Annotated in this window: 42 protein-coding genes (1 of these 42 only partly in view); 20 read left to right on the forward strand and 22 right to left on the reverse strand. The window is 72.1% G+C overall.

The genetic code is table 11. The features are described 5' to 3' along the window. Nucleotides 1-955, forward strand: the 3' portion of a protein-coding gene (locus ACIBQ8_RS04540) for a sensor histidine kinase (protein ID WP_397191077.1). 77 nt of this gene lie to the left of the window's left edge; the window shows 955 of its 1,032 coding nt (coding positions 78-1,032); its start codon lies off the left edge, out of view; it ends in the stop codon at nucleotides 953-955. Between the two features lie 52 nt (nucleotides 956-1,007). Here the strand turns inward: ACIBQ8_RS04540 and ACIBQ8_RS04545 are convergent, their stop codons facing one another. Then, a complete protein-coding gene (locus ACIBQ8_RS04545; RefSeq protein WP_397191078.1) occupies nucleotides 1,008-1,940 on the reverse strand; it encodes a LysR family transcriptional regulator in 933 nt (310 codons plus the stop codon). A 122-nt stretch (nucleotides 1,941-2,062) separates the two neighbouring features. Here ACIBQ8_RS04545 and ACIBQ8_RS04550 point away from each other — a divergent pair, with 122 nt between their 5' ends. Next, nucleotides 2,063-2,761: an MBL fold metallo-hydrolase gene (locus ACIBQ8_RS04550; RefSeq protein WP_397191079.1), complete on the forward strand. Its 699-nt coding sequence runs from the start codon at nucleotides 2,063-2,065 to the stop codon at nucleotides 2,759-2,761. A gap of 346 nt (nucleotides 2,762-3,107) precedes the next feature. On the opposite strand, the gene ACIBQ8_RS04555 is transcribed toward ACIBQ8_RS04550, so the two are convergent. Continuing rightward, a complete protein-coding gene (locus tag ACIBQ8_RS04555) occupies nucleotides 3,108-3,998 on the reverse strand; it encodes a LysR family transcriptional regulator (RefSeq protein WP_397169066.1) in 891 nt (296 codons plus the stop codon). Between the two features lie 126 nt (nucleotides 3,999-4,124). On the opposite strand from ACIBQ8_RS04555, the gene ACIBQ8_RS04560 reads away from it, so the two are divergent. The 3 genes from ACIBQ8_RS04560 to ACIBQ8_RS04570 all read left to right on the forward strand — a co-directional run bounded on the left by ACIBQ8_RS04560 (nucleotide 4,125) and on the right by ACIBQ8_RS04570 (nucleotide 7,019). Further along, a complete protein-coding gene (locus ACIBQ8_RS04560; RefSeq protein ID WP_397191080.1) occupies nucleotides 4,125-4,571 on the forward strand; it encodes a carboxymuconolactone decarboxylase family protein in 447 nt (148 codons plus the stop codon). Nucleotides 4,572-4,639: 68 nt separating this feature from the next. Then, nucleotides 4,640-6,088 (forward strand): MFS transporter, encoded by a 1,449-nt coding sequence (locus tag ACIBQ8_RS04565; RefSeq protein ID WP_397191081.1) that lies wholly within the window; start codon nucleotides 4,640-4,642, stop codon nucleotides 6,086-6,088. A gap of 46 nt (nucleotides 6,089-6,134) precedes the next feature. Beyond that, nucleotides 6,135-7,019 (forward strand): NAD(P)-dependent oxidoreductase, encoded by an 885-nt coding sequence (locus tag ACIBQ8_RS04570; RefSeq protein ID WP_397191082.1) that lies wholly within the window; start codon nucleotides 6,135-6,137, stop codon nucleotides 7,017-7,019. 402 nt (nucleotides 7,020-7,421) lie between these two features. On the opposite strand, the gene ACIBQ8_RS04575 is transcribed toward ACIBQ8_RS04570, so the two are convergent. Beyond that, nucleotides 7,422-11,546: an AAA family ATPase gene (locus ACIBQ8_RS04575; RefSeq protein ID WP_397191083.1), complete on the reverse strand. Its 4,125-nt coding sequence runs from the start codon at nucleotides 11,544-11,546 to the stop codon at nucleotides 7,422-7,424. A gap of 256 nt (nucleotides 11,547-11,802) precedes the next feature. On the opposite strand from ACIBQ8_RS04575, the gene ACIBQ8_RS04580 reads away from it, so the two are divergent. Then, on the forward strand, nucleotides 11,803-12,447 hold the full coding sequence (locus tag ACIBQ8_RS04580; protein ID WP_397169075.1) for a hypothetical protein: 645 nt from the start codon (nucleotides 11,803-11,805) through the stop codon (nucleotides 12,445-12,447). A gap of 215 nt (nucleotides 12,448-12,662) precedes the next feature. On the opposite strand, the gene ACIBQ8_RS04585 is transcribed toward ACIBQ8_RS04580, so the two are convergent. The 4 genes from ACIBQ8_RS04585 to ACIBQ8_RS04600 all read right to left on the reverse strand — a co-directional run bounded on the left by ACIBQ8_RS04585 (nucleotide 12,663) and on the right by ACIBQ8_RS04600 (nucleotide 16,410). Then, on the reverse strand, nucleotides 12,663-13,973 hold the full coding sequence (locus tag ACIBQ8_RS04585; protein WP_397169077.1) for an FAD-binding oxidoreductase: 1,311 nt from the start codon (nucleotides 13,971-13,973) through the stop codon (nucleotides 12,663-12,665). Nucleotides 13,974-14,011: 38 nt separating this feature from the next. Continuing rightward, nucleotides 14,012-14,416 (reverse strand): DUF4267 domain-containing protein, encoded by a 405-nt coding sequence (locus ACIBQ8_RS04590; protein WP_397169079.1) that lies wholly within the window; start codon nucleotides 14,414-14,416, stop codon nucleotides 14,012-14,014. Between the two features lie 34 nt (nucleotides 14,417-14,450). After that, nucleotides 14,451-15,089 carry a hemerythrin domain-containing protein gene (locus ACIBQ8_RS04595; protein ID WP_397191084.1) on the reverse strand — a complete coding sequence of 213 codons (639 nt, stop codon included), beginning with the start codon at nucleotides 15,087-15,089 and terminating at the stop codon, nucleotides 14,451-14,453. Between the two features lie 409 nt (nucleotides 15,090-15,498). Next, nucleotides 15,499-16,410 (reverse strand): oxidoreductase, encoded by a 912-nt coding sequence (locus ACIBQ8_RS04600; protein ID WP_397191085.1) that lies wholly within the window; start codon nucleotides 16,408-16,410, stop codon nucleotides 15,499-15,501. Nucleotides 16,411-16,525: 115 nt separating this feature from the next. On the opposite strand from ACIBQ8_RS04600, the gene ACIBQ8_RS04605 reads away from it, so the two are divergent. Next, on the forward strand, nucleotides 16,526-17,491 hold the full coding sequence (locus tag ACIBQ8_RS04605) for a DUF5937 family protein (RefSeq protein WP_397191086.1): 966 nt from the start codon (nucleotides 16,526-16,528) through the stop codon (nucleotides 17,489-17,491). Nucleotides 17,492-17,740: 249 nt separating this feature from the next. On the opposite strand, the gene ACIBQ8_RS04610 is transcribed toward ACIBQ8_RS04605, so the two are convergent. Continuing rightward, a complete protein-coding gene (locus tag ACIBQ8_RS04610; RefSeq protein ID WP_397191087.1) occupies nucleotides 17,741-18,706 on the reverse strand; it encodes an NAD(P)-dependent alcohol dehydrogenase in 966 nt (321 codons plus the stop codon). Nucleotides 18,707-18,848: 142 nt separating this feature from the next. Here ACIBQ8_RS04610 and ACIBQ8_RS04615 point away from each other — a divergent pair, with 142 nt between their 5' ends. The 3 genes from ACIBQ8_RS04615 to ACIBQ8_RS04625 all read left to right on the forward strand — a co-directional run bounded on the left by ACIBQ8_RS04615 (nucleotide 18,849) and on the right by ACIBQ8_RS04625 (nucleotide 21,776). Next, a complete protein-coding gene (locus ACIBQ8_RS04615) occupies nucleotides 18,849-19,487 on the forward strand; it encodes a TetR/AcrR family transcriptional regulator (protein WP_397191088.1) in 639 nt (212 codons plus the stop codon). Between the two features lie 261 nt (nucleotides 19,488-19,748). Then, complete coding sequence (locus ACIBQ8_RS04620; RefSeq protein ID WP_397191089.1) at nucleotides 19,749-21,050, forward strand: aminotransferase class V-fold PLP-dependent enzyme; 1,302 nt, start codon at nucleotides 19,749-19,751, stop codon at nucleotides 21,048-21,050. A gap of 324 nt (nucleotides 21,051-21,374) precedes the next feature. Further along, on the forward strand, nucleotides 21,375-21,776 hold the full coding sequence (locus ACIBQ8_RS04625) for a hypothetical protein (RefSeq protein WP_397169090.1): 402 nt from the start codon (nucleotides 21,375-21,377) through the stop codon (nucleotides 21,774-21,776). A gap of 218 nt (nucleotides 21,777-21,994) precedes the next feature. Here ACIBQ8_RS04625 and ACIBQ8_RS04630 read toward each other — a convergent pair whose 3' ends face one another. Continuing rightward, nucleotides 21,995-22,585: a helix-turn-helix domain-containing protein gene (locus ACIBQ8_RS04630; RefSeq protein WP_397169092.1), complete on the reverse strand. Its 591-nt coding sequence runs from the start codon at nucleotides 22,583-22,585 to the stop codon at nucleotides 21,995-21,997. 37 nt (nucleotides 22,586-22,622) lie between these two features. Between ACIBQ8_RS04630 and ACIBQ8_RS04635 the strand changes: the two genes are divergently transcribed. Then, entirely contained in the window at nucleotides 22,623-23,822 is a 1,200-nt protein-coding gene (locus ACIBQ8_RS04635) for an MFS transporter (protein WP_397191090.1), read from the forward strand. Nucleotides 23,823-23,866: 44 nt separating this feature from the next. On the opposite strand, the gene ACIBQ8_RS04640 is transcribed toward ACIBQ8_RS04635, so the two are convergent. Next, nucleotides 23,867-24,637 (reverse strand): hypothetical protein, encoded by a 771-nt coding sequence (locus ACIBQ8_RS04640; RefSeq protein WP_397191091.1) that lies wholly within the window; start codon nucleotides 24,635-24,637, stop codon nucleotides 23,867-23,869. 78 nt (nucleotides 24,638-24,715) lie between these two features. On the opposite strand from ACIBQ8_RS04640, the gene ACIBQ8_RS04645 reads away from it, so the two are divergent. The 5 genes from ACIBQ8_RS04645 to ACIBQ8_RS04665 all read left to right on the forward strand — a co-directional run bounded on the left by ACIBQ8_RS04645 (nucleotide 24,716) and on the right by ACIBQ8_RS04665 (nucleotide 28,413). Continuing rightward, entirely contained in the window at nucleotides 24,716-24,871 is a 156-nt protein-coding gene (locus ACIBQ8_RS04645) for a hypothetical protein (RefSeq protein ID WP_397169098.1), read from the forward strand. Between the two features lie 26 nt (nucleotides 24,872-24,897). Continuing rightward, entirely contained in the window at nucleotides 24,898-26,310 is a 1,413-nt protein-coding gene (locus ACIBQ8_RS04650) for an FAD-dependent oxidoreductase (protein WP_397191092.1), read from the forward strand. Between the two features lie 106 nt (nucleotides 26,311-26,416). Continuing rightward, entirely contained in the window at nucleotides 26,417-26,944 is a 528-nt protein-coding gene (locus ACIBQ8_RS04655) for an MFS transporter (RefSeq protein ID WP_397191093.1), read from the forward strand. A 27-nt stretch (nucleotides 26,945-26,971) separates the two neighbouring features. Continuing rightward, the gene (locus ACIBQ8_RS04660; protein WP_397191094.1) at nucleotides 26,972-27,358 is read left to right on the forward strand and encodes a metalloregulator ArsR/SmtB family transcription factor; all 387 of its coding nucleotides are present in this window, start codon (nucleotides 26,972-26,974) and stop codon (nucleotides 27,356-27,358) included. Further along, a complete protein-coding gene (locus ACIBQ8_RS04665; RefSeq protein ID WP_397191095.1) occupies nucleotides 27,355-28,413 on the forward strand; it encodes an ArsO family NAD(P)H-dependent flavin-containing monooxygenase in 1,059 nt (352 codons plus the stop codon). The genes ACIBQ8_RS04660 and ACIBQ8_RS04665 overlap by 4 nt, the downstream gene beginning before the upstream one ends. On the opposite strand, the gene ACIBQ8_RS04670 is transcribed toward ACIBQ8_RS04665, so the two are convergent. Next, on the reverse strand, nucleotides 28,397-28,816 hold the full coding sequence (locus ACIBQ8_RS04670; RefSeq protein ID WP_397169108.1) for an ACT domain-containing protein: 420 nt from the start codon (nucleotides 28,814-28,816) through the stop codon (nucleotides 28,397-28,399). The genes ACIBQ8_RS04665 and ACIBQ8_RS04670 overlap by 17 nt on opposite strands. A 158-nt stretch (nucleotides 28,817-28,974) precedes the next feature. On the opposite strand from ACIBQ8_RS04670, the gene ACIBQ8_RS04675 reads away from it, so the two are divergent. Further along, nucleotides 28,975-29,232, forward strand: a complete 258-nt coding sequence (locus ACIBQ8_RS04675) for a hypothetical protein (RefSeq protein WP_397191096.1) — start codon at nucleotides 28,975-28,977, stop codon at nucleotides 29,230-29,232. A gap of 8 nt (nucleotides 29,233-29,240) precedes the next feature. After that, nucleotides 29,241-30,473 carry a M28 family metallopeptidase gene (locus ACIBQ8_RS04680; RefSeq protein WP_397191097.1) on the forward strand — a complete coding sequence of 411 codons (1,233 nt, stop codon included), beginning with the start codon at nucleotides 29,241-29,243 and terminating at the stop codon, nucleotides 30,471-30,473. Nucleotides 30,474-30,841: 368 nt separating this feature from the next. On the opposite strand, the gene ACIBQ8_RS04685 is transcribed toward ACIBQ8_RS04680, so the two are convergent. The 10 genes from ACIBQ8_RS04685 to ACIBQ8_RS04730 all read right to left on the reverse strand — a co-directional run bounded on the left by ACIBQ8_RS04685 (nucleotide 30,842) and on the right by ACIBQ8_RS04730 (nucleotide 38,563). Further along, nucleotides 30,842-31,243: an arsenate reductase ArsC gene (locus ACIBQ8_RS04685; protein WP_397191098.1), complete on the reverse strand. Its 402-nt coding sequence runs from the start codon at nucleotides 31,241-31,243 to the stop codon at nucleotides 30,842-30,844. After that, entirely contained in the window at nucleotides 31,236-32,330 is a 1,095-nt protein-coding gene (arsB, locus tag ACIBQ8_RS04690) for an ACR3 family arsenite efflux transporter (RefSeq protein WP_397191099.1), read from the reverse strand. Before arsB ends, ACIBQ8_RS04685 begins: the two co-directional genes overlap by 8 nt. A 12-nt stretch (nucleotides 32,331-32,342) precedes the next feature. Beyond that, nucleotides 32,343-32,684 carry an ArsR/SmtB family transcription factor gene (locus ACIBQ8_RS04695; protein ID WP_397169116.1) on the reverse strand — a complete coding sequence of 114 codons (342 nt, stop codon included), beginning with the start codon at nucleotides 32,682-32,684 and terminating at the stop codon, nucleotides 32,343-32,345. 188 nt (nucleotides 32,685-32,872) lie between these two features. Continuing rightward, nucleotides 32,873-34,102, reverse strand: a complete 1,230-nt coding sequence (locus tag ACIBQ8_RS04700; protein ID WP_397191100.1) for a GNAT family N-acetyltransferase — start codon at nucleotides 34,100-34,102, stop codon at nucleotides 32,873-32,875. Nucleotides 34,103-34,114: 12 nt separating this feature from the next. After that, nucleotides 34,115-34,450: an ArsR/SmtB family transcription factor gene (locus ACIBQ8_RS04705; RefSeq protein WP_397191101.1), complete on the reverse strand. Its 336-nt coding sequence runs from the start codon at nucleotides 34,448-34,450 to the stop codon at nucleotides 34,115-34,117. 384 nt (nucleotides 34,451-34,834) lie between these two features. Next, a complete protein-coding gene (locus ACIBQ8_RS04710) occupies nucleotides 34,835-35,347 on the reverse strand; it encodes a S26 family signal peptidase (protein ID WP_397191102.1) in 513 nt (170 codons plus the stop codon). After that, nucleotides 35,344-37,170: an ABC transporter ATP-binding protein gene (locus ACIBQ8_RS04715; RefSeq protein WP_397169122.1), complete on the reverse strand. Its 1,827-nt coding sequence runs from the start codon at nucleotides 37,168-37,170 to the stop codon at nucleotides 35,344-35,346. The genes ACIBQ8_RS04710 and ACIBQ8_RS04715 overlap by 4 nt, the downstream gene beginning before the upstream one ends. Continuing rightward, nucleotides 37,167-37,703 (reverse strand): TlpA family protein disulfide reductase, encoded by a 537-nt coding sequence (locus tag ACIBQ8_RS04720; protein WP_397169124.1) that lies wholly within the window; start codon nucleotides 37,701-37,703, stop codon nucleotides 37,167-37,169. Before ACIBQ8_RS04720 ends, ACIBQ8_RS04715 begins: the two co-directional genes overlap by 4 nt. A gap of 22 nt (nucleotides 37,704-37,725) precedes the next feature. Then, a complete protein-coding gene (locus ACIBQ8_RS04725; protein ID WP_397191103.1) occupies nucleotides 37,726-38,304 on the reverse strand; it encodes a TlpA family protein disulfide reductase in 579 nt (192 codons plus the stop codon). 70 nt (nucleotides 38,305-38,374) lie between these two features. Continuing rightward, complete coding sequence (locus ACIBQ8_RS04730) at nucleotides 38,375-38,563, reverse strand: hypothetical protein (protein WP_397169128.1); 189 nt, start codon at nucleotides 38,561-38,563, stop codon at nucleotides 38,375-38,377. A 328-nt stretch (nucleotides 38,564-38,891) separates the two neighbouring features. Between ACIBQ8_RS04730 and ACIBQ8_RS04735 the strand changes: the two genes are divergently transcribed. Both ACIBQ8_RS04735 and ACIBQ8_RS04740 read left to right on the forward strand, forming a co-directional pair. Next, entirely contained in the window at nucleotides 38,892-39,413 is a 522-nt protein-coding gene (locus ACIBQ8_RS04735; RefSeq protein WP_397191104.1) for a MauE/DoxX family redox-associated membrane protein, read from the forward strand. Between the two features lie 115 nt (nucleotides 39,414-39,528). Then, nucleotides 39,529-39,873 carry a hypothetical protein gene (locus ACIBQ8_RS04740; RefSeq protein ID WP_397169131.1) on the forward strand — a complete coding sequence of 115 codons (345 nt, stop codon included), beginning with the start codon at nucleotides 39,529-39,531 and terminating at the stop codon, nucleotides 39,871-39,873. 235 nt (nucleotides 39,874-40,108) lie between these two features. Here ACIBQ8_RS04740 and ACIBQ8_RS04745 read toward each other — a convergent pair whose 3' ends face one another. Then, the gene (locus ACIBQ8_RS04745) at nucleotides 40,109-41,278 is read right to left on the reverse strand and encodes an alpha/beta hydrolase (protein ID WP_397191105.1); all 1,170 of its coding nucleotides are present in this window, start codon (nucleotides 41,276-41,278) and stop codon (nucleotides 40,109-40,111) included. Nucleotides 41,279-41,316 lie beyond the last annotated feature (38 nt).

Genomic DNA, 41,316 nt, shown 5'->3' on the forward strand with positions numbered 1-41,316 from the left:
GCTGCTGGTCGGGTTCCTGTTCGGCAGGGGTCAGGACCGGCTGCGGGCGGGCGACGCCGTACCGCCGCCCGACACGGGCGCGCAGCAGGTCGACGCAGCGCTCGCCGTCACCGCGGCCGTCGTGGCGGCCCTCTCCGTGGTGGCCGCGTGGTGGCTGGCCGGGCGCTTCCTGCGGCCGCTGCGCGCGATGACCGTGACCGCCACGGAGATCTCCGCGACGAACCTCAACCGGCGGCTCGGCCTGCGAGGGCCCGACGACGAGCTGACCAGGCTGGCCCGCACGCTGGACGACCTGTTCGCGCGACTGGACTCCGCCTTCGCGGCGCAGCGGCACTTCGTGGCCAACGCCTCGCACGAACTGCGGACCCCGCTGGCCGGGCAGCGGGCCGTCCTGCAGGTCGCGCTCGCCGACCCCGGCGCGACGGCCGATGGGCTGCGGGCGGCGTGCGAGGAGGCCCTCGACCTCGGCGTACGGCAGGAGCGGCTGATCGACGCCCTTCTCGTCCTGGCCGAAGGGCAGCGCGGCCTCGCACACCGGCAGCCGGTCGACCTGGCCGGCATCACCCGCGAAGTCCTGCTCTCCCGGCCGACGCGCCTCACCGTCGAGGCGTCCCTGGACCCCGCGCCGGTGAGCGGCGACCCGGACCTCCTCGCCAGCATGATCGGCAACCTGGTCGACAACGCCCTCCTCCACAACATCCCGGGCGGGAGCGTCACGATCGCCACCGGGCCCGACGGTCTGTCGATCGGCAACACCGGCCCGGCCGTCCGGGTGGACGACCTGGACCGGTTGTTCCAGCCGTTCCAGCGGCTCAGCCCCCAGCGCACCCACACCGCCGGGGGCCACGGCCTGGGCCTGGCGATCGTGCGGGCCGTCACCGAGGCCCACGGCGCGGACCTGTCCGCCGTCCCGCGCCCCGGCGGCGGACTGACCGTGACCGCTCGCTTCCCCTGACCGGTCAGGCGGACCGCTGGCCGGAGTCCGCCCGTAGAGGCGCCGGGCGCCCCTACGGGAGGGCACGGTCGGCGTCGGGGATCCAGTACCGCCCGTCCGACGGGCCCGGCGGGCTCGCGCGTGGGAGCTGACCGAGCAGCGTACGGAGCAGCGGGTGCGGGTTACGGCGGTGCCAGACCACCCACCATGGCAGGAGGGGGATCGGGTCCACGATGGGGATGCGGCGCAGCCCGCTCCCCGTCGCGTCGATGCTCCACTCCCCCAGGCCGACGGCGCTCTTCTCGCGCAGGAACTGCTGGACCAGGTGCCCCTGGCCGATGGCGGGCTCGGTGAAGCGCAAGGGGACGCCGAGGCGGTCGGCGAGGCGTCTCAGGTAGGCGCGCCATTCGGCGGCGCCCGCCGGGTCAGGCATCGCGATGCCGCCCGCCCGCAGGTCGGCGGGCCGCAGCTCTCTCAGGTGCGCGAGCGGGTGATCCTCCGGGACGAACGCGGCCAGGGGCTCCAGGTGGACCAGCCGCTGGGCCAGCTCTTCTGGCCACGGCAGGTCGCGCGCCCGTCCGAAGGCCGCGTCGATCTCCTGGCGGCGCAGCGCCGGCAGCGCCACCGCCAGCCCCTGCCGCATGCTCACCTCCACGCGCAGCCGCGGGTCGCGCTCGCTCGCCTCCCTGACCATGCGCAGGGGCGTGAAGCGCTCGTCGTAGACGTCCACGCGGACGGGGCTGTCCACCACGCGGACCGCCCTCACGGCCTCGTCGAACGCCGCCACCGCGGCCACGGCCAAGGGCAGGAACCGCCTTCCGGCGGCGGTCAGCTCGATGGACCGGGTGGTCCGTTCGAACAGCGGCGTGCCGAGGGCGTCCTCCAGCCTGCGGACGCGTTTCGACAACGCCTGCTGGGTGATGAACATGCGCGCGGCGGCCCTGCCGAAGTGCAGTTCCTCGGCGGTCGCGATGAAGGCGCGTACGCCGGAGATGTCTGCTTCCACGCCCAGACCCTGCATCGACAACCATCGGTTGTCAATCCGCGGTCCCATGGGTGTTGGACAGTGCCGCCGGTGGACCGGTTACCTGTTCCCTGACATCCGTGCTGATGAGAGGGGGTCCCGCGATGGAGGTCGTGGAGGTCGACCGGCGCCTGCACCTGCTGCGGCTGACGTTCGGGCAGGCGTACCTGTGGAACGACGACGGTGTGCTCACCCTGGTGGACACGGGCATCGCCACCTCGGCCGGGGAGATCGCCGAGGCGATCGGCCGGCTCGGGCTGCGCACCGACGCCGTCCGGCGGGTCGTCCTCACCCATTACCACGAGGACCACTGCGGCGGCGCGGCGGACGTGACGGCGTGGGGCGAGGTCACGGTGCTGGCCCATCGCCTGGAGGCCCCGGTGATCCGAGGGGACGCGCCCGCCCCTCCGCCGAACTTCACCGACGAGGAACGGGCCCTGCATCGCAGTCTGGGCGCCGACCTGCTGCCGCCCGCGCCGCCGTGCCGGGTGGACCGCGAGCTTGAGGACGGCGACGTGATCGCCTTCGGGGGCGGGGCCCGGGTGATCGCCACCCCCGGGCACACCGCCGGCAGCATCGCCCTCCACCTGCCGGAGCACGGAATCCTCTTCACGGGCGACACCGTGGCGCACGTGTCCGGGCTGGTCATGCCCGGAGTGTTCAACATGGACCGTGACGAGATGCTCCGCTCGTTCCGGCGGCTGGCCGAACTGGACGTCCGGACGGCCTGCGTGGGCCACGGCGACCCCGTCACGGACGCCGGCGAGGCCCTCCGCAAGGCAGCCGCCGACATCCTCGCCTGACCCGCTGCTCAGGCGTTCTCAGCCGTCCTCTTCAGGCGTTCCAGCCTGGCCGTCAGCGAGGCGTCGAGCGCGGCGGCCATGCCCTCGGCGTCGGCGCGGCACGGGTCGCCGTCCCGGGGCTCCTCGTCCCCGGTCTGAGCGCGCTCGTGGCGCCGAGGTAGGCGCCGGCCATGGCGGCGGTGGTGGAGGGACGGCGACGCCCCCGCATGCTCGGTTGCCGATTACGGCTCGTCGCGGGTCACTGCCTGCGGCGGGCGCGGGGCGGGGCTGACTGCGCAGACCGTGACCTGCCTTCCAGGCGTCCTCAGAACGCTGACCGCCGACACCCCGACACGGCGTGCGCCGGTCAAGCCTTGGAGGCGTGCGTCTCCACCGCCACCCTGGTGAAGGCGCGGGCCTTGGCGGAGACGCTCGCCGTACGCCAGATCAGCGCGTACTCGAACGGCCCGACGTCGTGGAAGGGGACGTAGACCAGGTTGGGCCGGGGATAGTAGCGGGTGCCCTGGGCGGCGGCGATCGTGACGCCCTCCCCCGCCGCGACGAGGGCGAGCAGTTCCTGCCAGTACTTCGTCGTGGTCGAGTGATGGATGGGCCGCCCGGCCGGGGTGCGATCAGGCAGGTGACGCGCCTGGAAATAGCCCGGCATGCCGTCGATGAGCCGCAGATTCTCACCCGCGAGATCCTCGATGGAGATCGACGTACGGCCGGCCAGGCGGTGCGAGGCGGCGACGGCGAGCATGGTCGGGTCGCGCACGAGCACCGGGCCCACGGTCAGGTCGGGCTCGTCCACGGGCAGTTCGATCACCTGGAGGTCCAGTTCGCCCCGGCGCAGCGCGCCGTACCTGTCGGACAGGTGGACTTCGCGGATCTGCACCTCGCACCCCGGATGCGAGGCCCGGAACGCCTCGACCACGGCCATGACCCGCTCGCTGGCCAGCGGGCTGGAGAAGCCCACGCGCAGCACGTCGCGGGTGCCGCGCGCGGTCTGCGACGCCTTGGCCAGGGCTTCGAGGACCCCGTGGCAGTGCGGGCCGAGGTCCTCACGCAGTTGCCTGCCCAAGGGGGTCAGCGCCACCCGGCGGCTGGTGCGCTCGAACAGGGCGCCGCCGACCCGGCGTTCCAGGGCCTGGGTCATCTGGCTGACCCGGGCGCGTGACACGTGCAGCCGGTCGGCCGTACGGCCGAAATGCAGCTCTTCGGCCAGCACCAGGAACGTCTCCAGCTCCTGCCAGTTCACCGGCGCCCCCTTTCGGTAAGGGCACCTTACCGAACGGTGAGAACTTTGCCGTTGTTCATGACCGTCTGCCGGATTCACACTGCTTCAGGCGGACGACCTACCGACGACGAAGGACTGGACGACACGATGACCAGGCAGCGCATCGAACTGGCGGCAGCGTCGCCACGAGCCGTCAGCCTGATCACCGAACTGGAGGACGTGCTGCGGCGCGAGGGACTGTGCGATGACCGGTTGCGCGAACTGGCGCGCATCCGGGTCGCCCAGCTCAACGGCTGCGCGTACTTCCTGGCCCTGCGTTCCGCGGAGGCGATCCGCCTGGGCGAGCGGCAGGAGCGGCTGAACGAGCTGGCGGGCTGGCGCGACTCGCCCCGGTTCACCGACTCGGAACGGGCGGCCCTGGCCCTCGCCGAAACCATGACCAAGCTCCCGGCCGACGGCGTGCCCGACGACGTGTACGGCGCGGCGGAGAACCTGCTCGGTCCCTACAACCTCGCGAATCTGATCATGGCCGTGTCCGTCGCGAACGCGCTCGATCGCATGTGCCTGGCCGCGAGGATCGCCCCTCCGCAGTAGCCCTCACCAGGCTCGACATCCCCACGGGGCGGCTTCGCGCTGCCCTGATACATCTCAGAAGAGGAAAAATGACACCTCTCGAACCTCTGGAAGCCCCCGATCCACGGAGATGGCTGGCGCTGACCCTCTTGGTGGCGTCCTTCTTCATGGTCATCGTCGACTCCCAGATCGTCATGCTGGCCCTGCCCTCCATCGAGAGCGAACTCGGCTTCTCCCCGGGCGGCGCCCAGTGGGTGATGAGCGCGTACCTGCTGAGCTTCGGCGGCCTGCTGATGTTCGGCGGGCGCACCGCCGACCTGCTCGGCGGCCGTCGGATGTTCCTGTTCGGCACCGCCCTGTTCGGCCTGGCCTCGGTGCTGTGCGGCCTGGCCTGGGACGACTCGGTGCTGATCACCGCCAGGATCGTCCAGGGCGTCGCCGCGGCGATCATGACGCCGACCGCGATGGCGGTGCTCATGCACACCTTCGCCGAGGGGCCCGAGCGTAACAAGGCGCTGGGCATCTGGACCGGCGTCGGCGCCTTCGGCGCGACCGCGGCGCTGCTCATCGGCGGCCCGATCACCGACGGGCTCGGCTGGGAGTGGATCTTCTACATCAACGTCCCGGTCGTCGTGGCGGTCCTGGTCCTCGGCCCCCGCCTGCTCAGGACGACGCCGGTCCGGGAAGGCCGCCGCCGCTTCGACCCGGCGGGCGCGGTGACCGTCACCGCCGCCATCGCCCTGCTGGTCTACGCCGTCTCCGAGGCGCCGCTGGTCGGCTGGGGCAGCGGTCAGACCATCGGCATGCTCGTCGGCGCCGCCGTCCTGCTGGTGATCTTCACCGTGATCGAGAACCGGTCGCAGGCCCCGCTGGTGCCGCTGCGGATCTTCCGCTCGCCGACCGTGGTCGGCGGCAACATCCTGATGCTCATCGTCGCCATGGCGGTGTACGGCGGTGCGCTCATCACCTCGCTCTACGCCCAGCAGGTGCTCGGCTACAGCGCGGTGAAGTTCGGGCTCAGCACCGCGGTCTACGCGGTCATGTCGATCATCGGCGCGAACGTCAGCGCCCGCCTGGTCGCCAAGGTCGGCTACAAGCCCATCGCGATCGTGGGCATGACGCTGCTGGCCGGCGGCCTGCTGCTGCTGACCGGGATCGACCCCGACGGCGGCTACTGGAGCGACCTGTTCTTCGGCCTGGTCATCTTCGGCTCCGGCATCGGCAGCACGAACGTCGCCGCCTCCATCGCCTCGCTCACCGGCGCCAAGCCCGAGGAGTCCGGCCTGGTCTCCGGCATCAACAACGCCGTCTTCCAGATCGGGGCCGCGCTCGGCATCGCGATCGCCTCGTCCGTCGCCTTCGCCTCCACGACGGGCGCCGACGCCGAGGGCCTGAACGACGGATTCCAGGCCGGCTTCCTGGCCACCGCGGTCTTCGCGCTGGCCGGGCTCGCGACGGCGCTGCTCCTGCTGCTGCACCGGGACAGGAAGACGTCCCCGCAGGGCGCCGGCAAGCACGCGGTGACCGTTCACCACTGACCAACCACCACGCACCACGCACCACGCACCACCAGAGGAACACGCAATGACAGACGACAAGGTGACCGTCATCGGGCTGGGCTCCATGGGTACGGCCATCGCCGAGACGTTCATCAGGGCAGGGCGTCCCACGACGGTGTGGAACCGTACGCCGCACAAGGCCGCCCGCCTGGCCGCCAGGGGCGCGATCCACGCGGAGACGATCGAGGACGCCGTGGCGGCGAGCCCGTTGATCATCACCTGCCTGACCACGTACGAGGACACCCGCCAGCTCCTGCAACCGGTCGCCGCCGCCCTGCCGGGGCGCACCCTGGTCACCCTGAACAGCGGCTCCCCGGCCGGCGCCAGGGAGACGGCCGCCTGGGCCGGCGCCCACGGGGCCCGCTACCTCGACGGCGCGGTCAAGAACGTGCCCGCGGCGGTGGGGGCGCCGGACACCCTGGTCTACTACAGCGGGGACAGGGCCGTCTTCGATGCCTGCGAGCCGACGCTGACGGTGCTGGGCGGCGACACCGTCCATCTGGGCGACGAGATCGACCTGGCCGCCCTGTACGAGATGGCGGTGGGCGCACTCCTGCTGCCCGCCCTCGTCGGCTTCTTCCAGGGCGCCGCCGCCCTGCGGGCGCGCGGGCTTCCGGCGGGCAGCATGGTGCGCTTCACCGGCAAGTGGCTGGACATGATCAAGTCCCTGCTCCCGGTGTACGCCGGCGAGATCGACAGCGGTGACTACAGCGACGCCGCCTCCTCCGTGAACCTCTTCCTGGCCGGAGCGGCCCACGACGAGGACCTCGCCCGGGAGACGAACGTCGACGTGGCCTGGCTCGGCCCGCTGAACGACCTGCTGAGGCGAGCCGCCGAGGCGGGCCACGGCGACCACAGCATCTCGGCTCTCACCGAGGTGCTCGGCAAGCCGGCCTCACCCGCCGGCTGAGAACGGAGGGGGCGAGGTCATCGAACTGCCCCGGGGCCGATCGAACCGGTGGGCTCGCCTCTTCACCGGAGCCACCGACCGGACAAGACAGCGACGGCACGGCCCAGGAAGGGTCCGCCATCGTCCCGGACACGCTCGGCAGCGTCAGCAACCGCCTGAACACGCTGCCGAGCACCACCCCCGCCGCTCCTCTGAAGCAGCCCAGGGGCTTTGGCGAAGCAGCAGCACCCGCACGCCGATGCTCATCGAGTCGCGCAACGCCAGGCCGCTCAGATCCACCGCCGGTCACGGTGGGCATGCCCCTCCGCTCCTGGCCCCACGTCTGGCAGTGGGCCCAGCCCGGAGATAGAGATCTTGATCCATTGCGCCCGCTTGGCCCTTCCGTGTGGCCGGATCAGGTGTCTACTTCTGGCAGACGGGCCGGAAGCTCAGCTCGGGTATGTATTTGGCCCATTCGTCCCGGGTGGGTGAGTGAGCGGCAACGCCGCACACGGCCGCGAGAAGATGCGAATCATCAGGAAGCCACACATCCCATAGCTGTACGGTGCTGCCGTCGCCGGCGGTGGCCAGGGTGCGGCCGTCGGGGCTGAACGCCACCGACCGCACCGACCCGGTGTGGGGTTTGACGGGATCGCCGACCGCGGCTCGGGTGGCGGTGTCCCACAGCCGTACGATGCCGTCATCGCCGGCGGTGGCCAGGGTGCGGCCGTCAGGACTGAACGCCACCGACCACACCGACCCGGTGTGGGCCTTGACGGGATCGCCGACCGCGGCTCGGGTGACGGTGTCCCACAGCCGTACGATGCCGTCATCGCCGGCGGTGGCCAGGGTGCGGCCGTCAGGACTGAACGCCGCCGACCGCACCGACCCGGTGTGGGCTCTGATGGGGGAGCCGATCGGCGCTCGAGTGGTGGGGTTCCACAGCCGTACGCTGCCGTAGCCGGTGGTGACCAGGGTGCGGCCGTCGGGGCTGAACGCCATCGACGTCACCATCCCGGTGTGGGCTTTGATGGGGGCGCCGATCGGCGCTCGGGTGATCGCGTCCCACAGCCGTACGACGCCGTCGCCGTCGGCGGTGGCCAGGGTGCGGCCGTCCGGATTGAACACCACCATCCCGGTGTGGGCTTTGATGGGGGCGCCGACCGCGGCTCGCGTGATCGCGTCCCACAGCCGCACGGTGCCGTCGCCGCCGGTGGTGGCCAGGGTGCGGCCGTCAGGGCTGAACGCCACCGACCACACCGACCCGGTGTGGGCCTTGACGGGATCGCCGACGGCGGTGCGGATGGCGGTGTCCCACAGCCATATGCCGTTGTAGCCGGTGGTGACCAGGGTGCGGCCGTCAGGGCTGAACGCCATCGACGACACCATCCCGGCGTGCCCCTTGATCGGGGCGCCGATCGGGGTATGGGTGGTGGTGTCCCACAGCCGTACGGTGCCGTCGGCACCCGCGGAGGCCAGGATACGGCCGTCAGGACTGAATGCCACCGACCACACCCACAGTGTGGCGTCTTCCATGGGAGAGCCGATCAGGGCTCGGGTGCCGGTGTCCCACAGCCTTATGGCGGTGTCTCCGTCAGTGGAGGCAAGGGTGCGGCCGTCGGCGCTGAACGCCATCGCCGTCACCGACGTGGTATGGGCTTTGACGGGATTGCCGATCGGGGCTCCGGTGGTCACGTCCCACAGCTGTACGATGCCATCTCCGTAGGCGGTGGCCAGGGTACGGCCGTCGGGGCTGAAGGCCACCGGCCACCCCCTGGTGCGGGCTTTGACGGGGTTGCCGACAGCGGCTTGGGTGGTGGTGTCCCACAGTCGTATGGTGCCGTCATTGACACCGGCCGAGGCCAGGGTACGGCCGTCGGCGCTGAAGGCCACCGACCACACCCTGGTGTGGGCCTTGATGGGGGCGCCGATCGGGGCTCGGGTGGTCACGTCCCACAGCCGTACGATGCCGTCATCGACGCCGCCGGAGGCCAGGGTACGGCCGTCGGCGCTGAACGCCACCGACTGCACCCTTCCGGTGTGGGCTTTGATGGGGGCGCCGATCGGGGCTCGGGTGGTCACGTCCCACAGCCGAACGGTGCCGTCGTAACACGCGGAGGCCAAGATGCGGCCGTCGGGACTGAACGCCACATGGTCGGCCCGCACCTCCAAGTTCCCTCGGTAGGGGTGACGGAGGATGTTGAGCATGCCGGCCCGGGCCTCTGGGGTGCGGCTGATCACCCCGGCGGCGGCAGCGAGCAGCGCGGGAAGGGCAGGGTCGCTGGTGAGAGTGTGGTCGGCGGCGAGGCTCTGGCTTCGCTCGGCCAGGCGGCGGGACACGGCGGCGTCGCGCTGCAGGTCGGCGTTCCGCTGGGCGCGGACCGCCACGGCGGCTGCGGTGAGGGCCAGGATCAGCAGGGTCGACAGGGCGGTCAGTGCGGCCCTGCGAAGGCGGGTGGCGCGGGTGGCTTGGGCGGTGCTGGCGGCCAGGAACGCCTGGCCGGTGGCGTGCGGGGTGGGGAAGGTGTCCGGTTCGGCCTGGGCGCGTTGCTCGAGCTGCAGCAGCGCGCTCAGGCGGGGGCCGCGATACAGCAGGGCTTGTTTGCCGGCGCCCGGAGGGTGGGCGGACCAGTCGTCGGCGTCCTTGTCGAGCTGGTCCATGAGGATCTTGGCGTCCAGGTAGGGATCGAGCCAGTCGCGCAACCTGGGCCAGGCGGTCAGGATCACCTCGTGGGAGATCTCTGCGGAGTCGGGCTCGACCCGCACCTGCGGTTCGGTGGGATCCTCCCGCGTGTCTGGCTCGGTCTCGTCCTCGGCAGGTGACCGGCTGGTGGTCTTGCTGAGGGCGATGAGCCGCTGGGCGGCGAAAGCGGCCAGCACGTCGTCGACCGCTACCGGATCCTCAGGGGCCAGCTGGGCGAGCTGGGCGCGGGGGACGGTCCGGCGTGCCGGCCCGCCGGGAGCCGACAGGGTGACAAGTCGCGTGAACACCTTGCGGGCGATCTGCCGCTGAGCGGGAGTGAGTTGCCGGTAGACGTGCTCGGCGCTGTGACGGACCGCGCCCGTCACGCTGCCGGACCGGCCGTAGTCGCGCAGGGTCAGGTGGCGCTTGTCACTCTCGTGGTAAGTGTTGCGCAGCGCCTGGGACAGCAGCGGCAAGGCGGCGGCCTCGTAGCGGCGGCCATGGTCGGCTGAGCGCAGGTCGGCCAGGATCGTCTCGGTCAGCCCTGGCTCGATCTCCAGGCCGGCGGCGTGGGCGGGGCCGATGATGGCACGGCGTAGCTCCGGTTCGCTCATCGCGCCGACGACGAACAGGCCGTCGCCGAGCGCGGCGGCCAGTTCCGGGTACAGGGCGAGCCGGTCGGTGAAGTCGCCGCGGACCGCCGCGACCACCACGGCCGGCGGCGGCTGCTCAAGGGGAGCGCCGCTGGAGCTCATCGCGTGCAGGGCGGTGATGAACGCGCGGCGCTCGCGCTCCGCCACGGCCGAACCGCCGTCGTCGTCGGCGTGGGTGAACAATTCCTCGAATTGGTCCACGACCAGCACCAGCCGGGCCTGGGTGCGGCCGTCGGCGTGCCTGTGCCGGGCGGCGGCCAGCACCGCCTGCCGTACGGTCAGCGCGCTGTCGTGCGGCCGGCAGGCCAGCTGGTGGCGGACCTCGGCTGCGTCCCGTCCCCCCAGCGCGGCCAAATGCGCCGCCAACTCCGTCAGCGCGTCGCCGCCAGGGGTGAGCACAAGCTGCGGCCAGCGCGCCGAGCCGTCGATCGCGCCCCGGGCCAGCGCCGGCAGCAGCCCGGCGCGCAACAGCGAGGACTTGCCCGCCCCCGACACCCCGGACACCAGCACGACACCACCGGCCGACCGGGCGGCCACTTCGGCAACCAGGTCGTGGGTCAACTGCTCGCGACCGTAGAAGATGTCGGCGTCACTGATCCGAAACGGCTCCAGTCCGCGGTACGGGCAGCCGGAGCGGCCCGGCGATGGACGACCGCGCCTGCGGTTGGGGGTGGGACCGGACTGCGGCAGCCGGGCGATCATGTCGCGGATCAACGTCAGCTCTGCGAGCTGCTGCTGGGCCGTCTGGCTACCCGCGCGTAGCAGCGCTCCCTGACTGGCCTGCTCGCCGATCAGCCGGTCGAAGCCGTCCAGGACCGAGCCGACCAGGAAGCGCAAGTCGCCGAAGTGCTCCGTCATCACCTGCAGGGCGTGGGCGAGGCCATCGCGGTTCTCGGCCCGCATCGCCTCCAGCACCAGACTGCCCGCGTCGACCTGCTCCAGGAGCTTGGCGATATCCGCGCTCAACGCGGCGTCGCCCGCCGTCAGGCGGGCCTCCAACTGCTCGGCCAGCTCCTCCTCGAAGGAGGTCTCGGGTCGGCCGCGGACCCGCTCCAAGGCGTTCTTGATGACATCGGTCAGTGTGTTGGCGCCGACGTTGGCCAGTACTCCCAGCCCCGCCTCGCCCAGACCCGCGCCGAACTCCGCGAACGCGCCCGCACACAGCAACGCCACGACCGCCGGAGGAGTCGCGGTGCGAGTGCCGCGTGCCAACCGCGCCAAGCCTGCCCGCAGACCGGACCGTAGTCGGCGTACCTCGTCCGCCTGCCGGTCGGAACTGTTCATGATCTGCCCCCCTGCGTCCCGACAGAAGCCCGGCCCACACACATGATCCCTTGTATGCGATCCCTCCACCAGGCGATCTGAGGCGTATGGCTGGGCGTAGGCCCATTCGTCGAGCAGGGTGCGGTTGAATGCCGCGGCTGCGCCCAGCATGACGACGAAACGGGCCGAATTTAGACTGGCCCGCATGACGGCTGCCTGGATGGCGTTTCTCGGGGTGATTGTGGGGTCCGTCAGTTCCCTGCTCGGCTCCGTACTCATCACGCGTCTGCAGTGGAAGCACGAAAGGCTGCGGTGGAATGAGCAGCGAGAACGCGACACGATTCAATGGCAGCGCCAGTTGGAGATCGAGCGAGACAGGATCGCGGAGGACAACGCACGGGCCGGGCGGGCTCGGAGTCATGAACGTGACCTCGAACGGGAGCGCCGGCGCCTGGACCAGCAGATTGATTTGTACATGACTGCCATAGCGCTCGTGCAGGAGGCCGAGGCCAAGTTTCAGGAATACGTGGCCGAGCTCGACCCGCAGGGCGAGTTCACCGACGCGGACGCGGCCAGAGCCAGGGAGATAAAGTCGAATCTGGAGAAGGCCCGGCAGTACCTGCCGGCGTTGTTGGCCCTGTGCGACGAGTCCTGCCATCGGGATCTCAACCGGGTGGAGTCCATCATCGACTTCTTCAGCGGATCGATAGAAGCCGGCGGTGTGATTCGCCTCGGTGCGCGCGGCCCTGAGGTGTCCGGGGTGTCTCTGCCGGTGAGCTTGATGCTCGGATCGGCGCACAAGGCGTTGCGGGTCGCTTTCGGAAGGGCTGTGCGCGTGAGTCTGGGGTGAGCGCGAATGTCCGGCGTCCGCCGTCACGACGGTTCACGCGCCGGATGCGCCTTCCCCCGGCCCACGCTGCATGCCTCACGTACCGAGGTGGCTCTCATGTGATCGCCGCTTTCGCCGGCGCTGATCAAGCGATGCCGGGCGGCATCCGCCACGGGGGTGTGGTGCGGCCCCGCCGCCGTGGTGGGCGGAGGGGCCGCGGTCTGCCGGGAACCGTTCTATCCGAGCACGGGGTAGTTCGCGCGGAACACGTTGTGCGGGTCACGGGCCCGCTTGATCTCCCGCAGCCGCGCGAGCGCGCTGCCGGAGAAGGACTGCGCCGCCGTCTCACCAGGGGACAGCAGGGTGTACGGCTTGCGGCCACTGATAAATGCCTTCAGGTCGGCCACGACTTCGGCCTGCCTGGCGCGCGTCGCATCGGCCGCGTGCGGCAGCCCGAGGCCCAGCAGCCCGAGCAGGTACGGCTCGACCACCGCGCCGCTCGCCCCGGCCCCGCCGCCCGGCTCCGCCAGCGCGCCGCCCAGGTGCCTGATCTGCAGGTTGATGAGCGGTTCGACCGGCTTGGCGAGCAGGAGCTCCACCGCGTCCGCGTCCAGGCCGGTGAGCAGTTCCCCGCGGGCGATGGACGGGGCCGGAGCGGTGGGCTCGGCGGTGATGCCGCCCAGGTCGGCGATCGGGACGACGCCGCGGCTGTCGGAGATCGCACCCTCGATCTTGTCGATGCGCGCCAGCAGGACCTCCCCCTGCGCCGCCTCCCCCAGGTAGGCCACGTCCAGCGTCACCATCGGCGGCGCGCCGGGCGGCTGGAACCGGTTGATCCAGACGCTGAGTTCACGCGGCGCCTCGGCCGTGATCTCCAGGAACGCGTCGAACACCTCCCTGGTCCGGTGCTCCGGCCAGATCACGCGCCCGCCGTACAGGACCGGCGCGGGATACAGCTCCAGTTCGAGGGCGGTCACCATGGCGAAGTCGCCGCCGCCGCCGCGCAGCGCCCAGAACAGGTCTGGGTCGGACTCGGCGGTCACCCGGCCGGGCTCGCCGTCGGCGTCCACGATGTCGATGGCCCGCACGCTGTCGGAGGCGAAGCCGTGCTTGCGGCTGAACCAGCCGACGCCGCCGCCCAGGGTGTAGCCCGTCACGCTGACACCCGGCGCGCTGCCGGACAGGCCGGTCAGACCCAGCGGGCCGGCCGCCGCCAGCACCTGCCCCCACTTCGCGCCCGCGCCCACCCGGACCACACGCTCCTGCGGACGTACCTCAACGTCGTTCAACCGGCCGGTACGCAACAGGATCAGGCCTTCCACGTCACCCGACGCGCCGTGCCCGCTCGGCTGCGCGGTCACCGTCATGCCTGCCCGCCGGGCGTATCGCACGAGCGCCGCCACGTCATCGGCGTCCGCGGCCTCCGCCACGGCCGCCACGGGCTGCCTGACGGTCAGATTCCACGCGGTGGCCGCCTGTTCGAAGCCGTCGTCACCGGGCAGGAGCACGCGCCCCTTCACAACACTGCTCAGGTCGTTGATCGTCATTGTCGTCTCCTCATTCGAGTTGTCAGAAAGTGTGGACGTCAGGCGGGCTGCGCGGCGGTCGCCGGGGTGGTGCTGGTCTCGCGGAGGATCAGCAACCCCGTGATCGCCATCAGCGCCGCGGTCAGGCCGTGGACGCCGAGCGCGGCGGCCGTGGATCCGTGGTGCGCCAGGACGTTGACCATGTCGCCGAACGGGGTGACCGCCATCATCAGCAGGACCCAGCCCAGCGGGCGGCGGTGGCCTGTCACCAGCAGGACGCCCATGGCCAGGCCCATCCCGATCTCGCGGCTGCCCTTCACGATGGAGAAGCCGCTGCCGTCGGAGGGCCAGTTCGCGAGCCCCGGGAAGGTCGTCCCGAGGGGCAGGACGAAGGACAACCCGAGGTAGAGGGCGAACAGGACGACGACGGCGGCCAGGACGGTGTTGATCTTCTTCAGCGACATGGTCGTTCTCCTTGTACGTACGGACGGGCGGGGTTCAGCCGCGGACGCGGCGGATGTGGCGGGCGTAGCGGGGGCGGCCGACGACGTGCCAGATGGCGCGGACCGGGGCGGGCAGGCCGCTGAGGACGAGGGCGCGCTCGGCCGGGTTCGCGTCTTCCAGGACGGCGCCGAAGAGCGTGAGCAGGGTGAGCTTGGGGGTGTTGTCAACCAGGTGGTCGCTCAGGGAGGCCCACTCCTGTGAGGTGATGTGCCTGGCCGCGAGCGGGAGGAGGGTGGCCTCCTCGTCGTCGAGGTGTTCCAGCAGGACCGCGCGGTGCTCGGCGAGGGCGGCCACGAGGGTGTCGCGTTCGTCGGCGCCCGCGGTGGCCTCCCAGGCGGGGACCGCGGCGTCCAGCCTGCTCAGGGTGGCCGCGACGCGCTCGTGCTGGGCCTCCATGCGCAGGACGATGTCGGCCTCCAGGTCCACCCGGGACAGCAGGGGCGGCCACAGCAGCTCGTCCTCGCCCTCGTGATGGTTGTGCAGGCCCAGCCGGTAGACGCGGAAGTGGCCGGCGATCACCTTGGCGCGAGCGGTGTCACCCGGGGCTACGGCCGCGACGAGCTCCACCAGCAGCCGTGACTCACGGCGGAGCACGCGGTGGACGATCTCCATGTCCTGGGTGTTGACGCTCATCTGTTCCCGCTCCTTCGTCGGTTGCGATGTGTTCAGGCTGCTCCTGGGTGTTTGGAAGGCATTTGGAAGCGATTTGGAACGTCCACGCAGGACGTGCGGATCATGGTCTTCGTCCGGGTGCTGGGCTCGTTCTGGGCCGAGGTCGGCGGCGAGCCCGTGCCCCTGGGCGGCCCCCGGCAGCGGGGCGCGGGCAGGTCGTGCCGAGCGACCGGCTGCGGTGGACGCTTGGCGGTTCGAGGGCCTGCTGGTTCTCGCCCTGCACGCCAACGGCCTGATCGACGAGGCCCGCCGGACGCCGCGAGCCTGTCGGTGGAGCTGCGCCCGGTCGCCCACCCCCTCGGCGGGCCGCCGAGGCCCGATCGCGAACGACCACCTGGCCTCGACCGTGGTGGCCGGCGGGCAGGGCTTTTCACGCTGTTTCGTGGTGGAGGGAGTCCAGGACGGCGAGTTCGTCCTCGGACAGGCGCAGAGCTCCGGCGGCCACGTTCTGGACCAGGTGGTCGACGTCGCCGGTGCCGGGGATGGCCAGCACGTGCGGGCCGCGGTGCAGCGTCCACGCCAGCCGGACCTGGGCGGTGCTCACCCCGCGGGCGCGGGCGATCGCGTGCACCTCGCCGGTGCTCTCGCCGGTGCTCGCACCGGCCGTGCGTCCGTGGCCGGCGATCGAGTAGAACGGCACGAACGCGACGCGCTGTTCGCCGCAGACGCGCAGGAGCTCCTCCTGCTCGGGCGTTGCGCCGATGCCGTACATGTTCTGGACGCAGACCACCGGCGCGATGGCCTGGGCCTCGGCGAGATGGTGGCGGTGGACGTTGGACAGGCCCAGGTGCCGGATGAGCCCGGCGTCGCGCAGGTCGGCGAGTGCGCCGAAGCGTTCGGCGATGGAGCCGGCGCCGACGATACGCAGGTTCACCACGTCGAGATGGTCGCGACCGAGCTGACGCAGGTTCTCCTCGACCTGGCCGCGCAGTTGCCCGGGGGTGGCGTGCGGCAGCCAGTTGCCGTCGGGGTCGCGGCTCGGCCCGACTTTGGTGGCGATGACCAGGTCGTCCGGGTAGGGGGCCAGGGCCCTGTTGATCAGCTCGTTGGCCGAGCGGCGCGACGAGAAGTAGAACGCGGCCGTGTCGATGTGGTTCACGCCGAGCTCGATCGCACGGCGCAGCACACCGATCGCCTGCTCGCGGTCGCGGGGGACGGCGCCGGGCGTGAGCGCCTCGCCGTGCTGTGGCAGGCGCATCGCGCCGAACCCGATCCGGTTGACCGTGCGGTCGCCGAGCCTCCAGGTGCCCGATGCCGTCGCGGAGATCGTCTGTGGGGTCATGGCGGCATGATTTCCACTCGGTAGACTGGCGTGCCATTGATTCACATATGCCGGAATCCATTGAGGAGCGGTCGTCCTGGCTGAGCTGGCGTTCTCGGCGGACGATCTGGCGCGGGTGCGGTTCGTCGTCTCACCGATGTGGGAGGTGGCGCCCAGCTTCCGGCTGCTGACGTCCGGCAGGCCCCACCCGCTCCATCGGGCCTGGATCGACCAGGTACGGCCGCGTATGGTGGCCGCCGGGCTGGACCGGGGGTGGCTCGCCGAGCTGATCCCGCCCACCGGCTACGTGCCGGACTTCCTCACCCCGTCCCCCGGCGGGGCCGCGCCAGCCCCGTCGCAGGAGTGGGAGGCGATCACTGCCTCGCCCGCCGACCGGGTACGCCAGGACCTCGATCACCTCGCCCGTCACCAAGGGCGTCTCGGCCCCCGCCTGCGGGCCCTGCACGCCGACCCGCCTGCCCGCCTGCCCAAGCTCACCCAGGAGATCGAGACCTACTGGAACCTGGCCCTTGCCCCCTACTGGGCGCGGATCCGGGCCGTGCTGGACGCCGACGTCTTCCACCGGGCCCGCACGGTCGCCGAGCACGGCGCGGGCCACCTGCTCAACGACCTGCACGACTCGGTGAGGTGGGACGACCACCAGCTGAGGGTGGCCCGGTGGAAGCGAATCCTGCCCCGGGAGGCAGCGGGCCCTGGGCTGCTGCTCATCCCCTCGGCGTTCACCGGCCCCGGCCTGCGTACGAAGATGAGGCCGCCGGAGCCACCGCAGCTCGCCTATCCCGCACGCGGCGTCGGCCGGCTGTGGGAGGCTCGGCCCGCCGTCGGAGCCGCCGCCCTCGCCCCCGTACTCGGCCGCTCGCGCACCCTGCTGCTGGCCGAGCTGGAGGCCCCGGCCTCCACCACTGAACTGGCCCGCCGCACCGGGCTCTCCGCGGCCGGGGTCTCCCGCCATCTCACCGCGCTACGCGACGCGGGCCTGGTCAGCGCCCACCGCGCCGGTCACTCCGTCCTGTACGCCCGCACCGCCGCCGCCGAAACCCTCCTCAAGGCCGCCTCCGCATCCTTGGCACGAGGTTCGTGAACCGCACGGTTGCGGACCAGCGCGTCTCGCATCTTCCGGGTCTCATCCGGGCTCTCGTCCCGCTCGACGTCCACCCGGAGCGGTCCACGAGAACCACCGCGATCGTGTCGCCGGGATTCCGGCACATGGCCCCATGTCCGTCCCCGCCGGGTCCGTGCCGCCGCCGCGCGATGCGGCAAGCCGGGGTGCGCCACGAGGCGATCCTCATCACTGCCGTCAACGAGGGCTGTGATCAGCGCCTTCAGGGGCCTACGCGACCCTGACCACGTACTTGCCCCGGACGCCGCCCGCCTCCAGCGCCCGGTGTGCCGCCGCTGTCTCCTCCAGGGGGAAGACCGTGTCCACCGCGGGGCTCAGCCTGCCCTCGACCACATGGCGGGCGAGGTCGTCGAAGTCCGCCCGCGTGGGGTTGCCGCTGAAGAAGCGCACCCGGCCGTGTCCGTGGACCGCGCTGGCCGCGAGGTAGCCGAGCGACGCGGCCGGCCGTTCAAGGTCGAAGGCGATGGTGACCATGCGCCCGCCGGAGTTCAGCAGGCGCCGGAAGGCCCGCAGGTCGGTCCCCACGGTGTCCAGGATCACGTCGAAGCGGCCCAGTTCCGCCGGCCGCACGGTCCGGTGGTCGACAGCCTGGTGCGCGCCGAGCCCGCGGACGAAGTCGAGGTTGGCCGCGCGGGCGAGGGCCGTGACCTCGGCGCCGTAGGCCCGTCCGAGCTGGACGGCGGCGTTGCCGACACCGCCCGCCGCGCCCCGGACGAGGAGTCGTTCGCCGGGGCGCAGCCCGGCCTTGTCCCGCAGCGCGGTGATGGCCGTGGTGGCCACCGGCAGCGCGGCGGCGTCCACCAGGTCGAGGCCGTCGGGGAGCCGGCCGACCCGCTCGGCGGGCACGGTCACGTACTCGGCGGCGCTGCCGAACCCGGACGTGCGGCCCAAGACCCCCCATACGCGGTCGCCGGCCGCGAACTCTGTGACTCCGGCACCCAGCGCGGCGACCTCGCCGGTGAAGTCCAAGCCGAGGCGCTTGGGAAATCTCCGGCCGGTCAGGAGACGGAGACGGCCGGCCCGGGCCGCCAGTTCACCGCCGTTGACGCTGAACGCGCGCACCTGCACGAGGACCTCGCCGTGGGCCGGCTCGGGGCGCGGCACGCGGCCTGCGTAGAGCACGTCGGGGCCACCGTAGCGGTCGTAGAGCACTGCCTTCATCATGCGGTCGTTCATCGTTCCGCCTTCGCCGCCGGGGCCGTACAGGGGTCTGGCATCGACCGTAAGCTCTTAAACGGACGAGATCGTCCGTTTCGACCGGAAGCGAGAGACAGTGATGGCGGAATCCTCTCGGATCACAGCCCGGGACGGGGTGCGGATGGACGCCCGGCGCAACCGGGAGCGCATCCTCGTCGCCGCCCGTGCGGTCTTCGCGGAGCACGGGATCGACGCCCCGATGGCGACCGTGGCGCGTCGGGCCGGGGTCGGCGTGGCGACGCTGTACCGGCATTTCCCGACCCGGGACGCTGTGGTGCGGGGCGCGTTCGCGCAGCAGACGGAGGCCTGCGCGCGGGCGCTCACCGAGGCGCTGGCCGCCCCTGACCCGTGGCAGGGCTTCCAGCGGCTGGTCGAGACGGTCTGCACCCTGCAACGGGAGGAACGCGGGTTCCCGGCTGCGTTCGTCGCGGCCTTCCCGGAGAGCACGTCGGACCACGCGCAGTACCGGCAACGAGCCGAGCGCGACTTCGCGACCCTGGTACGCAGGGCCCAGGCGTCGGGCGCGCTGCGGGCCGATTTTCACCCTTCCGACCTCGCCGTGGCCCTGTTGGCGCACTGCGGTCTGGTGACCGCTCTACCGGATGACGGTGCCGCGTCCCGGCGCCTGGTGGCCTACCTGCTCCAGTCGTTCCAGGCCGACCCGGCCAACAGACCGCTGCCTCCGCCGGCTGCGCTGACACTACAGAGCCTCCCCCTTGCAGCTGACAGTTCCCGGGGGCAGCGGCCGCCCAGAGCCTGACCTGAATCAGTCCCGGCGTGCGCCTGCGCCCCGCCCGATCACGTGCCGGCCGGCCGGGAGGGCAGCGTGGAAGGCAGACGGTTCCGCATCCCCGACGCCGGGACGCCGGCCGACGTCCCCCCTCGTGGTGGCGCTGCTCACGCCGACGCCCCGGCCCTGGGGGCGACCGTTCAGGGGCGATCTCGCTGAGAACGGGCGCCGTCGTCACATCTGGGGCGATCCTCTGGGCAACACGGCCTCGCACGGGATAGGACGGTAGACGTGAGTCAGCAACTGGGCAGACGAGCCCTGTTCGGTGTGGGCGCCCTGGCCGGAGCGGCGGCGGCCTGCTCCTCCCCCACACCCCCGTCGCCGCCGCGGCACGGGCCCTCCTTCGACCCGCGCGACTGGGCCTCCGTCCGGGCCCAGTTCGCCCTCCGCCGGGACGTCGCGCACTTCGCCGCCTTCACCCTGGCCCCCGCACCCGCCCCGGTGCGCGCCGAGATCGCCAGGCACCGCGACGGCCTCGACGCCGACCCCGACTACGCGCCGGTCCGCGACCAGGACCCCGACCAGCTCGTACGCCAAGCCGCGGCCGCGTTCCTCGGCGGCCGGCCCGAGGACGTCGCCCTCACCGACAGCACCACCATGGGCCTCGGCCTGATCTACTCCGGCCTGCGGCTACGCCCCGGCCAGGACGTCCTGACCACCGAGCACGACTTCCTGGCCACCCACGAGGGCCTGCGCCTGCTCGCGGCCCGCACCGGCGCGCGGGTGCGCAAGGTCCGCCTGTACGACGACCCGGCCACAGCCACCGCCGACCGCATGATCAGCGCGATCAAGGAAGGGCTCGGCCCGCGTACCCGGGTGGTGGCGATCACCTGGGTGCACTCCGGAACCGGCGTGCGCCTGCCGGTCAGGCAGATCGCCGCCATGCTGGCCGACGTCAACGCCCGGCGCGAGGAGCACGACCGCGTCCTGCTGTGCGTCGACGGCGTGCACGGCTTCGCCGCCGTCGCCGACAAGGCGGCGGACCTGGGATGCGACTTCCTGGCCAGCGGGACGCACAAGTGGCTGTTCGGCCCGCGCGGCACCGGCGTGTTGTGGGGCCGCGCCTGGGACGCCCTGTCACCGGTCATCACCAGCTTCGGGCAGAAGTCGTTCGAGGTCTGGCAGCTCGGCACGCCGCCCGGCCCCACCACGGCCGAGCTCGCCACGCCCGGCGGGTTCAAGGCCTTCGAGCACCGATGGGCGATGCCCTCGGCGTTCGCCTTCCAGCAGGCGATCGGGCCCGACCGGGTGCAGCAGCGCGTCCAGGAGCTGGCCGGCAGGCTGAAGGCGGGGCTCGCCGGGATCAGGCACGTCACGCTGGCCACCCCGATCGACCCGGCGCTGTCGGCCGGGCTGGTGTGCTGCTCGATCGACGGCATGGAACCCCTGCAGGCCGTCCACGCGCTCCGCCGGAGCAAGGTGGTGGCCGGCACCACGCCCTACAACGGGACGCTGCTGCGCTTCGGCACCACCATCGTCAACAGCCCCGAGGAGGTGGACCGGGCCGTCAAGGCCGTGGCCGCCCTCGTCTGACAAGCGTCCCATCGCGCCGACGACAACGGACAACCGCCCCTCGACCAGCATCGCCGCGCATCTGTTGATCACCATGCGGGGGCGCCCCAAAAAGCGGCTGCGCCGGTCTGACCCTCCACAGGTCATCCGCGAGTGACACCTGTTGCTCGCGACCTGGACCGGCGCATGTCCTACCTGCCATCAAAAGCTGAACCGTCACACCGCAACAGCCACCGACAGATCTGAGAAAGCACTACTAGGCTTTGACGTACTGGGATGTAGCCGCGAAGGGATCCGATCATCAGCAGCGACTCTGTCACTCCGTGGGAGGACCGGCCAAGGCCGGTGCGCCGCCGCGTCACCGAAGCAGCCGTCCTGAGCGCCCATGACCAGAGCCCGGCCGACGTCGCTCACTGGACCTGCCCGCATGGACAGCATGCCGGGCACGGCTGCGTCGACTGCTATCACGCCTGTGCCGACGTCGATCCGGCACAGCCGTTGTGGGAGGTCGCGGCGTGGTTCACCACCGAGCGGCCGATCCCCATAAGGGCGCTGCAGGACGTGCACCGCCACGACCGCGACCTCACCCTCACCCAGCCGTCGACGCCCCTCGTCTACCTTCTGAGCGCACGCGTGCGGGCCGCCCTGGGCGCGGAGGCGGTGGCGGGGGTAGTGGGGTTCCTGGTGCAGAACCGGCACATCGTCGACGAGTTCATCGTGACGGAGATCCGCGCCGCCCACTCCTGAACGTCCCTCCAGGAACGCCGTTCACAGGGCAGGCCGAAGCACGGTGACACTGGAGGCCGGCGGGTGCGGCTCCTTGGCGGCACCCCCTCTGTTCGATCATCGTGTTGCCGGCCGTGTCGTGCCCGCACGGCGCTGAGATCGAGGGCCACGGCGAACGCACCGTGGCCAGTGAATACGATCGAGCGCCGTAGCGGGGAGCCGCACGACAGACCGCTGCATCAGCCGGGGACGAGGCTCGCATATCGAGGGTCCCGGGCGCCGGCGTAGACGACGACCATCGTGAAGTGGGCCGGGTCTGCGCCTTGGCTGCTGTAGGCGTGCGGGCGGTCGCCTCGCATGCGGAGCGCGTCTCCCGCGGCGAGTTGGAAGAGCGCCCCGCCGACGGTGACCGCGACGCTGCCCGAGTGGAGCTGCAACAGTTCCCGGGTGCCGGGCGGATGCGCGGGCGTGGAGATCTTGTCACCGGCAGGCAGCCGGAACTCCCAGAGCTCGGTGAAAGGCGGCTGGCTGTCGTTGATCAGGAGCCTGGCGCGGCCTTCTGAACGAACGACGGCGTCGGCGGCACGGGAAACGCGGCCCAGCTCCTCCGGGGGCTCCACCAGCTCGCCGATCGAGACGCCGAGCGTGGCGCTGATCCGAGCGAGCGTCGCGATGCTGGGGTTGGTGCGCATGGTCTCGATCTGCTGGAGCATGCCGCGGCTGACGCCGGAACGCGTGGCCAGCTCTTCGAGCCGCCAGCCTCGGGCTTGACGTGCGGCGCGCAGGTTCGCGGCGAGGGTGTGGCCTACGGCCTCGGCTGGATCGGTCATGGCGCAATGCTGCCCTAGAGTGCAGAATAGTGCGTCTATGACACAAGATACTGGCCGCACCGAGCGACGAGCGGTGCGGCGGCTGCTCGGCGCCAGCTTCGTGGACTTCCTCGGCTCAGGGCTCTTCCTGGCCTTCTCGGCTGTCTACTTCACCGGCGTGGTCGGGCTCCCCGCAGGCCAGGTCGGGCTGGGCATGAGCATCGCGGGCACCGCGGCCATAGCCACCGCGATACCGCTGGGTCGCGCGGCCGACCGCTACGGGGTCCGGCGGGCCCTGGTGCTGGTGCACGCCCTACGCGCTGCCGGAACCGCCGCTTACGCCGTCGTCGGTGATTGGTGGGGGTATCTCGTAGTCGTCACGATCATCACGGTCGCCGACCAGATCGCGACTGCACTGACCCAGGCGTACGTGGCGGAGATCGTCGAGGGAAGCAGCCGGGTAAGGGTGCTGGCCTCGTATCGGACCGTGATCAACCTGGCGATCAGCATCGGCGGTCCACTCGGCGGGCTGCTGGCCGGCACCGGGCTCTTCCGGACCATCATCCTGGCCAACGCGGCGGCCTATCTTCTGGTCACCGCGGCCTTCGCCACCCTGCCGCAACCGGTTCGAGCCGAAGAGCCCGCCCCGGTCCGGCGCGGCTTGGGCGTGCTGCGTGACCTGCGGCTGCTCTCGCTGGCCTGTGTGGACGGCGTACTGCAGCTCTGGCAACCGATCCTCAACCTCGCCTTTCCGCTGTGGCTCGCCCGAGCGACCACAGTGCCGGACGGCTTACTCGGGGCGCTGTACGCCATCAACACAGTCCTCGCGCTCGTCTTCCAAGCTCTCATCGCACGCCACATCACAAGCCTCGGGGCGGCCCGGCGATCACAACCCATCGCCGCGGCATTCGCCGCCGCCGCCTGTCTGTTGTTCTGGTACGCGGCCCAGGCGATGCCCCTTGCACTGTTCTGTGCCGCGCTGGTGATGCTCACCGCGGCGGAACTGATCGCCGTCCCCGCGGCCTGGACGCTGTCGTACGCCTTCGCTCCCGATGACCGGAGAGGCGAGTACCTGGCGGCGTTCGGCATGGGTCGCTCGGTCAGCCGGTACGTCCTCGGCCCCGTCCTGATCACCGGCCTGCTCCAACTGGCGGGCGGTTGGACCTGGGGCGTCCTGGCGCTGCTGTTCGTCACCGCGGGCGTCCTCGCACCCCTGACCGTCAGGAACGCCGCTGCAACGCGGGCGGCCGCAAGCTGACCACTGCCTGCCCGGCACCAGCACCGCCGGAGGGGCCGGCTACTTCAGGTGCTTGTCGAAGAACGCGGCCGCGTAGTGGATCGCGGTCTCGCGCTGCTCGGCGGGCTTGAGCTGCCGGACGGTGCGGTCCCGTTGGTGCTCTCACACCTGCCTCCGGGACGGTTGCGCTTCTCGACGGCGACATCGTCCGTCGCGAAGGCCGGCCCGATGCCGGGTGTCCAGATCGTGTTGAAGAAGTTGTGGTTGCCTCCGGGTACGTCGTGGTGTTCGGCGTCCGAGTCGCCCGAGGCCATCGTGGCGGCGACCTTGCCGTCCTCCCGCATGGCGTCGCAGGTTCCGGCGACCACGGCCATTGGGACGCGGGTGATGCGTTCCTTGTCGGCGTTGATGCCGTTCATGGCGGGCGCGAGCGCCATGGTGGCCCGGACGTGCACGCCGGACGGGGGCGTGCGGCTGTCCAGGGCCTGAGCGATGACACCGCCACCGCCCCGTGAGTGTCCTAGCGTGCCGACCCGGTCCAGATCCACATGCCGCGAACTGCTTGAGCTCCCGCAGGGGGCCTCCCCGGCGGAGAGCTGCTCCCACATGTGAAGGTGCTTGTCCAGCAGGGCCGCGCGTGCGACGTGCCCCATGTCCTTCTCCCGTGCCTGGATGCCGTTGGCCGCCACCGACACCACGATGTAGCCCTTGTCGGCCAGGGAGGCGTAGCCCAGGTGGTTGTCGACCGGCTTGGCGTCCTTGGGGCACGGCCGGCCCCGGCCGCGGACGGGCTTGTCACCCGCGGCCTGCGCGGCGTCGGCGCGGACGCCGCGCACTGCTTAATTTGACTTTCATCTAAGCAGTGCCGCATGATGACTCCTGCTTAGATGAACTTCTATCCAAAGGGGTGCGTGATGCGCGCTCTGTTCACCCGGCGCCGCCGTCCGCCCGTCGAGCGGCCCGGATTCACCGTCGACAAGGCCACCTCGCGGGTGTGCGACCTCGACTGCCGCGCCGATGCCGCCATCGAGCGCGCCCGCCTCTACGCCACGTTCCCGTCCTTCCGCTAGCCCACGCGCCCACCTGGAGTGCCGTCATGAGTGACAGTTGCTGTGGCACCGTTGCCGTCGAGATCGAGCAGTTCACCGCCCCTCAGCAGGCCGCCCCGGGGCTGAGCGGCCTGCCGGTCGTCGTGATCGGCGCCGGGCCGGTCGGACTGGCCGCCGCCGCCCACCTGGCCGAGCGCGGCATCGACTTCCTCCTCCTGGAAGCCGGTGACCGGGTCGCCGCCTCGGTCGCGCAATGGGGCCACGTGCGGGTGTTCAGCCCGTGGAAGTACGACATCGACGCCGCGGCCCGCCGCCTGCTGGAGGCAGACGGCTGGAGCGAGCCCGACCCCGACTGGCTGCCCACCGGCGCCGAGCTGATCGACGACTACCTCGCCCCGCTGGCCAAGCTGTTCGGCGACAAGGTGCGCCTGGGCGCGAAGGTGAGTGCGATCAGCCGCCTGGGCTACGACCGCGTGCGCACGACAGGCCGCGAGCAGGCGCCGTTCCTCATCCGCCTGGCCGACGGCACCGAGCTGCGGGCGCGAGCGATCGTCGACGCCTCCGGCACGTACACCAGCCCGAACGTGCTCGGCGCGAGCGGCCTGCCCGCCCATGGCGAGGGGGAGGTGGTCGTCGACCACGCCCTGCCCGACGTGCTCGGCGCCGACCGCGACCGCTACGAGGGCAAGCGCGTACTGGTCGTGGGGGCTGGCCACTCGGCCGCCACCACCTTGCTCGCGCTGGCCGAACTGCCGGACACCCCGATCACCTGGGCGATCCGCGCCGGCAACGCCACCCGCACCTACGGCGGCGGCGACGCCGACGCCCTCCCGGCCCGCGGCGCGCTCGGCACCCGGCTGCGCGCCCACGTCGAATCCGGCCGCATCCAGCTGCTGACCGGCTTCTTCACCCACCGCGTCCACGCCACCGGCCAGGGCATCGAGGTGATCAGCCGCGACCCCTCCGGCCACGAGCAGCACGTCACCGTGGACCGCATCGTGTCGGCCACCGGCTACCGCCCCGACCACTCCATCGCCTCCGAACTCCGGCTCGACCTCGACCCGGTGCTCGGCTCCACCCGCGCCCTGGCCCCGCTGATCGACCCCAACCAGCACTCCTGCGGCACCGTCCCCGCCCACGGCGTCGACGAACTCGCCCACCCCGAGCCCGGCTACTACGCCGTCGGCGTCAAGAGCTACGGCCGCGCGCCGACGTTCCTCATGGCCACCGGTCACGAGCAGGTCCGCTCGGTCGTGGCCGCGATCGCCGGGGACTGGGAGGCGGCCCGCGACGTTCAGCTCGACCTGCCCGAGACCGGCGTGTGCTCCTCCAACCTGGCCGAGGCCCAGGAGCAGCGCGTGGGCCTGGCCACCGGCATCAGCGGCGGCCTGCTGACGGCCCCGCTCCCCCTCGTCACCGTCGCAGCTCCGGCGGAGTCCGGCGGCAGTTGCTGCGGCTGAACGGAAGCCCCCGATGTCCGACGGCCACCCCACCGCCGCCCAGAAGGAAGCCCCGCACCTCATCTGCGACCACGACTGAGGGCCGCGAGCTGATCGCCTGTCCAGCATGAGTTCCCCCGCCGGGACCGCCGCCCTTGACCAGCAGGGCGGCGGTCCGCCGCGCTCCGGACGTGGGATCGTCGCCGCGCTGGCCGTGACCCAGACCATCGGTTACGGCGTGCTCTACTACGCCTTCTCGGTCTTCCTCGTCCCGATGGCCGACGACCTGCACGCCACCGACGCCCAGGTCGCCACCGCGCTCACCGTGTCCGTGCTGATCACCGCTGTCTGCGCCCCGCTCGCCGGGCGGTGGCTGGACGCCCACGGCGGGCGCGCCCTGATGACGCTCGGTTCGCTGCTCGGCGCCGGGGCGGTGCCGGCCTGGTCGCAGGTCACCGCGCTGTGGCAGCTCCACCTCGTCTTCGCCGCCATCGGCATCGCCTGCTCGATGGTGCTGTACGAGGCCGCCTTCGCCGTCATCATCGCCTGGTACGGGGCCGACGCGCGAGGCATCCTGGCGCTGACCATCGTCGCCGCCGCGATCCGTACGCTGCAAGGCGTTCGCGCTGGTCGCATACCACCGCCTATAATTTAGACCGGCATCGAATTAAGGAGTCGCGTCATGGCAGCCCCCGTCACCGCCCAGTGCTGTGCGCCGATCGCCCGCGAGCCGCTCGGCGAGGCCGAGGCCGCCGAGCTGGCCACCCTGCTCAAGGCCGTGGCCGACCCGGTGCGGCTGCGTCTGCTGTCGCTGATCGGCTCCCACGCCGGCGGCGAGGCGTGCGTGTGCGACCTGACCGGCGTCTTCGACCTGACCGCCCCCACCATCTCCCACCACCTGAAGGTGCTGCGCACCGCCGGGCTGATCGACGGCGAACGCCGCGGCACCTGGGTCTACTACCGGATCATCCCCGAGGTGGTGAACAAGCTGGGCGCGCTGTTCGCGCCGCTCGCCGCCCCGGCCACGGCGCAGGACGGCCCGGTGGACGCGGAACTCCTCACCGTATGACCGGCACGGCACGCCTGGCCGATGTCGTGATCGTCGGCGCCGGACAGGCCGGGCTGGCGGCCGGCTACTACCTGCGGCGGGCGGGCGTCGACTTCGTCATCCTGGACGCCGGGCAGGCCCCGGGTGGCGCCTGGCGGCATGCCTGGCCGTCCCTGCGGCTGTTCTCGCCCGCGCAGTACAGCTCCCTGCCCGGCCGGATGATGCCGATCCCGGCCGACGGCGGCTACCCGGACGCCGCCCACGTCGTCGCCTACCTCGCCGACTACGAGCAGCGTTACCGGCTGCCGATCGTCCGCCCCGCCGTCGTACGGGCCGTTAGACGTGCTGGTGACCGTCTCGCCGTGGAGAGCGCCGCCGGCGCCTGGCACGCCCGGGTCGTCGTCAGCGCCACGGGCACCTGGTGGCGCCCCTACGTGCCGCACTATCCCGGCATCCGGGGCTTCCGCGGCGAGCAGTTGCACGCCGCCGGCTACCAAGGACCCGAACCCTTCCGTGGCCGCCGGGTGATGGTCGTGGGCGGCGGCAACTCCGCCGCGCAGATCCTCGCCGAGCTCTCCCAGGTCACCCAGACCACCTGGGCGACGCTGCGCCCGCCCCGGCTGCTGCCCGACGAGATCGACGGCCGTGCCCTGTTCGACCTGGCCACCCGCCGCCACCGGGCCGCCCTGGCCGGACAGAACGCCGACAGCATCGGCGACCTGGGCGACATCGTCGCCGTCCCGCCCGTACGGGAGGCCCGCGACCGGGGCGTGCTCAAGGCCGAGCCCATGTTCTCCCGCATCACCCCCGGCGGCGTGGCCTGGGACGACGGCAGCACGGCGGCGTGCGACGTGATCGTCTGGTGCACGGGCTTCCGCCCCGCCCTGGCCCACCTGGCCCCGCTACGGCTGCGCGGCCCCGGCGGCGTGATCCCCACCGACGGCACCCGCGTCCTGGCCGAGCCGCGCCTGCACCTGCTCGGCTACGGCGACTGGACCGGCCCCGCCTCGGCCACCCTCATCGGCGCCGGCCGCACCGCCCGGCAGATGGCCGCGGAGATCACCGCCCAGCTCTAGCGCCGTGGCCGAAACGTTCACCGGCTTCGCCGCTCTGGCTCTCCACCTGGTGCCCCGCTTCCTCAAGGACGGCGATGGCCTGCTGTTTCCTCGGCGCGGGCACCAGAACCAGGTCGGCATGGAAGGTCGAGGCCACGAACACCGGGATCGCCGCCTCCGCCAGCGGCTTGACGATCGCGGACAGCATTCCGGGGATGTCCAGGCCATGTGCTGTGGCACCTCCGTAGAAGCCGATCCACTGCTCCGCCGCGTCCCCGCCTGTGGCCTCACGGACCACGGTCAGCCCTTCCGGAGCACGGACGAGCACCAGCCAATCGTTCTCGGGCGTCCCTTCATGCGGCAGGTGCTCAACGGCGAATGCGGGAGACATGATGCGCAGATGCTGGGCGGTGGAGGCGTTCATGGGCATGTGTCTACCAGGCACCGGCACACCGGCATCGCCGCACCACCTTGCTTCGACCGACGTCTATCTTGACGAACGTCTAAACAGCGTGAGATCGTCATTCCTGATTCGACGTAGATCTAAGTATTGAGATCTCGCACCGAAGAAGGGAAACCACCATGACCACGAACCAGACCAGCGGCGGCTTCATCGGCGACCTGGCGGAGGCTTTCGCACCGCCCGCCGCCGGTGGCTGCTGTGGAGCCCCTGCCGCCGTCTCCCCGGCCAGTGACACGGCCCGGCAGGCGGAGGTAGCCGCCACCGCCTGCTGCGGCAGCACGGCCGCCGCGCAGCAGGCCGCCCAGGCCGGCTGCTGCGGTCAGGCCCCGGCCGCCGCCCCGGCCGCCGAGGCGGCTTCCACCGGCTGCTGCGGATGACCTCCACCATGCCGGACCTCCCTCAGGCGCCCGGCCTGGCCGCCGTCGTGGAGCGGGTGTCTGCGGCGCGGATGCTGGCCACGGTGCACGAGCTGGCCCGCGACCACTACGCAGGGCGGCGCGTGGGCACGCCCGGAGGCCGCGCCGCCGCCGCGTGGCTGGCCGAGCGACTCCGTGAGCTGGGCGCCGAGGTCGAGCTCGACCCCTTCCCCGTCGCCGACGTGCGGGAGCTGTATGCCACCCCGGTGCTCGAATGGAACGCAGGCGGCCAGGCGCTGCGCCTGGAGCACCGCCGGGACTTCGTCGAACACCTCGCGACCGCCGACTTGCCGGACCCGCGCACCGCACCGCTGGCCGCCGCGTCCGAGGCCGACCTGCGCGGCCGATGGGTGCTGGCCGAGACCGGAGACTGGGCGCGGGCGTGCGAACGAGCCGAGACGCAAGGCGCGGCCGGGGTGCTGACAGCGCGCGGCGCCGACGCCGAGGGGTGGATGCCCAAGATGATCGCCGGACCGGCCACCCGCGCCGTCCCGATCATCGCCCTGCGCGCCGACCTGCGCGCCGACCTGCACGCCCGCCTGGCCGACGCGCTGGCCGCCGGCCCGGTGCAGGTGACGGGGTCGATGCCGCTCCGGCAGGTCACTGCGGACGGCCACAACGTCCACGCCCGCTTCCCCACCGGGACAGCGGGGACCGGGCCGCGGGTACTGCTGACCGCGCACTACGACGGCGTCGGCGACGATCCCGGCCAGCGCATGCCCGCAGCCGCCGACAACGCCTCCGGCGTGGCCGCCGTCCTGGAGGCCGCCCGCGTCCTGACGACTGCCCCGGCCATCCAGGCGGAGCTGTCGGTGGCCTTCCTGGACGCCGAGGAGACCGGGGCATGGGGCTCGGCCCACCACGCGCCCGCCCTGCCGTCCGACACACTGGTGATCAACCTCGACGGCGCCGCACACCTGCACCAGGCAGCTTCCGTCGAGGCGGGCGGACCCGCCCACGCCCTGCTGGCCGCCCTGGACCAGGCCGCCCGCCTGGTCGACGTGCCCTTGCGGGCCGGCGCGATGGCCTCCGACAACCGCCGCTACGCCGCCGCCGGCCTGGCCGCGATCGGCATCGGCATCGGCATGCCCGGCTACCAGACCCCCGCCGAAACCCCCGACCGCGTCCAGCCGGACACGCTCATGGCGGCGGCACGGCTGCTGGTCGCCGCGGTCGGGCTGTTGGCCGCCCAGCCCCTCTGATCAGATCGCGACGGCACCACCGGATCGGGTGGTGCTGCGCGGCCGATGATCGGACGGCTTGCTGGGTGAAGTGCTCAGCCAGGGCGGTCATGGTCAGGTCGTCGGGCAGCGTCTGGCCGCATCGGCTCCAGACGGTCATGCAAGGCGTGGAAACGACCTGCTCGGCCGCGAGCATCACCGTGCAGGCCGGATAGCAGCCCGCATTGTTGACGGCCCGCCTCGACCGCCCGGCGGCCTCGCTCGGACAGTGTCAGCGCGTGGGGATGGCCATCAGTCTGAGGACTTGAATGCTGATCTGCATCCCGACGCAGTGGCCGGCCGATCGCCGTCCGTACCGGCCTGACGCGGGCAGCGGCCACCACCGTCGTTCATCGCAGCAGCTGGTTGAGCAGCTTCTCGATGCGTACGCGGATGTCGTCGCGGATCGCCCGGACGGCGTCGATGCCCTGCCCTGCCGGGTCGTCGAGCTTCCAGTCCTCGTACCGTTTGCCGGGGAAGATCGGGCAGGCGTCGCCGCAGCCCATGGTGATGACCACGTCCGATGCCTGGACCGCGTCGGTGGTGAGGATCTTGGGCCGGGCGGCGGTGATGTCGATGCCGACCTCGGCCATGGCCTCGACGGCGACCGGGTTGACCTGCTCGGCCGGGGCGGAACCGGCCGAGCGGACCTCGACGCGGCCTGCGGCCAGGTGGGTGAGCCAGCCTGCGGCCATCTGGGAGCGTCCGGCGTTGTGCACGCACACGAACAGGACGCTGGGCTGGTCAGGCACGTACGGGCTCCTTGGTGAACAGGCGGCGGCCGGCCAGGCTGACGTAGACCAGGGCGACCAGGACGGGGACCTCGATGAGCGGGCCGACCACGCCGGCCAGGGCCTGGCCGGAGGTGACGCCGAAGACGCCGACCGCCACGGCGATGGCCAGCTCGAAGTTGTTGCCGGCGGCGGTGAAGGCCAGCGTGGTGGAACGCTCGTAGCCCAGGCCGATCAGCTTGCCGGCCAGGAACGACCCGCCCCACATGAGCGCGAAGTAGGCCAGCAGCGGCAGCGCGATCCGGGCCACGTCGCCGGGCCGGGAGGTGATGGTGCCGCCTTGCAGGGCGAACAGGATGACGATCGTGAACAGCAGCCCGTACAGGGCCAGCGGGCCGACCCGGGGCAGGAAACGGGTCTCGTACCAGTCCCGGCCGCGGGCGCGTTCGCCGAGCCGGCGGGACAGGTAGCCGGCGGCCAGCGGGATGCCGAGGAAGATGAGGACGTACTGGGCGATGTCCCAGGCCGAGACCTCCAGCGCGGCCTGCGCGAGGCCGAGCCAGCCGGGCAGCACCTGCAGGTAGAACCAGCCCAGCGCGCCGAACGCGACCACCTGGAAGACCGAGTTGAGCGCCACCAGGACGGCGGCGGCCTCACGGTCGCCGCAGGCCAGGTCGTTCCAGATGAGGACCATGGCGATGCACCGGGCGAGCCCGACGATGATCAGGCCGGTGCGGTACTCCGGCAGGTCGGGCAGGAAGGTCCAGGCCAGCGCGAACATGACGGCCGGGCCGAGCACCCAGTTCAGCACCAGGGAGGAGAGCAACAGTCGGCGGTCGCCGGTGACGGCCCCGAGGCGGTCGTAGCGGACCTTGGCCAGCACCGGGTACATCATCAGCAGCAGCCCGGGCGCGATCGGCAGCGAGATGTCGCCGATCTTCACCGCGTCCAGCGCGGTGTTCAGCCCCGGGACGAGCCGTCCGAGCAGCAGCCCGGCGGCCATGGCCGCGATGATCCACACCGGCAGGAACCGGTCGAGGGTGGACAGGCCGGCGATGACGCCCTGCGCGGGCGCGGCGACCGGCGAGGCCGGAGACGTGGAAGGCACTGTGCTGCCTTCTCAGACGGTCGCGGGCACGTCGAGCAGGGCCGACAGCTCGCCCAGCGTCTCGGGGACCAGCCGGTAGTACACCCAGGAGGCACGCCGCTCCGAGGTCAGCAGCCCGACCTCCTTGAGCACCTTCAGGTGGTGGCTGATGGTCGGCTGGGACAGCTCGAACGCGCCGGTGACGTCGCACACGCACACCTCGCCCCCGGCGCGGCTGGCCACGATGGACAGGATGCGCAGCCGTACCGGGTCGCCCAGCGCCTTGAACACCCGCGCCACCCCGGCGGCCTGCTCGGCGTCGAGCGGCTCGCGCATCAGCCGCGGGCTGCACTCCAAGACCTCCAGAGGTTCCACATCTCCTCCATATAGACAGCCATCGAAATCGATTCCTCTCTATATTGACACATGTCAAACCCAGGGGGAGCCGGCAGGGCTTGTGTGTGATCCCGCGAAGGCGACAGGTGAAGCCAGAGGACACTGGGCACGACGGACGTAACCATCAGACGGCCCCCAAGTTCCCGGCCGCCGTCCCGAGCGGCGACTCAGGTCCCGGTCGAGATGCTGCGGCGCTCGATCAGCAGCACGTCGCGCCACACCCCGTGATGGCGGCCGACGCGTTCGCGGGTGCCCACGACGCGGAAGCCGAGCGCCTGGTGCAGGGCCAGGCTGGCGGCGTTCTCCGGGAAGACGCCCGACTGGATCGTCCAGACGCCGGCGTCCTCGGCGGCGGCGATGAACGCCGCCAGCAGCGCGCGGCCGATGCCGTGGGCCTGGCAGCCGGGGTGGACGTAGATGCTGTGCTCGACCACTCCGGCGTAGACCGGGCGGGACGAGACCGCCGAGGCGGCCACCCAGCCGAGCACCTCGCCGGAATCGCTGTCGGTCGCCACGTACCGCAGGTGCGGCAGCCGGCTCGCGGTGAACCCCTCCCAGCTGGGCGCGGTGGTCTCGAAGCTGGCCTGGCCGGTGTCCAGGCCGGCCTGGTAGATGGCCAGCACCTCGGGGGCGTCGCCCTCGCGCATCGGCCGGATCTCCAGACCGGGCCCGATGACGGGCTTGACGGCCTGGACGATGGCCGAGTGCACCCCGTCTCCGTGATCGGCGGTCAACGTGACGGAGACCTGGACGAAGCCGGCCGCGGCCAGCAGGTCCCGGTACTCCTGCACGGTGAGCGACCCGGCCGCGCAGCCGATGCGCTGCTCGACCTGCTGCCGCGCCTGCTCGTCCAGCGCCTGCGCGGTGACGACATCGCTCACGCCGAACCGGCCGCCGGGCCGCAGCACCCGGAACGCCTCGGCCAGCACGGCCGCCTTGTCGTCGGACAGGTTGATCACGCAGTTGGAGATGACCACGTCGACCGTGTGGCCGGGCAGCGGGATCGCCTCGATCGTGCCGTGCAGGAAGTGCACGTTGGACGCGCCCGCCTGTTCGGCGTTGCGCTGGGCCAGGTCCACCGTGGCGGGGCCGGCGTCCAGGCCGAAGACGGTGCCGCGCGGGCCGACCCGGCGGGCGGACAGCAGCACGTCGATGCCGCCACCGGACCCGAGATCGAGCACCGTCTCACCGTGGCGCAGCTCGGCGACGGCGACCGGGTTGCCGCATCCCAGGCTGGCCCGCACCGCCCCTTCGGGCAGCACGGTCAGGTCGTCGTAGCCGGCCGCGCCGAAGCCGCCCTGCTCGAACGCCTCCTGCCCGCAGTCGGCGACCGTCCGCCCGGCGTCCGCGGCACGGGCCAGGGCCGAGTAACGGTCGATGATCTCGTCGTGCGCCATGGCGACGCTCCTTCACTCGCAGGTGGGCGCGGCCGGTACGGGCTTGCCCATGACCACGTCCGCGGCGGTGGGGAAACAGCTCACGCAGTTCTCGTTGATCCGGTACAGGCTGGACGTGCCCTGCCGCTCGACCAGCACGAACCGCACGTCGGACAGGATCTTCAGGTGGTGCGACACCGTGGACTGCCCCACCCCGGACGCGGCCACGATCTCGCCCACGCTCATCGGCGCGCGCCGCCGGGCCAGCAGCGACACGATCTGGATGCGGGTGGCGTCGGCCAGCGCCTTGAACCAGCTCGCGTACTCTTCGGCCGCCGCGCGTGGCAGCGGCTCCTTCATCTCGTCCATCGTCAATCGACGATAGTAGATAAACAGGACGAGCGGAAGCCTGGCCTCCCGATTCCCGCAGGCATCGAACGGCGGGCGGCATGAGCGCCGCCCGGAAGATCACCACCCTGCGGTGGAGGTGTCAGCCTCGCCGACATTGCCGACACTGAGATCGGCACCGCGCTCGCCGGGCTGTGGGGCGTCGGCGCGCCGGCCCCCCTGTCCGAACGGTGTCCCCGTCCCGGCCCGCAGGGCCGCCGACATCTGCCCGCACACCGGCCGCGCCAGCCTCTGCTGCGACCGCGCCCGCGTCCTGCTGGAGAAGTACGCCGGGCTCGATCTGCACCAGCTGCGCCATTCCGCCGCGCCCCACCTCGGCGGCCGAAGTACCGCTGCAGCTCATCATCAAGAACCGCCCGGACCAGGCGCTGTCGGCGGCGCCGGGCGTGCGTCGGGTGCCGGCAGGGTGTCCGGGCTCTCGACCTTGCGCAGCACCACGCCGAGCAGCCGGTCGGCGGTCAGGTAGCCGGTGCGGCGGGAGTCGAGCGAGCGTTGCGGGTTGTCGCCCAGCACGACGAGGTGGCCGTCCGGGACCCGCGTTCCCGGCGCGGTGCGGAGGGCGGGCACGGTCGCGCGGGGGATGGGGTCGCCGGGGACGGCCGCGAGCCGTTTGATCATCCAGCGTGCCTGCCCGTCCTCGGCCGCCTCCATGAGCCGGGCCAGGACGACGACCTGGCCGGTGCGCAGCCGCCGCGGCCCGGTCCTGCGCACCAGCACGCGCTCGCCGGGCCGGTAGGTGGGCAGCATGCTCTCCCCCTCCACGGTCACCACCACGTACGCGCGCCGCAGCCAGGCGAGCCCGAGCACGATCGCCCCGACCCCGGCGACCAGGCCGGCGACCAGGCCGGTGAGGATCATCCGGGCACCTCCACGTCGTCCCGGTAGCCGCTGGCCTGCCGGGTGAACAGCCGGGCGTACGTGCCGTCCAGGGCCATCAGCTCGCCGTGCGTGCCCAGCTCGGTCACCACGCCGTCGCCGAGCACCACGATGTCGTCGGCGTCGCGGATCGCGCCGAGCCGGTGGGAGACGACGACGCTGGTCCGTCCGGCCCGCAGGCGGGCGAGCTGCCGGTGGACCTCGTGCTCGGCCTCGGCGTCGAGGCCGGCGCTCGGCTCGTCCAGGATCATCAGGTCGGCGTCGCGCCGCAGGAAGGCCCTGGCCAGCGCCAGCCGCTGCCATTGCCCGCCGGACAGCAGCACGCCGTCCTCCTCCTCGTCCTGCTCGGGCGCGAACTCGCGGCTCAGCATCGTGTCGTAGCCGTGCGGCAGGGCGGCGAGGGCGTCGTGGACGCCGGCCTCGCGGGCGGCGCGCTCCAGGCGTTCCCGATCGTCCTCCGCGGTGAGGTCGCCCACGGCGATGTTGTCGGCCGCGGTCAGCTCGTAGGAGACGAAGTCCTGGAACACCGCCCCCATGCGGGCGCGCAACGTCTCGGGGGCCACGTCCCGGATGTCCACGCCGTCCCACAGGATCGAGCCGCGGGTCGGGTCGTAGAACCGGCACAGCAGCTTGACCAGCGTGCTCTTGCCGGCGCCGTTGCGCCCGACCAGCGCGACCGTGTGCCCGTACGGGAGGAACAGGTCGACGCCGCGCAGCACCCACGGATGGTCGTCGCTGTAGCGGAACCACACGTCGCGCAGCTCGACGCCGCGGCGCAGCGCCGGCAGCGGGACGGGCCGCGCGGGCGAGGGCAGCCCCGGGCCCGAGTCCAGGATCGTGACGTGGTGGTGGAAGGTCAGCAACTGCTCGTGCGCCATCGTCCCGGCCGAGACGGTGACGTTCAGCGCCGCCTGCACGCCCGCGACGGCCGCCACGAACATCGCGACGTCACCCACGCTCAGCCGCCCCTGGCCGGCCGCCAGGATCGCCCACACCATGCCGGCCCCGGCGACCAGCGCCGACGCGCCCGCCAGGCCCGCCTGCATCGCGAACTCGCGCCGGTCCATGCTCCGGCGGGCCCTGATGGCGGTCCACGCCTCGCCCAGCATGCGCAGCCGCAGGAACGACCCGAGGTCGAACAGCCGGATCTCCTTGGCCGCGTCGGTCGTGGACATCAGGTGGGCGTAGAACATCTCCCGGCGCTCGGCCGGCCCGATGCGCCACATCATGTCCACCCGCTGGCGGGCCAGCCGCAGCTCGATCAGCAGCGCCGGGACCGCCGACAGCAGCACCAGCCCGGTGAAGGCCGGGCTGATCACCACCAGCGACCCGACGAACCCGGCGACGGTGATCACGCTGCTGGCCGTCGAGAGCGCGGTGTCCACCAGCCTGCCGGGGTTGCTGGCGCTCTGCTGGGCCATGCGCAGCCGGTTCAGGAAGGTCGGGCTCTCGAACCTGGCCAGCCCGGTGAACCCGCACACCGCGGTGAACAGCTCGGCCTTGGCCCGCACCGACACCTGCCGGTCGACCTCGGCCCGCAGGTACTGGGCCGCCTGCGCGGCGCCGGCCGCCAGCGTCGTGACGGCCGCGACGGCCACCGCCAGCCAGAGCAGCGAGGCGACCCGCCCGTTCGCGACGCCGTCCAGCACCGCCTTGGTCAGCCACGCGAGCACGACCGGGGTGACGCCGCTCACCAGCGTGACCGTGACGTACCCCAGGACGTACAGCGGCGCGGCCCGCCACACCAGCCCGACGCCCCGCACCGCGCACGCGGCCAGGACGCGCGGGCCCGGCCCGTCCGTCATGCCGCCGAGCCGGCCGGCAACTGGGCGACGCCGCGGATGCGCGCCAGGACGCCGCCTCCCGCGGCGACCTGGAAGAAGCTGGGGAAGGAGTCCACCTGGAACGCGCCGGTCACCGGCCCGCCGTCCGGCTCGACGACCACCTGGGCCACCGGCGAGAGCGTGCGGGCCAGCGGCTCGGCGTCCACGACCACGAGTACCCGCGAGCGGTCCTGCCGGGCCGCCCAGGAGGCCAGCTCGGGCAGCTCGGTCCGGCACCGGCCGCAGTCGGAGGACAGGAAGGCGACCACGGTGCCCTCGGGCAGCAGGTCGCGGGCGACGCGGTCGCCGTCGACCGTCCGCACGTCGAACGCGCCGGCCACCTCACCGGCCGCCAGCCCCTTCGCGCCGGGCCCGCCGCGCTGCTCGACGACCTCGTACAGGGCGTCGATCAGCTTGCCGTGCTCCTGCAGCCGCCGGGCCACCCCCAGCATCAGCACCAGGCCGGCCAGGCACAACGCGCACAACAGAATCGAGACGATCAGCAATGGGGTCACGGGTTCACCTCCGGTTCGACGTTCACGACGGGTTGCTCGCCGCCCGCTCGGCCCCTCGGCTCCCGGCGGTCTCGGGGAGCCGGGTGACGCTGCGGACGCGGGACAGGACCGTCCCGCCCGCGGCCACGTGGAAGACGGTCGGCACGGTCCGCGCCCCGAAGGCCTCGGCGACGTGCGCGTGGTCGCGCTCCACCACCACCCGCGCCACCGGGGAGAGCGCCGCGACCATCCGGGCGGGATCCCCGCCGCGGGCGTCCACGACCGCCAGGACCCGCGACCGGTCCTGCCCGGCCGCCCAGGCGGTCAGCTCGGCCAGCTCCGCCCGGCAGCCCTCGCAGTCGGGCGACAGGAAGGCCACCACGCCGCCCTCCGGCAGCGAGTCCCGCGTCACGGGGGCCGCGTCCAGGTCCGTCGCGGAGAAGTCGCCGACCAGGTCGCCCGCGGCGGGGCCGTCGAGGTCGGGGGTGCCGGCGACGACCTCGTACAGGTCGTCGATGCGGGCGGTGTGCCTGCGCAGGCGCCGCAGCACCGCGAGCGCCAGCACCAGGTTCGTCAGGAAGAGAAGGCCGGCGAGAGCCGGCGCGGCGATTGCGTAGGACACTGTCCAACTCCCGGAGAGGGGCACGAACGAGGCGCCCGGCCGCCGGACGGCAGCCGGGCACCGGCCGGTCTCAGCACCACTGCCTGGCGCTCGAGTTGGTGATGCAGGAGCCGCAGTGCGAGGTGCCGTTGGGGTAGTAGCAGCAGTACTTCCAGTAGTCCGCCCTGCAACACTGGTAGTCGCAGTCGGTCGCCCGGGCGACGGTGTGCGGGGCGACCATCTCCAGCAGCCGGTCGGCCAATTTGGTCATGGCACGCATGAAGCCTTCCTTTCGGTCGGTGGCCTGGTGGCCGCAGCATGCTTCGCCCGCCTGAACGATTTCTCAATGCTTTCTCAACGGCCTCCCATCGGCCTCGCATCGCCCCAGGCAGAGCGCCGGTCCGCCGGATGCCGCGGCCCGGCCGGCCGATCCGGGGTGTTGCGCCGGGCGGGAATCTCCTGCAACATGCGGGCGGTAAGGGATCAACCGAAAGAATCCGTCCCTCTGGCCTTGGCGAGCCCGGCGCGGGCCGGGGACTCCACGACCGACGGGTCCCGGCCGCACTCCGGCCCGTCCTCCCCGTTGCCCGATTCGTGAGGTTGTGATCATGCAGTACGTCGACGTGGCATGCCGGCTGTTGCTGCTCACCGTGTTCGCGCTCGCGCTGGCGAGCAAGGTGACCAGCCGTACCGCCTGGAGAGAGTTCGTCGAGTCCGTCAGGGCGATGAGGGTCGCCCGAGGCGAGGCGGCCCGGCCGGTCGCCGTCGCGGCCGCCGTGGCGGAGGCCCTCGTGGTCGTCCTGGCCGCGATCCCGCTGTCGTGGGCGGGGACGGCGGCGTTCGTGCTGGCGGCCGGGTTGCTGGCCTGTCTCACGGTTGCCATCGTGCTGGTCGTCCGGCGCGGCGCCGCCGTGACGTGCCGCTGTTTCGGCGCCTCGACCACGCCCATGGGGGTGCCGCACGTGGTGCGCAACCTCGTTCTCCTCGCGGTCGCCCTGCTCGGGCTGGCCGGCGCGGCGGCCGCCCAGCCCGCCGACCTCGCGCTCGCCGCCATCGTCGGCGTCTTCGGCGCCGTCGCCGGGCTGCTCATGTCCCGCTGGGACGACCTCACCGCCCTGCTGCGCGGCTGACCGGGGTCAGAGGCGCAGCGTGCTCGCCGACGCGGGCGCACGGGCAGGCGACAGCAGCGATTCGCACCCTTTCAGCCACTAGGCGGGCCGCCGGCCTGCCCATATTTTGAGCGACATGAAGCAGCGTGGGCACGAGACACCCAGCACACGCCTCACGACCGGGCAACGCTGCATCGCAGCGGTGTGTCTGACCTTCGCGGCGGCAATGACCGTCGAGGGACTGCTGACGATCGCTGGAGTGATCCACGGAGTCAACGCTGCGGGCGAGGACCTCTCCACCCCTTGGAATGTGCTGATGGGGCTCTTCGCTGCGGCCCTCGGCATCTTTCTCACCATCAGCCTGGTGGACGACCTCCGGACCGGCAACTGGCAGGATTCGTCCTCTTCGGGCGAGAACCGCGGGGCCGATGAGGGCGACGATCCCCCGGTGGACGCCGACGACTTCGATGACGGCTGGTGAACGCCCACAGCGATGAAACGCCGAGCCCGCCGCGGCGCGGGAGAAGTCGAGCGCGTCGGCGGCGCGCAGCTCCTGCCAGATCAGAGCGCCGAAAAGGGCGCAGACCGGCCGTCGCCGGTCGATCGAGGGCGGGCCGGCAGCGAGCATCACCTGACCACCGACGCCACCGGCACCCCCTCAAGCCGGCCTGCGCGCTCAGCTGCCGGCGGCGCCTCACTTCATCGCGTCAGGCGCTCTAAGGCTGCGGTGTGCGCTGCTGCGATCTCACCAGGGCGGTGAATGCCTCGATGGCATCGACGAGCGCATCGAAGCGGACCGAGTGGTACAGGTCGAAGGCGTGGTTGCCGCCACGCAGCTCCGCGTAGACGACGGGAGAGGCCGACGTACGGCGGAGCTCGTCGGCGAAGTGCCTGGCCTCGGCCACGGGCACCAGCGGGTCCAGATCGCCGTGGGCCACGAAGAACGGCGGCGCGTCGGCGGTGATGTGGGCCGGCGGCGAGGACTCGGGGCCCTGCCCGAAGTAGGCGCCGTACCAGCCGTTCAGGTAGACGGCGCCGGTCACGGAGGTGTCGGCGTGCTCGAAGCCCGGCTGGTAGGCGGGGTCGTTGGGGGTGAGCGCGGCCAGCGCCGCCATGTGCCCGCCCGCCGAGCTGCCCGCGACGAACAGCGTCGAGGGGTCGGCGCCGTACTCGTGGCCGTGCTCGCGCACCCAGGCGATGATCTTCTTGAGGTCGATCAGGTGGTCGGGGTGCTGGGCCCCAGGCCGTAGCCGGTAGTTGGCGCTGACGCACACCCACCCCTGGGAGGCGAACCGGTAGAGCAACGGCAGCGACTGGCTGTTCTTGTGGCCCCCGGAGTAGCCGCCCCCGTGCACGTGGATCAGCACGGGCGCGCCGGACGGGCGGGAGCGGTGATGGTAGACGTCGAGCAGGTTGCGCCGGCCCGCGTCGCCGTACGAGAGATCGGCCACCCGGCGGACATCCGTGCGGCGCTTGTAGATGGGCAGGAGCAGGATGCGGGCCCACGGCGGACGACGGCGCAGCCCGGCGGCGAGGTCGGCGTCGACGGCGGCGCGCCAGCCCGCGCCCAGGCCGGCGTCCATCGCGCGCCAGATCCTGGCCCGCTCCCCCAGGCCGCGGCAGGCGATGACCGTGAGCCCGATCGTGGTCACGGCGGCCAGGGCGACGACGGCCCAGCCGCCCGCCGTGTGGGTGTCCCCCTCGGCGAACGCCAGCGCCGTCGGGGCCAGCAGCAGCCAGAAGAAGGCCGCGAACGGCAGTTCGTTGGCGGCCAGCCCGAAGAAGTAGCTCACCCGGCCGAGCGGACTCCACCCCGGCAGCGGCCGCAGCGCGAACAGCGTCCCGATCGCGACGAGCACCACGGGGATCAGATATCCGACGGGCACCGAGCCTCCAAATCAGCATTTCCTCCGAACGCGCCAAG

The organism is Nonomuraea sp. NPDC049646 (genome assembly GCF_044465525.1).
GTDB lineage: Bacteria > Actinomycetota > Actinomycetes > Streptosporangiales > Streptosporangiaceae > Nonomuraea.

Coding starts and splice junctions, on each gene's coding strand:
- ACIBQ8_RS04550 (WP_397191079.1), top strand. CDS start 2,063: ATGGAGGTCGTGGAGGTCGACCGGCGCCTGCACCTGCTGCGGCTGACG.
- ACIBQ8_RS04560 (WP_397191080.1), top strand. CDS start 4,125: ATGACCAGGCAGCGCATCGAACTGGCGGCAGCGTCGCCACGAGCCGTC.
- ACIBQ8_RS04565 (WP_397191081.1), top strand. CDS start 4,640: ATGACACCTCTCGAACCTCTGGAAGCCCCCGATCCACGGAGATGGCTG.
- ACIBQ8_RS04570 (WP_397191082.1), top strand. CDS start 6,135: ATGACAGACGACAAGGTGACCGTCATCGGGCTGGGCTCCATGGGTACG.
- ACIBQ8_RS04580 (WP_397169075.1), top strand. CDS start 11,803: ATGACGGCTGCCTGGATGGCGTTTCTCGGGGTGATTGTGGGGTCCGTC.
- ACIBQ8_RS04585 (WP_397169077.1), bottom strand. CDS start 13,973: ATGACGATCAACGACCTGAGCAGTGTTGTGAAGGGGCGCGTGCTCCTG.
- ACIBQ8_RS04590 (WP_397169079.1), bottom strand. CDS start 14,416: ATGTCGCTGAAGAAGATCAACACCGTCCTGGCCGCCGTCGTCGTCCTG.
- ACIBQ8_RS04595 (WP_397191084.1), bottom strand. CDS start 15,089: ATGAGCGTCAACACCCAGGACATGGAGATCGTCCACCGCGTGCTCCGC.
- ACIBQ8_RS04600 (WP_397191085.1), bottom strand. CDS start 16,410: ATGACCCCACAGACGATCTCCGCGACGGCATCGGGCACCTGGAGGCTC.
- ACIBQ8_RS04610 (WP_397191087.1), bottom strand. CDS start 18,706: ATGAACGACCGCATGATGAAGGCAGTGCTCTACGACCGCTACGGTGGC.
- ACIBQ8_RS04615 (WP_397191088.1), top strand. CDS start 18,849: ATGGACGCCCGGCGCAACCGGGAGCGCATCCTCGTCGCCGCCCGTGCG.
- ACIBQ8_RS04630 (WP_397169092.1), bottom strand. CDS start 22,585: ATGACCGATCCAGCCGAGGCCGTAGGCCACACCCTCGCCGCGAACCTG.
- ACIBQ8_RS04635 (WP_397191090.1), top strand. CDS start 22,623: ATGACACAAGATACTGGCCGCACCGAGCGACGAGCGGTGCGGCGGCTG.
- ACIBQ8_RS04645 (WP_397169098.1), top strand. CDS start 24,716: ATGCGCGCTCTGTTCACCCGGCGCCGCCGTCCGCCCGTCGAGCGGCCC.
- ACIBQ8_RS04650 (WP_397191092.1), top strand. CDS start 24,898: ATGAGTGACAGTTGCTGTGGCACCGTTGCCGTCGAGATCGAGCAGTTC.
- ACIBQ8_RS04655 (WP_397191093.1), top strand. CDS start 26,417: ATGAGTTCCCCCGCCGGGACCGCCGCCCTTGACCAGCAGGGCGGCGGT.
- ACIBQ8_RS04660 (WP_397191094.1), top strand. CDS start 26,972: ATGGCAGCCCCCGTCACCGCCCAGTGCTGTGCGCCGATCGCCCGCGAG.
- ACIBQ8_RS04665 (WP_397191095.1), top strand. CDS start 27,355: ATGACCGGCACGGCACGCCTGGCCGATGTCGTGATCGTCGGCGCCGGA.
- ACIBQ8_RS04670 (WP_397169108.1), bottom strand. CDS start 28,816: ATGAACGCCTCCACCGCCCAGCATCTGCGCATCATGTCTCCCGCATTC.
- ACIBQ8_RS04675 (WP_397191096.1), top strand. CDS start 28,975: ATGACCACGAACCAGACCAGCGGCGGCTTCATCGGCGACCTGGCGGAG.
- ACIBQ8_RS04680 (WP_397191097.1), top strand. CDS start 29,241: ATGCCGGACCTCCCTCAGGCGCCCGGCCTGGCCGCCGTCGTGGAGCGG.
- ACIBQ8_RS04700 (WP_397191100.1), bottom strand. CDS start 34,102: ATGGCGCACGACGAGATCATCGACCGTTACTCGGCCCTGGCCCGTGCC.
- ACIBQ8_RS04705 (WP_397191101.1), bottom strand. CDS start 34,450: ATGGACGAGATGAAGGAGCCGCTGCCACGCGCGGCGGCCGAAGAGTAC.
- ACIBQ8_RS04710 (WP_397191102.1), bottom strand. CDS start 35,347: ATGATCCTCACCGGCCTGGTCGCCGGCCTGGTCGCCGGGGTCGGGGCG.
- ACIBQ8_RS04715 (WP_397169122.1), bottom strand. CDS start 37,170: ATGACGGACGGGCCGGGCCCGCGCGTCCTGGCCGCGTGCGCGGTGCGG.
- ACIBQ8_RS04730 (WP_397169128.1), bottom strand. CDS start 38,563: ATGCGTGCCATGACCAAATTGGCCGACCGGCTGCTGGAGATGGTCGCC.
- ACIBQ8_RS04735 (WP_397191104.1), top strand. CDS start 38,892: ATGCAGTACGTCGACGTGGCATGCCGGCTGTTGCTGCTCACCGTGTTC.
- ACIBQ8_RS04740 (WP_397169131.1), top strand. CDS start 39,529: ATGAAGCAGCGTGGGCACGAGACACCCAGCACACGCCTCACGACCGGG.